55 protein-coding genes and 1 tRNA gene (2 of these 56 only partly in view) are annotated in these 57127 nt (G+C 54.9%); 36 read left to right on the forward strand and 20 right to left on the reverse strand.

Annotated elements, in window-relative coordinates:
- The 5 genes from Q1L34_RS03555 to argE form a co-directional block, all read left to right on the forward strand.
- Positions 1-656: the 3' portion of a LysR family transcriptional regulator gene (locus Q1L34_RS03555; RefSeq protein WP_032718254.1), read on the forward strand. The gene continues 274 nt to the left of window position 1, outside the view; the window shows 656 of its 930 coding nt (coding positions 275-930); its start codon lies off the left edge, out of view; the stop codon is at positions 654-656.
- 344 nt (positions 657-1000) lie between these two features.
- Positions 1001-2266: a flavin-containing monooxygenase gene (locus Q1L34_RS03560; RefSeq protein ID WP_004867662.1), complete on the forward strand. Its 1266-nt coding sequence runs from the start codon at positions 1001-1003 to the stop codon at positions 2264-2266.
- Between the two features lie 29 nt (positions 2267-2295).
- Positions 2296-2718, forward strand: a complete 423-nt coding sequence (locus Q1L34_RS03565; protein ID WP_004867660.1) for a RidA family protein — start codon at positions 2296-2298, stop codon at positions 2716-2718.
- A gap of 9 nt (positions 2719-2727) precedes the next feature.
- On the forward strand, positions 2728-3402 hold the full coding sequence (locus Q1L34_RS03570) for a DUF1028 domain-containing protein (RefSeq protein ID WP_004867657.1): 675 nt from the start codon (positions 2728-2730) through the stop codon (positions 3400-3402).
- The gene (argE, locus tag Q1L34_RS03575; protein WP_004867651.1) at positions 3395-4546 is read left to right on the forward strand and encodes an acetylornithine deacetylase; all 1152 of its coding nucleotides are present in this window, start codon (positions 3395-3397) and stop codon (positions 4544-4546) included. The genes Q1L34_RS03570 and argE overlap by 8 nt, the downstream gene beginning before the upstream one ends.
- 181 nt (positions 4547-4727) lie before the next feature.
- Here argE and Q1L34_RS03580 read toward each other — a convergent pair whose 3' ends face one another.
- A complete protein-coding gene (locus tag Q1L34_RS03580) occupies positions 4728-6131 on the reverse strand; it encodes a purine-cytosine permease family protein (RefSeq protein ID WP_004867649.1) in 1404 nt (467 codons plus the stop codon).
- 677 nt (positions 6132-6808) lie between these two features.
- Positions 6809-7411, reverse strand: coding sequence for a short chain dehydrogenase (locus Q1L34_RS03585; RefSeq protein ID WP_044349558.1), 603 nt, complete (start codon positions 7409-7411; stop codon positions 6809-6811).
- Between the two features lie 99 nt (positions 7412-7510).
- On the opposite strand from Q1L34_RS03585, the gene Q1L34_RS03590 reads away from it, so the two are divergent.
- Positions 7511-8401: a LysR family transcriptional regulator gene (locus tag Q1L34_RS03590; protein WP_048023358.1), complete on the forward strand. Its 891-nt coding sequence runs from the start codon at positions 7511-7513 to the stop codon at positions 8399-8401.
- Positions 8402-8617: 216 nt separating this feature from the next.
- On the opposite strand, the gene Q1L34_RS03595 is transcribed toward Q1L34_RS03590, so the two are convergent.
- Both Q1L34_RS03595 and Q1L34_RS03600 read right to left on the reverse strand, forming a co-directional pair.
- The gene (locus Q1L34_RS03595; RefSeq protein ID WP_015585718.1) at positions 8618-9763 is read right to left on the reverse strand and encodes a trans-sulfuration enzyme family protein; all 1146 of its coding nucleotides are present in this window, start codon (positions 9761-9763) and stop codon (positions 8618-8620) included.
- Between the two features lie 9 nt (positions 9764-9772).
- Positions 9773-11149, reverse strand: a complete 1377-nt coding sequence (locus tag Q1L34_RS03600) for a pyridoxal-phosphate dependent enzyme (RefSeq protein WP_160873388.1) — start codon at positions 11147-11149, stop codon at positions 9773-9775.
- A gap of 539 nt (positions 11150-11688) precedes the next feature.
- On the opposite strand from Q1L34_RS03600, the gene Q1L34_RS03605 reads away from it, so the two are divergent.
- From Q1L34_RS03605 to Q1L34_RS03615, 3 genes are read left to right on the forward strand one after another with little or no spacing between them, the layout of a single operon-like run.
- Positions 11689-12345: an amino acid ABC transporter permease gene (locus Q1L34_RS03605; RefSeq protein WP_004867630.1), complete on the forward strand. Its 657-nt coding sequence runs from the start codon at positions 11689-11691 to the stop codon at positions 12343-12345.
- Positions 12323-13090, forward strand: coding sequence for an amino acid ABC transporter ATP-binding protein (locus tag Q1L34_RS03610; protein WP_064356657.1), 768 nt, complete (start codon positions 12323-12325; stop codon positions 13088-13090). Before Q1L34_RS03605 ends, Q1L34_RS03610 begins: the two co-directional genes overlap by 23 nt.
- A 36-nt stretch (positions 13091-13126) precedes the next feature.
- Entirely contained in the window at positions 13127-13900 is a 774-nt protein-coding gene (locus Q1L34_RS03615; RefSeq protein WP_004867623.1) for an amino acid ABC transporter substrate-binding protein, read from the forward strand.
- Positions 13901-13909: 9 nt separating this feature from the next.
- On the opposite strand, the gene Q1L34_RS03620 is transcribed toward Q1L34_RS03615, so the two are convergent.
- Positions 13910-14770 carry an AraC family transcriptional regulator gene (locus tag Q1L34_RS03620; RefSeq protein ID WP_004867619.1) on the reverse strand — a complete coding sequence of 287 codons (861 nt, stop codon included), beginning with the start codon at positions 14768-14770 and terminating at the stop codon, positions 13910-13912.
- A gap of 229 nt (positions 14771-14999) precedes the next feature.
- On the opposite strand from Q1L34_RS03620, the gene Q1L34_RS03625 reads away from it, so the two are divergent.
- The 4 genes from Q1L34_RS03625 to Q1L34_RS03640 are packed head-to-tail and all read left to right on the forward strand — an operon-like array spanning position 15000 to position 19899.
- Entirely contained in the window at positions 15000-16838 is a 1839-nt protein-coding gene (locus Q1L34_RS03625) for a DUF2264 domain-containing protein (protein ID WP_015585720.1), read from the forward strand.
- Entirely contained in the window at positions 16835-18115 is a 1281-nt protein-coding gene (locus tag Q1L34_RS03630) for an oligosaccharide MFS transporter (RefSeq protein ID WP_044349570.1), read from the forward strand. Before Q1L34_RS03625 ends, Q1L34_RS03630 begins: the two co-directional genes overlap by 4 nt.
- A 13-nt stretch (positions 18116-18128) precedes the next feature.
- On the forward strand, positions 18129-19319 hold the full coding sequence (locus tag Q1L34_RS03635; RefSeq protein WP_044349572.1) for a glycoside hydrolase family 88 protein: 1191 nt from the start codon (positions 18129-18131) through the stop codon (positions 19317-19319).
- A gap of 22 nt (positions 19320-19341) precedes the next feature.
- Positions 19342-19899, forward strand: coding sequence for a DJ-1/PfpI family protein (locus Q1L34_RS03640; protein ID WP_015585722.1), 558 nt, complete (start codon positions 19342-19344; stop codon positions 19897-19899).
- 124 nt (positions 19900-20023) lie between these two features.
- Here Q1L34_RS03640 and Q1L34_RS03645 read toward each other — a convergent pair whose 3' ends face one another.
- Genes Q1L34_RS03645 through Q1L34_RS03670 form a run of 6 tightly spaced genes read right to left on the reverse strand, consistent with a single transcriptional unit; the run spans position 20024 to position 26061 of the window.
- Positions 20024-21034 (reverse strand): fimbrial protein, encoded by a 1011-nt coding sequence (locus tag Q1L34_RS03645; RefSeq protein WP_015585723.1) that lies wholly within the window; start codon positions 21032-21034, stop codon positions 20024-20026.
- Complete coding sequence (locus Q1L34_RS03650; RefSeq protein ID WP_004867604.1) at positions 21034-21552, reverse strand: fimbrial protein; 519 nt, start codon at positions 21550-21552, stop codon at positions 21034-21036. The genes Q1L34_RS03645 and Q1L34_RS03650 overlap by 1 nt, the downstream gene beginning before the upstream one ends.
- Positions 21543-24077 (reverse strand): fimbria/pilus outer membrane usher protein, encoded by a 2535-nt coding sequence (locus Q1L34_RS03655; RefSeq protein WP_099144023.1) that lies wholly within the window; start codon positions 24075-24077, stop codon positions 21543-21545. The genes Q1L34_RS03650 and Q1L34_RS03655 overlap by 10 nt, the downstream gene beginning before the upstream one ends.
- 12 nt (positions 24078-24089) lie before the next feature.
- On the reverse strand, positions 24090-24770 hold the full coding sequence (locus Q1L34_RS03660) for a fimbrial biogenesis chaperone (protein WP_015585725.1): 681 nt from the start codon (positions 24768-24770) through the stop codon (positions 24090-24092).
- A 52-nt stretch (positions 24771-24822) separates the two neighbouring features.
- Positions 24823-25407, reverse strand: coding sequence for a fimbrial protein (locus Q1L34_RS03665; RefSeq protein WP_004867599.1), 585 nt, complete (start codon positions 25405-25407; stop codon positions 24823-24825).
- 51 nt (positions 25408-25458) lie between these two features.
- Positions 25459-26061, reverse strand: coding sequence for a helix-turn-helix domain-containing protein (locus Q1L34_RS03670; RefSeq protein ID WP_004867594.1), 603 nt, complete (start codon positions 26059-26061; stop codon positions 25459-25461).
- Between the two features lie 1468 nt (positions 26062-27529).
- Here Q1L34_RS03670 and Q1L34_RS03675 point away from each other — a divergent pair.
- The 11 genes from Q1L34_RS03675 to Q1L34_RS03725 all read left to right on the forward strand — a co-directional run bounded on the left by Q1L34_RS03675 (position 27530) and on the right by Q1L34_RS03725 (position 37236).
- On the forward strand, positions 27530-28045 hold the full coding sequence (locus tag Q1L34_RS03675; protein ID WP_015585726.1) for a fimbrial protein: 516 nt from the start codon (positions 27530-27532) through the stop codon (positions 28043-28045).
- Between the two features lie 89 nt (positions 28046-28134).
- Positions 28135-28686 (forward strand): fimbrial protein, encoded by a 552-nt coding sequence (locus Q1L34_RS03680; RefSeq protein WP_015585727.1) that lies wholly within the window; start codon positions 28135-28137, stop codon positions 28684-28686.
- Between the two features lies 1 nt (position 28687).
- Positions 28688-31195 carry an outer membrane usher protein gene (locus Q1L34_RS03685; protein WP_327204359.1) on the forward strand — a complete coding sequence of 836 codons (2508 nt, stop codon included), beginning with the start codon at positions 28688-28690 and terminating at the stop codon, positions 31193-31195.
- A gap of 5 nt (positions 31196-31200) precedes the next feature.
- Entirely contained in the window at positions 31201-31953 is a 753-nt protein-coding gene (locus tag Q1L34_RS03690; RefSeq protein ID WP_015585729.1) for a fimbria/pilus periplasmic chaperone, read from the forward strand.
- 16 nt (positions 31954-31969) lie between these two features.
- Complete coding sequence (locus Q1L34_RS03695) at positions 31970-32551, forward strand: fimbrial protein (protein WP_015585730.1); 582 nt, start codon at positions 31970-31972, stop codon at positions 32549-32551.
- Positions 32544-33026, forward strand: a complete 483-nt coding sequence (locus Q1L34_RS03700) for a fimbrial protein (RefSeq protein ID WP_015585731.1) — start codon at positions 32544-32546, stop codon at positions 33024-33026. The genes Q1L34_RS03695 and Q1L34_RS03700 overlap by 8 nt, the downstream gene beginning before the upstream one ends.
- 12 nt (positions 33027-33038) lie before the next feature.
- On the forward strand, positions 33039-33905 hold the full coding sequence (locus Q1L34_RS03705) for an MrpH family fimbial adhesin (RefSeq protein ID WP_015585732.1): 867 nt from the start codon (positions 33039-33041) through the stop codon (positions 33903-33905).
- A gap of 268 nt (positions 33906-34173) precedes the next feature.
- On the forward strand, positions 34174-35040 hold the full coding sequence (locus tag Q1L34_RS03710) for an MrpH family fimbial adhesin (protein WP_327204360.1): 867 nt from the start codon (positions 34174-34176) through the stop codon (positions 35038-35040).
- A gap of 74 nt (positions 35041-35114) precedes the next feature.
- Positions 35115-35915: an EAL domain-containing protein gene (locus tag Q1L34_RS03715; protein WP_015585734.1), complete on the forward strand. Its 801-nt coding sequence runs from the start codon at positions 35115-35117 to the stop codon at positions 35913-35915.
- A gap of 114 nt (positions 35916-36029) precedes the next feature.
- Positions 36030-36785 carry a winged helix-turn-helix domain-containing protein gene (locus Q1L34_RS03720; RefSeq protein ID WP_325958526.1) on the forward strand — a complete coding sequence of 252 codons (756 nt, stop codon included), beginning with the start codon at positions 36030-36032 and terminating at the stop codon, positions 36783-36785.
- A 52-nt stretch (positions 36786-36837) separates the two neighbouring features.
- Positions 36838-37236 (forward strand): FidL-like protein, encoded by a 399-nt coding sequence (locus Q1L34_RS03725; RefSeq protein ID WP_227499891.1) that lies wholly within the window; start codon positions 36838-36840, stop codon positions 37234-37236.
- A 214-nt stretch (positions 37237-37450) separates the two neighbouring features.
- Here the strand turns inward: Q1L34_RS03725 and Q1L34_RS03730 are convergent.
- Both Q1L34_RS03730 and Q1L34_RS03735 read right to left on the reverse strand, forming a co-directional pair.
- Positions 37451-37526 (reverse strand) — tRNA-Phe (locus tag Q1L34_RS03730).
- 105 nt (positions 37527-37631) lie between these two features.
- Complete coding sequence (locus tag Q1L34_RS03735) at positions 37632-38345, reverse strand: DUF554 domain-containing protein (RefSeq protein ID WP_103072914.1); 714 nt, start codon at positions 38343-38345, stop codon at positions 37632-37634.
- Between the two features lie 437 nt (positions 38346-38782).
- Between Q1L34_RS03735 and Q1L34_RS03740 the strand changes: the two genes are divergently transcribed.
- Positions 38783-40939 (forward strand): ornithine decarboxylase, encoded by a 2157-nt coding sequence (locus tag Q1L34_RS03740; protein ID WP_044346282.1) that lies wholly within the window; start codon positions 38783-38785, stop codon positions 40937-40939.
- A gap of 46 nt (positions 40940-40985) precedes the next feature.
- Here the strand turns inward: Q1L34_RS03740 and Q1L34_RS03745 are convergent, their stop codons facing one another.
- Together Q1L34_RS03745 and Q1L34_RS03750 are read right to left on the reverse strand one after the other, a co-directional pair.
- Positions 40986-41678 (reverse strand): response regulator, encoded by a 693-nt coding sequence (locus tag Q1L34_RS03745; RefSeq protein WP_015585738.1) that lies wholly within the window; start codon positions 41676-41678, stop codon positions 40986-40988.
- The gene (locus tag Q1L34_RS03750) at positions 41668-43311 is read right to left on the reverse strand and encodes an ATP-binding protein (RefSeq protein ID WP_064359205.1); all 1644 of its coding nucleotides are present in this window, start codon (positions 43309-43311) and stop codon (positions 41668-41670) included. The genes Q1L34_RS03745 and Q1L34_RS03750 overlap by 11 nt, the downstream gene beginning before the upstream one ends.
- Before the next feature lie 347 nt (positions 43312-43658).
- Here Q1L34_RS03750 and Q1L34_RS03755 point away from each other — a divergent pair, with 347 nt between their 5' ends.
- From Q1L34_RS03755 to citG, 8 genes are read left to right on the forward strand one after another with little or no spacing between them, the layout of a single operon-like run.
- The gene (locus Q1L34_RS03755) at positions 43659-45020 is read left to right on the forward strand and encodes a 2-hydroxycarboxylate transporter family protein (RefSeq protein ID WP_064359204.1); all 1362 of its coding nucleotides are present in this window, start codon (positions 43659-43661) and stop codon (positions 45018-45020) included.
- A 17-nt stretch (positions 45021-45037) separates the two neighbouring features.
- Positions 45038-45901 carry a fumarylacetoacetate hydrolase family protein gene (locus tag Q1L34_RS03760; RefSeq protein WP_305841154.1) on the forward strand — a complete coding sequence of 288 codons (864 nt, stop codon included), beginning with the start codon at positions 45038-45040 and terminating at the stop codon, positions 45899-45901.
- Between the two features lie 13 nt (positions 45902-45914).
- A complete protein-coding gene (citC, locus tag Q1L34_RS03765; protein ID WP_032718242.1) occupies positions 45915-46934 on the forward strand; it encodes a [citrate (pro-3S)-lyase] ligase in 1020 nt (339 codons plus the stop codon).
- 16 nt (positions 46935-46950) lie between these two features.
- Entirely contained in the window at positions 46951-47241 is a 291-nt protein-coding gene (citD, locus tag Q1L34_RS03770; RefSeq protein ID WP_004867561.1) for a citrate lyase acyl carrier protein, read from the forward strand.
- The gene (gene citE, locus Q1L34_RS03775; RefSeq protein WP_004867558.1) at positions 47241-48116 is read left to right on the forward strand and encodes a citrate (pro-3S)-lyase subunit beta; all 876 of its coding nucleotides are present in this window, start codon (positions 47241-47243) and stop codon (positions 48114-48116) included. The genes citD and citE overlap by 1 nt, the downstream gene beginning before the upstream one ends.
- A 10-nt stretch (positions 48117-48126) precedes the next feature.
- Complete coding sequence (gene citF, locus Q1L34_RS03780; RefSeq protein WP_032718241.1) at positions 48127-49644, forward strand: citrate lyase subunit alpha; 1518 nt, start codon at positions 48127-48129, stop codon at positions 49642-49644.
- A gap of 4 nt (positions 49645-49648) precedes the next feature.
- Positions 49649-50188, forward strand: a complete 540-nt coding sequence (citX, locus tag Q1L34_RS03785) for a citrate lyase holo-[acyl-carrier protein] synthase (RefSeq protein ID WP_004867550.1) — start codon at positions 49649-49651, stop codon at positions 50186-50188.
- Positions 50166-50969 (forward strand): triphosphoribosyl-dephospho-CoA synthase CitG, encoded by an 804-nt coding sequence (gene citG, locus Q1L34_RS03790; RefSeq protein ID WP_015585741.1) that lies wholly within the window; start codon positions 50166-50168, stop codon positions 50967-50969. Before citX ends, citG begins: the two co-directional genes overlap by 23 nt.
- Before the next feature lie 39 nt (positions 50970-51008).
- On the opposite strand, the gene Q1L34_RS03795 is transcribed toward citG, so the two are convergent.
- The 4 genes from Q1L34_RS03795 to mutY all read right to left on the reverse strand — a co-directional run bounded on the left by Q1L34_RS03795 (position 51009) and on the right by mutY (position 55002).
- The gene (locus Q1L34_RS03795; RefSeq protein ID WP_004867542.1) at positions 51009-52268 is read right to left on the reverse strand and encodes a nucleoside permease; all 1260 of its coding nucleotides are present in this window, start codon (positions 52266-52268) and stop codon (positions 51009-51011) included.
- A gap of 239 nt (positions 52269-52507) precedes the next feature.
- Complete coding sequence (mltC, locus tag Q1L34_RS03800; protein ID WP_327204569.1) at positions 52508-53590, reverse strand: membrane-bound lytic murein transglycosylase MltC; 1083 nt, start codon at positions 53588-53590, stop codon at positions 52508-52510.
- 50 nt (positions 53591-53640) lie between these two features.
- Positions 53641-53916, reverse strand: coding sequence for an oxidative damage protection protein (locus Q1L34_RS03805; RefSeq protein WP_099144026.1), 276 nt, complete (start codon positions 53914-53916; stop codon positions 53641-53643).
- 27 nt (positions 53917-53943) lie between these two features.
- On the reverse strand, positions 53944-55002 hold the full coding sequence (gene mutY / locus Q1L34_RS03810; RefSeq protein ID WP_088883669.1) for an A/G-specific adenine glycosylase: 1059 nt from the start codon (positions 55000-55002) through the stop codon (positions 53944-53946).
- A gap of 136 nt (positions 55003-55138) precedes the next feature.
- Between mutY and trmB the strand changes: the two genes are divergently transcribed.
- Genes trmB through Q1L34_RS03825 form a run of 3 tightly spaced genes read left to right on the forward strand, consistent with a single transcriptional unit; the run spans position 55139 to position 56954 of the window.
- A complete protein-coding gene (gene trmB / locus Q1L34_RS03815) occupies positions 55139-55858 on the forward strand; it encodes a tRNA (guanosine(46)-N7)-methyltransferase TrmB (protein ID WP_004867525.1) in 720 nt (239 codons plus the stop codon).
- Positions 55858-56184 carry a YggL family protein gene (locus Q1L34_RS03820; protein ID WP_004867521.1) on the forward strand — a complete coding sequence of 109 codons (327 nt, stop codon included), beginning with the start codon at positions 55858-55860 and terminating at the stop codon, positions 56182-56184. The genes trmB and Q1L34_RS03820 overlap by 1 nt, the downstream gene beginning before the upstream one ends.
- Before the next feature lie 50 nt (positions 56185-56234).
- Positions 56235-56954, forward strand: coding sequence for a YggN family protein (locus Q1L34_RS03825; RefSeq protein ID WP_015585744.1), 720 nt, complete (start codon positions 56235-56237; stop codon positions 56952-56954).
- A gap of 53 nt (positions 56955-57007) precedes the next feature.
- On the opposite strand, the gene Q1L34_RS03830 is transcribed toward Q1L34_RS03825, so the two are convergent.
- A protein-coding gene (locus tag Q1L34_RS03830; RefSeq protein ID WP_004867516.1) for a sugar ABC transporter permease crosses the window boundary here: on the reverse strand, positions 57008-57127 show its 3' end. It continues 1128 nt past the right edge of the window; the window shows 120 of its 1248 coding nt (coding positions 1129-1248); its start codon lies beyond the right edge, outside the window; the stop codon is at positions 57008-57010.

The following is a 57127-nucleotide window of genomic DNA, read 5'->3' on the forward strand; positions in this document are numbered from 1 at the left end:
TGGTCTCCGGCATTATTTCACTAGGCTGTTTTGAAACGGCGGCGCCGCTCTATTTACCTTCGCTGATTGCCGGATTTAAAAAGATCTATCCCGATATCACCCTCAAAATTTGCGATGGTGAGCAGCATGAAATTACGCACGGTCTGCACCGCGGGCGTTTCGATCTGGCGTTTCTCTACGATCTTGAGCTGGATACCGCGATTCACACCGAAAGCCTCAATGCACCGCAGAAGCCTTATGCTCTGCTGCCGGCACATCATCCGCTGGCGCAGCGAGCGACAGTGAAACTCTCCGAGCTCAATAACCTGCCGATGGTCCTGTTGGACGTGGTGCCAAGTCGAAACTATTTCATCAGTATTTTCAAAGATAAAGGGTATAACCCTCAGGTTGCCTACAGCTCGCCGTCTATTGAGATGGTGCGCTGCATGGTCGGCCAGGGGCTGGGTTTTTCCGTGCTGGTAACCCGCCCGGTTTCCGACATGACCTACGATGGCCAGCAGGTGCGCTGCGTGGAAATTCAGGACGAGATGGCGAACTCCACGCTGGTGATGGCGCACCTGCGCAGTAGCGAGCCGACCAAACCGACTAAACTGTTTATGGAATATTGTCGCCATGCGGTACTCAGCCCGGCGGACATTGATGCGCGGGTGGCGTAAATTCAGCGAAGAATAAGAGACGGCTCGTACTATTGCGGGCCGGGTCACTCTCTGACGGTGATATTAAATATAAAAAAACGAGTCTCTGAATATATTTTTTATAGGCTTGATGGCTTGCGATTTCTTTTTTATGAATAATTGGCTGCTCGCCGGATTATCTTTTACCGTTAATCTCCCGCAAATAATACTTTTATTCATTAGATTCAAGATGCTGCGCTCTGCATCACTATTTTATTCTCAGGTTCTAAATTTATAATAATTTACCTGCTTGTTACGGTTTATTAACCTCGGTCCTGCGCAGTGGTTTATTCCTGGCGATTGAACACCATTCGAAGGACACATTTATGACCGTAGAAAAAACGAACATTGATACGTTGATTGTTGGCGGGGGTCAGGCCGGTATTGCCATGAGTGAGCATCTGACGAAGCTGGGGATCTCACATCTGGTTATCGAGAAAAACCGCATCGCTGAAGCCTGGCGAAGCGGGCGTTGGGACTCGCTGGTGGCGAATGGTCCGGCGTGGCACGACCGTTTCCCGGGGATGGAATTTAAAGGGGGGAATCCCGATAGCTTCATTCCCAAAGACGATGTGGCGGAATACTTTGAAGATTACGTCAGGGCATTCAATCTGCCGGTGCGTACCGGCGTTGAAGTTAAAAGCGCGGTTCGCAACAGCGGACGACCGGGGTTTACCATTGAGACCACGGAGGGCGTTATTGAAGCCCAGCGTATTGTTGCCGCGACCGGGCCGTTTCAAAAACCGGTTATTCCACCGATTGCGCCAAAAGAGAGCAGCCTTCATCAAATCCACTCCGCCCGATACTACAACCCGCAGCAGCTTCCTGAGGGCGCCGTGCTGGTCGTTGGCGCGGGCTCTTCCGGTGTGCAAATTGCCGACGAGCTTCAGCGTGCCGGCCGCCGGGTCTATTTATCCGTCGGCGCGCATGACCGCCCGCCGCGCGCATATCGCAACCGGGACTTCTGCTGGTGGCTGGGGGTGCTGGGTATGTGGGATGCCCCCGCCAGCGCGCCGGGCAAAGAGCATGTCACTATCGCAGTCAGCGGCGCCCATGGCGGGCACACCGTGGACTTCCGCGAGTTGGCGCATCGCGGCATCACCCTGGTCGGGCTGACGAAAGCCTTTGAATCCGGGATGGCGACCTTCCAGCCGGATCTGTGCGACAACATTCGTCGCGGGGATGAGAACTACCTGGCGCTGCTGGATGCCGCAGATGCCTACATCGCGGCCAATGGCCTGGATCTACCGGAAGAACCTGCCGCCCGCGAGTTTTTACCTGATCCGCCGTGCATGACTTCGCCGATCCTCTCCCTGAATCTCGCGGAGGCGGGGATCGCCACCATTATCTGGGCGACCGGCTACGCGGTGGATTACAGCTGGCTCAACGTGAATGCTTTTAATGAGCAACGCCGTCCGCAGCATCAACGCGGTGTCTCCAGCGAACCCGGGGTCTATTTTCTCGGATTGCCGTGGCTGTCGCGCCGGGGGTCAACCTTCATCTGGGGCGTCTGGCATGACGCAAAACACATTGCTGACCATATTGCCACTCAGCGTAAGTACAGCCAGTACCAGGCCGCCGATCGGCGCTGAACGTTCGCCCACTAAACAGGATAAACAAGATGCCAACGCATACCCGTATTCGCATGTTTAATACCAAAGAGACTTACCCTAATCAGAGCCTGGATAACGATTTATGCCAGGCGGTTCGCGCCGGGAATACCGTCTACGTGCGCGGTCAGGTGGGAACCGATTTTGCCGGTAACCTGGTCGGATTGGGCGACCCGCAGGCTCAGGCCGAGCAGGCGATGAAAAACGTCAAACAGCTGCTGGAAGAGGCCGGAAGCGACCTGTCGCACATCGTGAAAACCACGACCTATATCATTGACCCACGTTATCGTGAGCCGGTGTATCAGGAGGTGGGTAAATGGCTGAAGGGGGTGTTCCCGATCTCCACGGGGCTGGTGATTTCAGCGCTGGCGCAGCCGCAATGGCTGATGGAGATCGATGTGATTGCCGTCATTCCCGATGATTTCGTGAAGTAAGGAGCGACGATGACCTTTTCTATCGCAGCATATTGCCCGGAAAGCGGGCAGTTTGGTATTGCGCTCAGCTCCTCCAGCATTGCCGTCGGCGCCCGCTGTCCCTGGCTACAGGCCGGGGTGGGGGCGGTATCCAGTCAGAACATCACGTTACCGGCGCTGGGTCAGCTGGCGTTAGCGCAACTGGAACAGGGATTCGCGCCGGACATCGCGTTGCGCAGGGCGCTGGCGGAGGACGATTTTAGCCGCTACCGGCAGATCATCGCCATCGACGCCAACGGACAAACCGCCGCCTTCAGCGGCGATAAAACCCTTGGTATTTATCATGTTGCCGAAGGAGAAAACTGCATTGCCGCTGGAAATATGCTGGCCAGCACGGCGGTTATTGAGGCAATGGTGACGGGTTTTCAGCAGAGCGAAGGCGAAATGGCGCTGCGCCTGCTGGCCGCGCTACAGGCCGGTCTGGCCTGCGGCGGTGAGGCCGGCCCGGTTCACTCTGCGGCGGTGAAGGTTGTGGATGACTATTCGTGGCCGCTGGTGGATTTGCGTATTGACTGGAGCGAGGAGGATCCCATTGGCGAGCTGGCCGCGCTCTGGCAGGCCTATGAGCCGCAGATGCAGGCCTATATCACGCGCGCGCTCGACCCGCGGGAGGCCCCCAGTTACGGAGTACCGGGCGATGAATAATGAGGTGAAGTCGATACTGGCAACGCTGCTGGCTTTTGATACCACCAGTCGCGAATCCAATCTCGAGATGATCGATTACATAAACCGCTTTCTGAGCGGTTTTGGCATTGAATGCCGGCTGTTCTACGATGACGACGGCAAAAAAGCCAATCTTTACGCCCGCCTGGGGCCGCCGGGGCCGGGGGGCGTAATGCTCTCCGGCCATACCGATGTGGTTCCGGTTGACGGCCAGCGCTGGACGGTCCCTCCTTTTGCACTCACCCTCCGCGATGGCCTGTGCTACGGGCGCGGCAGCACCGACATGAAGGGCTTTATCGCCTGCGTGCTGGCCTCTGTTCCCGCCTTCCTCGCACAGCCGTTAAGCATGCCTCTGCACCTGGCCTTTTCCTATGATGAGGAGGTGGGATGTCTCGGCGTCCGCAGTCTGGTGAACCATCTTAAAGCCTCAAAGGATAAGCCCGCCCTGTGCATTATCGGTGAGCCGACGGAGATGCGCCCGGTCTACGGCCATAAAGGCAAACTAGCCATGCGCTGCCATATTCACGGTAAGGCCTGCCATTCGGCCTATGCCCCCGATGGCGTGAATGCCATTGAGTATGCGGCGAAGCTGATTACCCGCTTAGGCGTACTGGGTGAAAAGCTGGCGCTCAGGCAGGATGCGCGTTTCGACCCGCCGTACAGTACCGTTCAGGTGGGGCTGATTACGGGCGGCGCGGCGCTCAATATTGTGCCTGAGCGCTGCCAGTTCGATTTTGAAATCCGCCATTTGCCGGATGTGTCGCTCGACGAGACGCTCACCGGGCTGCAGGCGTATGCCAACGATGAACTGGTGCAGGCGATGCGCGCGGTGGCGGCGGAGGCAACGATCCGCTTTCAGCCGCTCAGCCAGTATCCCGGTCTGCTGAGCGATCCGCAGTCGGCCTTTGCCGGTTGGCTGGCGCAATGGGCGGGAAATGATACCTTCTCCACCGTCGCCTTTGGCACGGAAGGTGGGCTGTTTGACGAAGCGGGCGTGGCAACGCTGATTTGTGGGCCGGGAAGTATGGAGCAGGGACACAAGCCGGATGAATTTATTGCTCTGAGCCAGCTGGATCAATGTCTGGCGATGCTGGATAACCTGCGCCACTGGATGGCGGCCTCCTGAATCTTTTGCGCCCGGACCCGGGCGCATTTCCGCAATCCTCTTTTCCCGCATTTTTTCCGTTATCTCTTTTCGCTGCGGCCGTTCTTTATTTCGCCGCGGTCTTTTCCTGTTGCCCGCGGCGGAATAAAAAAAGCTCCGGAACCTGTCCGGAGCTAAATGATGACTGAGGGAATATATTGCTTTAAATTTTCTCTTTCGCAAAGGCCATCTTTTTGACCGTCTTCGCTCTGGAGAGGTAATAATAGACAGGAGAAACGACCAGCAAACCAATAATCCATGATAAATCTGCCCCGCCAAATGACAGTGCAACAGGTCCGGTATAGATCGCCGTCGACATAAACGGCACTTCCACGGCGATTCCCAGTAAATAGCAGAAAATAGCCGTGGCATTAAAATAACCGTAGATTCCGCCATCGCGTTTAAAGAAGGACTCAACCTCATATTCGCCATGGGCGACCAGGTAGTAATCCACCAGATTAATCGCCGTCCACGGCACCAGCACATATAACAGCACGGTAATAAAGTTGGTGTAGATTAATAAAAAGTTTTCCTGACCATAGATCGCCAGCGATATTTCGAGAATCATCGTGAGGATGGCGGTGATTATTCTGGCGCGGGCCATCGGCGACCAGCCATCAATAAAAGTCTGGCCCAGGGTCAAGGTGCAGAGAACCCCGCAGTACAACATCATGGAGTTTGTGGCGGCGATCCCCAGCGCCAGTACCACAATGACTACGGCGCCCATTCCGCCGGTTAGATCGATAATGCCCTGAATAATATCATCATTACTAATACAGACAGCCACCAGCACGCCGAGGACCATCGGCAGGTAGGAGCCTAAAATGCAGCCAAAATAGCTGGCATAAAAAACGCTTTTATCGTTGGTGCTGTAGGGCATATAGCGTGAATAGTCAGAGACATAGGGGGCATAGGCCAGCTGCCACAGCGCCGCAATGGATACCGCGCCGAGGAAGCCAACCTTGTTGAAGCCGCCGCGATCGAGGAAATCGACCGGCAGGCCGTGCACAAACACGATCCACAGAAATGTGGCAGCCAGCACAATACCGGAAATCCACGACATAATTCTGGCGTAGGAGTGGATGATTTTATAGCCAAAGATGGTGGCGAATAAACTGAGTGCCCCGACGACAATAATCCCGACGTCGGAGTTCATCGGCTTATAGATAGCGTGCATTGACTGCCCGCCTAATACCAGGCTGGAGGCAGTAAATCCGATATACATTAATACCACGATCGATACTACCAGTACCGAGCCGTAGGAGCCAAACTGCCCCTTAGTTTGCACCATTTGCGGCACGCCGAGCCTCGGGCCCTGCGCCGAATGCAATGCCATAAAAAGACCGCCAACCAGGCTGCCGATAAGCAGGGCAATAACGGACCAGAAAAAAGAAAGGTGGAAAATGGTCACCGACATGGCACCGGTGATCACGGTTAATAACATGATATTCGAGCCGAACCAAATGGTAAAAAGATCGCCGGGTTTACCGTGCCGCATATTAAGAGGAATAGGTCTTATAGTATTACTTTCGAGGTTTTCAACGTGAACGGATTGAGGTTTAGTCATGGTGCTCTCTCATCACTGTAGGGCTAAATCAGCGTTAGATGGATATTCCAATGAGGAGTACAGCTAATCTACTCATCATAACATTTCGTTTACTATTGTCACAATCTCGTATCATTTTGGAAATTATTAAAAATGTCGAACGTCGATATAAAAAAAATGCTTTACCTGCATCCGCCATCCTGAATCAACGCGCTGAATAAACCGTCAAATCTATTTTTTAGCGATTTATGCTGCTTTAATTGGGATTTAATAATTAACCCGCTGGAAGGCTATTTTCAGGCAGATAAAACTCCGTGGCGGTGGCCATTGCCTGGAATGATTGGTTGTACCGTCGAATGAGAAAGGCCTGATAAATATGTGGAAAAGCGGTCGTGCCAATATTAAGCAATGATATTTATACGGGAATACCACTTACACCCTGTAAATCAGTCTGTTACACCACGGTGTGCGATGATTGAGGTGTTGAAAGGATGGCGAAACGGAATATATTGTGCGCAGCACTGCACCATGAAGTGCATTTATCGGGAGTGTGCAGTAGATCAATATTTACAACACGGAGTGTTCTCTTTTCTCTTTATCTTGTCGTGAATGTCGCTGCTGAAAACGGCCGTCATCCCCGGTGTAATAGCCGGGGATGACGGCCTCTGCCCGGGCAGAGGCTGACGGTGCTCTCGCGGTCAGTAGCCGACGGTGTACACCCGGCCGCTCTGTATCCCTTCCACGCTGCGGCGATAGGCCTGGGCAACGGCGGCGGCAGGGACGCTGGTGAAGCCGGGGAAGAAACCGTCATACGCGGCGAGCGACTCCGTTAATACGGTGGGGCTTATCAGGTTGATACGGATCCCGCGCGGTAGTTCGCAGGCGGCGGCGCGGACAAAGCCCTCCAGCCCGGCATTCACCGTTGTGGCGTTGACGCCCTGGGCAATCGGTTCATGGGCCACAATGCCGCTGATAAGCGTAATCGAACCGCCTTCATTGAGGTAATGCTGCCCGGTTAGCGCCAGGCGGATTTGCCCCAGCAGTTTGTCCTGCAGGCCCTGGTTGAAATCCCGGTCCGTCATGGACGCCAGCGGGCCAAAGAACAGATTGCCGGTGGCCGAGACAATCGCATCGACCCGGCCGACAGTTTCAAACAGGGCTTCGACGCTCGGCTGAGAGGTGATATCCACCTGAAGATCGCCCTGAGTGCGACCTACGCGAATGACTTGATGTTGACGGCTCAGTTCTTCGGCGACGGCGCGCCCGACGGTACCGCTGGCACCAATAACGACGATTTTCATGGCTGACTCCTGATCGGTTGTGAGCCTCTATTCTTTAATGAAACAGTTATCGGATAAACTGGCTAAAAGTTAGATGATTACTAACCAGAGGTTTGTAATATGGATAAGCTACGCGGAATGGAGACATTTATTGCCGTGGTGGAGTGCGGCAGTTTTACCGACGCGGCATCGCGGCTGGAGATGTCGGCGGTGATGGTCGGCAAATATATCGCCCTGACGGAGCGAGAGCTGGGCACCCGACTGCTTGAGCGCAACACCCGGCGCCAGAGTCTGACCGATGCCGGGCGCGTCTATTATGAAGAGGCCAAACGGGTACTTGAACAGGTTGCGATTGCCGAAAGCTCGGTCGAACGATTGCGACTGGCGCCGGCCGGGACGCTGCGCATCAGCGCGCCGACCTCTTTTGGCGCCTGCGTGATTGCGCCGCTGACCGCCTCTTTTTTACAGGCGTGGCCGGATGTTCGCATCGAACTGGATCTGACTAACCGGATGGTCGATCTCGTCGATGAGGGCTTCGATCTGGCGATCCGTATTGGTGATATTCACCACACCGATCTGGTGGCGAAATATCTCTGTCCATATCGGATGGTGATTTGCGCCGCGCCCGCTTACCTGGCTCGTCACGGCACGCCAGTCGTACCGGCGGATTTGGTCGATCACCTTTGCCTGTCCCATACGGTGTGGACGGCGCGTAATGAGTGGACATTGCCGGGGGCGCAAGACGCGGTGCGCTGGAAGCGCGATGCGATTCTGCGCTGCAATGATGGTTACGGCCTGCGCATGGCGGCGATAGCCGGCGCCGGGCTGCTGCTCCAGCCTGAGGTCTTACTGAGCGCGGCGCTGGCCAGCGGCAAACTGGTGCGCGTGCTGGAGGCCTATACCCCGCATCCGCGCCCGGTACATTTACTCTGGCGGCAGGATCTTCGCCCGCTGCCGAAGCTGACCCGCTTCGTAGAGCATGTGCTGAAAGAGGGAAAAGGCTATTTATGAACGACGGTTAGCGGGCCGGCTATTTTAAGGTCGTTCGGGCGAACGCTGGCGCACCCGCGTGCGGCCTGCCAGGATTCCGTAGACCCGCGCCACAAAACGTTCCTTCTCCCAAACCACCGTTGACAGACATCGGCATACATCAGGCAAATCCACACTACGCCATGAAAATCTGCTGGCCTGCCGTGACCAGCATGATTCCGGCGGCGGATTTCTTGTTCAGTCACGCAATGCGTGCTGCCAGTCGGCGATCAGATCCTGCGGATCTTCAATCCCGACGGAGAGACGGATCAACTGAGGCGTGATGCCATTGGCCAGCCGTTGTTCCAGCGGAATTGAAGCATGGGTCATGCTGAACGGTTGGCTGACCAGGCTCTCCACGCCCCCCAGACTCTCTGCCAGAGTAAACAGCTTCAACCTGCTGATGACCTGCTGCGCATAGATATCATCGCCTTTCACCACCACTGAAATCATCCCGCCCGGCAGCGCCATCTGCCGGCGCGCCAGCTGATGATGGGGATGCGATGCCAGCCACGGGAACCAGACTTTTTCCACCTGCGGCTGCTGTTCAAGCCATTCGGCGAGGGCCAGCGCATTGCTGCTGTGACGTTCCATACGCAGCGCGAGAGTCCGGATACCGCGAAGCGTCAGGAAGCTGCTGAACGGGTCAAGTACGCCGCCCAGCGCATTTTGCAGATAGCCCAGCTTCTCCGCCAGTTCGCGATTGTCACCGACGACCGCCAGCCCGGCGACAACGTCGGAGTGGCCGTTCAGGTATTTGGTCGCCGAATGGACCACGATATCGAAGCCCAGCTCAAGGGGGCGGTGGATGACCGGCGAAGCAAAGGTGTTATCGGTGACGCTGATAATATTGTGCCGACGGGCAATCGCCGCGATAGCGCTGAGATCCGCCAGCTTCAGCAGCGGGTTGGTCGGGGTTTCAACCCAGATCATGCGTGTATCCGGCTGGATAGCGGCTTCAAGAGCGACCAGATCGTCGGGTTTGACCCAGCTTACCCGCAGCCCCGCGCTGTGACGGCGGACGTTCTCAAGCAGGCGCCAGGTCCCGCCGTAGACATCATCGACGGCCACCAGATGGCTGTCTTTATCCAGCAGCTCAAGGACGGTGGAAATCGCCGCCAGCCCTGAAGCAAACGCGTAGCCGCGGCTGCCGCTCTCCAGCTCGGCAATCGCCGTCTCCAGCGCGTGGCGGGTCGGGTTGCCGCTGCGTGAATACTCATAGCCGGTATGCTGCCCCGGCGCGGGTTGGGCAAAGGTGGAGGTGGCGTAAATCGGCGGCATAACGGCGCCGTGCCCATCGTTAAAGACGCCGCTGTGTACGCTCAATGTATGTAAATTTTTCATCTTTCATCCTTAGTGTTCAAGTCGGTTGCGCCAGGTCGTCAGCACATCGCTGCGGGTGATGAGACCCAAAAAGCGTTCGTTGTCAGCGATAACGGCCACCAGGCCGCGATCGAAAATGGCTTTCAGTGCGCTTTCCGGCGCGTGTCTATCCAGCGTTTCTACGTTGCGGGTCATCGCCTCGCCAACGGGCAGTGAAAAGCGTCGGCTGTCGCCCTTGACGTGGCTGATCAGATCCCACTCATCGACGATGCCGACGACGCGGCCGTTTTCCAGCACCGGCAGCTGCGAAATGTCATACAGACGCATGCGCGCGAGAATGGCGGCGAGGGTGTCGTCCGGAGCGGCGGTAACGGTAGCCCCTTCATCGTGGCGTAGGGCGATAAAATCGGTTAAATCGCCGCGGGTCGGCCGGCTCAGTAGGCCCTGCTGACGCATCCAGTCGTCGTTAAACATTTTGGAGAGGTATTTGTTGCCGCTGTCGCAGGCGAAGGTGACCACGCGTTTAGCACTGGTCTGCGCCCGGCAATAGCGCAGCGCGGCGCTCAGTAAGGTGCCCGTTGACGAACCGGCAAGCACCCCCTCGGTTTGTAAAAGCTGTCTGGCGGTGGCGAACGCTTCGCCATCGCTGATGCGATAGGCCGTTCGGACGCCATCCAGATGGGCCAACGGCGGGATAAAATCTTCGCCAATCCCTTCGACCAGCCAGGAGCCTGTTTCACCGTAGCGCCCGGTTTCAACCTGGTCGGCAAGGATCGAGCCCGCCGGGTCAGCAAGAATAAATTGGGTTTTTGGTGAATGTCTGGCAAACCAGGCCTGCAGGCCGCCGAGGGTTCCCCCGGAGCCGACGCCGACGACGATGGCGTCGATATCGCCGTCCAGCTGATCGTATATTTCGGGCGCGGTAGTGGTGGCGTGCGCCAGCGGGTTGGCTTCGTTATTGAACTGGTCAATATAGAACGCGCCCGGGGTTTCCTCCGCCAGGCGGCGCGCATAATCCTGATAATAGGCGGGGTGGCCCTTATTCACATCCGAGCGGGTGAGGAGCACTTTGGCTCCCAGGGCGCGGAGATGGAAAATTTTCTCCCGGCTCATTTTGTCGGGAACCACCAGCGTCAGGGCGTAATTTTTTTGTGCGGCGATAAGCGCCAGTCCCAGACCGGTGTTACCCGCCGTCGCTTCAATAATGGTACCGCCGGGTTTTAATTTACCCAGCCGTTCCGCCTCGTTGATCATCGACAGCGCGACGCGGTCTTTGATCGACCCGCCGGGGTTCTGGTTTTCCAGCTTTAAAAACAGGCTGCAGGGGCCGGTATCCAGCTTATGCAGTTGAAGCAGGGGAGTGTGCCCAATAAGGTCACTAATGGAGTGAAAGACTGACATAACTATTTGCCCATTCGTATCGAGATATTTGAATGGTAGGTCTGCAAAATTGGTATTTTAAAGAATATTTGTCCGGCATTAAGAGCGAAATGGAATATAAGATGCTTTTTAGCCGTCCGGAGGGAAAGCCTGTTAGCCGCCTGGGTGTGTTGATTTCCAGATAAGGCCTTTTTTGCCGTATTTTTCACCGAATTATCGCTTTTCCGGCGGCGCTTATCTTTATTTCGGCAAAGGGTTGTCGAAAATATTCCATAGGCTGACAGGCATTGTTATGGCTGGTTAATATTATTTTCGCCAGCTGCGCTAATTCACCGGCAGCATCAGCGACGTGCCGCAGCTGCGGCAGCAAGAAGTCGCGGTCGGGCCGCGCAAAGCACAAAGTCGGCTATTTAATGCCGGTATTGATACATGCTGAGGCGATGTTCTGCATGATAAGCTCTTTTAATAAGCTGCTCCCCGGAAAGGGCAGTAATAAAAAGTGCTGGTTTGCAAAAAGGTGATATGTGCCGGAATTTATTTCATTAGCAATAAGCTCGTTTTGGCCGATGCTCTATGCCGGGCTGGTTTTTACTATCCCCATTACGTTAATTTCATTTTCCCTCGGTCTGCTGCTGGGGTTTATCGTCGCGTTGATTCGTTTATATGGCCCGGCGCCGTTGAAAAGCGTGGTGCGTTTTTATGTCTGGATTATCCGCGGCACGCCTTTGCTGGTGCAGCTGTTTCTGATTTTTTACGCCCTGCCCAGCGTCGGGATCACCCTTGATGCCTTTCCGGCCGCGGTTATCGGCTTTACCCTGAACGTCGGCGCCTTTACCTCGGAGGTGATCAGGGCGACGCTGCTGTCGGTCGCCAAAGGGCAGTGGGAGGCCGCGCATTCTATTGGCATGAGCTGGGGGCAATCGCTGCGTTATATTATTCTGCCGCAGGCGGCGAGAGTGGCGGTGCCGCCGCTGTCGAACACCTTTATTTCCTTAGTTAAGGATACCTCGCTGGCCTCGGTAATTACCGTGCCGGAGCTGTTTTTAGCCGCCCAGCGTATTGCCGCTGTCACCTATCAGCCGCTGATTCTGTATAGCGAAGCGGCTCTGCTCTATTTATTAATTAGTTCGGTCTTATCATATTTACAGTCCCGGCTGGAATTACGTTTAGAAAGAAATACGCTGGTAAAGGAAGAGCATCATGATAACGCTGTCCGGACTTGAAAAGAGTTTCTCCCGCCAGAAGGTGCTGCATGATATTTCACTAACGATTCCTGAGGGCAGCGTGACGGCGCTGATTGGCCCATCGGGCAGCGGCAAAAGTACATTATTACGCTGCATTAATTTACTGGAAATCGCGCAGGCCGGGAAATTAACGATTGGTCATGAGGAGATTATTTTTTCTCCCGCCGCGGCGCCAAAAAGAAAAGACGTTCGGCGTATTTGCCAGCAAACCGGCATGGTCTTTCAGAACTTCCAGTTATTTCCGCATCTGTCGGTGCTGGAAAATATTATGCAGGGGCTGGTGGTGGTGCAGAAATGGCCCCGTGAGCGGGCGAGGGCGCGGGCGGAAGCGCTGCTGGCCAAAGTCGGGCTGGCGCACAAACGTCATGCCTGGCCGGCGATGCTCTCCGGCGGCCAGCAGCAGCGGGTCGCCATTGCCCGGGCGATGGCCCCCTCGCCGAAAGTGCTGCTTTGCGATGAACCGACCTCGGCGCTGGATCCTGAGCTATCCCAGGAAGTGATTGCCGTTTTGCGCCAGCTGGCGCAGGAGGGAACGACGATGCTGATGGCGACCCACGATCTTCGGCTGGCGGCAAATATTGCCAGCCAGGTGGTGTTCCTCGAATCCGGCCAGATTGTGGAGAGCGGGACTTCGCGGGACATTTTTACCCGGGCAAAGAAAACGCGTACGCAGCTTTTTATTTCCACGCTGACCGAGACGTTTCCCGATTCCTGGGAAATTTAAAAAAATAATCCGGCAATTCAGATAAAGGAGTGAATGATGAAAGTATTGATGAGCGCATTGCTGGCTACCGCCATTCAGCTGAGCGTGACGCACGCGGCCTGTGCCGGGGAAAACCTGGCGCAGATAAAATCAGCGGGGGTATTTAAAGTGGGTACCGAAGGGACCTTCCCGCCTTTTACCTATCATGATACCTCCGGCAAGCTGGTGGGGTTTGATGTCGACATCGCGCGTGAAATTGCCCGCCGGATTGGCGTGAAAGCGGAGTTTGTCGAGGGCAAGTGGGACGGTCTGGTGGCCGGGCTGGACGCTCACCGCTACGACGCAGTGATTAATCAGGTCTCGATCACCCCGGAGCGTCAGGCGAAATATGATTTTTCGGTCCCCTATATCACCCCGAAAGCGGTACTCATCGTGAATAACAATAATCAGGATATTCACACCTTTGCAGATTTGAAGGGCAAAAAGTCCGCCCATACGTTAACCAGCAACTACGCGCAAATTGCCCGTGAAAATGGCGCGGAGGTCGTGGGAACGGATGGCTTTGATCAGTCAATCGCCCTGGTGTCACAGGGGCGCGCGGATGCGACCATCAACAGCAACCTCTCGTTCCTCGATTTCAAGAAACACAAGCCCGACGCGCCGGTGAAAATCGTGGCGGAAAGAACCGATGCCGAACAGGAGGCGGTGCTAATCCGCAAAGGGGAACCGGAGTTGCGCCAGGCGATCGATGCCGCCATCGCCGATATTCGCGCCGACGGCAGCTACCAGCGAATTTCCAGCCAGTATTTCGGCGCGGACGTCTCGAAGTAGCCCCGCGGGCTACGTGAGCACGCTGTTTCTGGCCAGACTCGCCTTGCGGTACTGCAGCGGCGTCTGGCCCATCATCTTCCTGAAGCAGGTAATAAAGTAGGTGACTTCGCTAAACCCGACTTCGGCCGCAATCTCATCAATACTGACGGTGGTGTTACGCAGGAGATCGCAACTGCGCTTTATTCGGCGCGTCAGCAGATACTCGTGGATGCTGCCGCCCGTTTGCTGGCGGAATATGCGCGAGGTGTAGCTGCGCGACAGGCCCAGCGCCTGGGCGAGTTCATCGAGCGAAAATTTGTGGGCGTAGTGAGCCTCCACCCAGCTCATAATCCGCGACGCGACCGTCTGCTGCCGGGGAATACATGGCTCGGGCAGCGCGGGGAGAAAACCCATTATCTGCATCACCAGAAAGGCAACCTCGCTGGTGGCGATCTGCCCGCCGTGATACAGCCCGTCAAATTGCGTCAGAATTCTCTCCATGAAAGGGCCGTGTTCGCTGAGGTCGTAAATTTGTGCCGGCGCATTGCTGGCGGCAAGCGCGGCAAACTGGGCCTGATGGCGCGCAAACCCCCGCATAATGCTTTCAACCACCGACTGTTCAATATGCATCGTGGTGCGGTGGTAGGGATTTTTCTCGCTGTGGTCGACCTGGACTTTGTGCAGGCGAAACGGTGGAAAAATAAACATGCGTCCCGGGCGAGCGGTGTAGTGCTGGTTATCTACCACCACAATGCCATAGCCGCTGGAGATATAGAGGAATTCCACGCACTGGTGCCAGTGATAGTAAGACGCGCTGGTTGAGCGCAAGCGGTTAAAAGAGATCGCCCGGCTATCGAGTGTGATGCGTTCCAGTCGCTGCGGTTCACTCATTTTTCCTCCAGGACAATAGATTTAAATTTTTACGCCATCATTTGCAATTTATCCCCCCGTCTGCGTGAAATATCCAGCCAAAATGAAATGGCGGTTTAATTTTGTGATTGTGCTCACTTAGCCGCACAAATAAAAGCGACTATTCTTCCTCCTGTTGACGTATAAACAATTTTATAAAATCGAAATAACAATAACTTATCTAATTCTCGTGTCATGACGGGAGGACCTTTTGCAACCTGAAAATATTCATCTGACCAACCCTTTAAGAACCCGCAACGACCTCCGGCAGCTGGTTAATGAGCTGCTGAATGCCGTGTCGCCCAATTTTAAAAATGATGCCAGCCGTGTCGATCTGGCGAATTTCACCGCCCATTACGGGCAACAGGTGGCGAGTATGGAAACCTTCTCGCGTCTGCTGTGGGGCGTCACGCCGCTGCTGGCCGGCGGCAGCGAGCCGTCACAGTTTTCTTTCTACCTGCAGGCCATTAAAAACGGCACCAACCCGCAGCATGCCGATTACTGGGGAGAAGTGAACCCCTACGATCAGCGCATCGTGGAGATGGCCGCCTATGGTCTGCTGTTAGCGCTGGCGGGCGATCGCGTGCTGGCGCATTTCAACGAGCAGGAGAAAACCCATCTCTGGCGCTGGTTAAAACAGAGTGAAACGCAGGCGATTCCGGACAATAACTGGCACTTCTTTCCCATTCTGGTACAGGTCGGTTTTCATCACGCCGGGATGCCGACTAATCCTCAGGTGCGGGAAGCGCATTTTAGCGCCATGGAGGGCTACTACCTGGGCGACGGCTGGTATTCCGATGGCCCGGACAGGCCGCGGGACTATTACATTTCGATGGGCTTTCACTTCTACGGGCTGATTTACGCGAAGCTGATGGCCGATATCGACCCGCTGCGCTGCGCTGAACTGCGTCATCGGGCGCTGCTGTTTTCCGCAGACTTTATCCATTTTTTTGCCGACGACGGGGCGGCCGTGCCGTTTGGTCGCAGCCTGACCTATCGCTTTGCTCAGGCGGCTTTCTGGAGCGCGGCGGCTTTTGCCGGGCTGGAGGCGTTCTCCCCGGGAGTGATCAAGGGCATCGTCCTGCGCCATCTTCGCTGGTGGCTGAAGCAACCTCTGTTCGATCGTGATGGCGTGCTGAGCGTGGGCTATAGCTACCCGAATCTGATCATGGCGGAGGATTACAATGCGCCGGGTTCTCCCTACTGGGCCCTGAAAACCATGCTGGTTCTGGCGATGGGTGAGGATGATCCCTTCTGGCAGGAGCCGGAGCTTCCGCTGCCAACGATCGCCGCGCAGCACAGCATTAAGCATGCCGACCAGGTGCTGGTGCATCAGACCGATCACCTGTGGATGCTGACCTCCGGCCAGCTTGAGCTGAATAACTTCGTCAATACCGAAGCGAAATACTGCAAGTTTGCCTACTCCACGCGCTACGGATTCACCATTGAGCGCGGGCGCTATGGGTTAAGTCACGCTGCGCCTGACTCCATGCTGCTGCTGTGTGAGAAAGATGATTACTGGCGCGGGCGGCGCGACTGTGACGCGGTGACGACTGCCGATGGCATGATTTATAGCCGCTGGCGGCCGTGGCGCGATGTGGTGATTGCAACCTGGCTTATCGCGATGGGCGACTGGCAGCTGCGCGTACATCGAATCCACACTGCCCGCGCGCTTGATACGGCCGAAGGGGGATTCAGCGTGCCGAACCGCCCCCTGCCTCAGGTGCTGGACGGGGAGGGCGGGTGCCGGATCATCACCCCTGCCGACACGTCGGCCATTCTCTGCCTGAGCCCGCAAAGGCGCTGCGGCGAGGCGATACTGACGCCGCCCAACAGCAATCTGCTGTTTGCCGAACGCGCGGCGGTTCCGGTGTTACGCGGTGATTTAGCACCAGGAACTCATCTGTTGTTAAGCGCGGTCTGGGCGGGGAATCCCGACACCTTTGCACCGCAGGGTTGTCCGCAGGCCTTCATTGGCGATGATGCTGTACGCTTCGTGACGGCACAGGAAGAAAAACATCTCACGCTGTCCCCGGAGAACGTCCTATGACCCCTTCATCCTCTGTGCGTGGCGCACAGTACAAAATGAGCGCCTTTATCTTTCTCTACTTTTTTACCTGGTCCTCCAGCTTTGGCCTCTACGCGCTGTGGCTGAGCCAGAAAGTCGGCCTCGATAGCATCACCATCGGCAGCGTATTCGCCATCAACGGCGTGTTCGCGGTGATCCTGAAGCCGGTCTACGGCTACATCATGGATAAGATCGGTATGAGCAAATGGCTGCTCTATTTTGTCTGTGCCGTGTCGGCCCTGATGGCGCCGTTCTTTGTCTTCGTCTATCAACCCCTGCTGCAAAGCCACACGACGATCGGCATCACCCTTGGCGCGCTCTATTTAAGTCTTGGCTGGTATGCGGGCGTCGCGGCATCGGAATCCTATGCCGATCGTTTTAGCCGGCTGTACGGCCTGGAGTTCGGCCGTATTCGTATGTGGGGATCGCTTGGCTGGGCGATGGCCGCCTCCGTTTCCGGGCTGCTGTTCAACTTCTCGCCGCTGGCTAACTTTCTGCTGAGCAGCAGTACATCGCTCCTGATGCTGCTGGTGTTAATCAGCCTGAAAATTGGCGATGAGCAGCTGCGTAATAACAGCGTGATTTCAGCGAACAAAATCGTTTTTAGCGACGTGATGCAGTTACTGAAAAGCCGCAAATTCTGGATGTTCAGCCTGTATGTCGCCGGTGTCGCATGGATGATGTTTATTGCTGAGCAGCAGTTTCCACGCTACTTCGTCTCCTTTTTTGCCACCAAAGAGCAGGGGAATGCCTGGTATGGCTACCTGAGTACCGTGCAGTCCGGGATGGAGTTCGTGATGATGATGTTCATTCCGCTGTTGGTGAATCACTACGGCGCAAAACGGGGGCTGCTGTTCTGCGGCTGCGTTGTCGGGGCCAGGCTGATCGCTTCGGGCCTGACCAGCGATCCGCTGATCATCTCGATTATTAAACCGTTTTATGGCGTCGAAATCGCGCTGTTGCTGATTTCGGTCTTTAAATACATTGCCGAGCACTTTGATCGCCGAGTCAACGCCACGATGTACCTGCTGGGTTATCAGGCGATGATCTACGTGGGTTCAATTGTGGTGGCGCCGCCGGCGGGCTACCTCTACGACAAAATCGGTTTTGAGCATACCTATCTGCTGATGGGCAGCTGCGCCCTGCTGTTTACCCTTATCTCCGCTTTTACGCTTTCGCGCTGCCGCTCTACATGGGACGCATCGCGACCTTTTTCCCCGGCGCTGGACACCAACCCGGTTGAACCGGCCAAACATTAATTCAGGAGTTGTTATGACCAAAAAGGTGATTACCGAAGCCCTCCGTCCCGTCGAACTGTATCAGGTCGACCGGCTGGCGCTGCGCCAGAAGCTCGACGATGCGCTGGCCAGAGTGACCCGCAAGCTCGATAGAAATATTGTCGCATTTGGCGATAAATTCCCGGGCGAGGCCTGTGAGAACGGGATCTGGCCACGCTCTGAAAACGTCGAGTGGACGACCAGCTTCTGGCCGGGCCAGCTGTGGCTGGCGTGGGAAATGAGCGGTAATCCCGCCTATCGCGAGGCTGCCGAGCGCTACTTGCCCTCTTTTGCCCGGCGCATCGAGGAGCGTATCGATACGGCGACGCACGATCTGGGGTTTCTCTATACCCTCTCCTGCGTCAGCGCATGGCGACTCACCGGCAACGAAGCCGCCCGCCAGAGCGCGCTGCTGGCCGCGGAAACGCTGATGGAGCGCTATAACCCGACGGCCAGAATCATTCAGGCCTGGGGGGATCTGAACGACCCCGAACAGCAGGGGCGGATGATCATCGACTGCAATATGAATTTACCGCTGCTCTACTGGGCCAGCGAGCAGACCGGGGACCCGCGCTATGCGCAGGCGGCCACGGCTCATGCGCAACAGGCGGCGCGCTATATCGTGCGTGAAGACGCCTCGACTTACCACACCTACTACATTGACGTGAACACCGGCGAGCCGCGTTTTGGCAACACCCATCAGGGCTATAGCGACACCTCCTGCTGGTCCCGCGGCCAGGCATGGGGCATCTACGGCTTCCTGCTCAGCTATCGCTATACCGGTGATAAAAATATGGTGGAGCTGTCGCGCAGTCTGGCCCACTACTTCCTGAACCGCCTGCCGGAAGATGATGTGTGCCACTGGGATCTGGCCTTGCTCGGTACCGACGCGGTACGCGACAGCTCGGCGGCGGCAATTACCGCCTGTGGCCTGCTGGAGCTGGTCAACGCGCTGCCGGCGCTCGATGAGCATCGCGCGCATTACGAGGAGATGGCGTTGCGTATCGTCCAGTCGCTGACCGATAACTATCTGGCGACCGACGATGACCCGACCGAAGGGCTGCTCAAGCACTCGGTTTATCATATGGGCAGTGGAAAAGGGGTGGATCAGTGCTGCAGCTGGGGTGACTACTTCTATCTTGAAGCACTGGTACGCCTGCGCCAGACCTGGTACTCGTGGTGGTAAGGGCGGAATGGAGAGAGAGAACATGAAAACGGTAGCCGTTTTGTTGGCCCCGGGCTTCGAAGAAGGGGAAGCGATTGTCGCAATCGATGTTTTACGGCGCTTGAATATCCACGTACAGACGATCGCCTGCGCGCAGACGCGAGAGGTCGTCAGCTACCACGCTATTCCGATGATAGCGGACAGTACGCTGGCGGAAAGCACAGACCAGACTTTTGACGCGGTGATCCTGCCGGGCGGGCCAGAAGGGAGTGTCTCTCTGGCCCAAAACGAGCAGGTTATCGCCTTTGTGCGCCGCCACGATGAACTGGGCAAATATCTCTGCCCGATTTGTTCCGCCGCGGCGCGCGTGCTGGGGGGCAACGGCCTGCTGAAAGGCCGCCGCTATGTCTGTTCCGGCGAGCTCTGGCGGCAGGTGACCGACGGCGTCTATGTTGACGCGGATGTGGTGGAGGACGGCAATCTGATTAGCGGCCGGGGGCTCGGGAAGGTGTTTGATTTTTCCCTGACGGTGGCGGCGCGTCTGCAGGGCGATGAGGCGGCGGCCCGTGAGCATGCGGAGCATATCTATTACCGCTGGTAGCGTAGGGCAGGGAGCGTGCCGGTTGTCAGGTGCGCTGAGGTGAGCAAAAACGGGCCCGGGCGATGTCCCGGACCTTTGCGTTCACGCTTATCGTTTTACTCACCACGCAGAGTGGGCGGACCGCTCACTGGTAGGAAAAGGTAATACTCGCCAGGGCATTGGCGGAGCCTGGTACCAGAGGACCGGTACGAACGTAGCGCGCCTGAAAGGGCAAAGAGAGCGCCTGCACTGCCGTGGTGGTCTCGATAAAGAACTGATTGGTGGTGCCCGACGCTGAGCTGTCTGGCCCCATCATCAGCGGACCGCTGCCGTTGTAAAAGAACTGAACCCCCACCCCGGAGGCGGTGGAGTCGCCGGTCAGGGTCACGGTGGAGGAGGTGTTTGATGGCGTCGTCTGATCCGTCATTACCGCATAGAGCGCCACCTGTTCGTCGCAGGTGAGGCTGACGTTAAATGCGCCTGACGGCGAGGTATCGCCCACGTCGGGTAGCGTACGTACATCAAGGGTACCCAGTTCGACACTGGCGCTGTCTGTGCCGACCGTACAGCCGCTGGCCGTCACCGTCACGGTGGTCGGGTCAATGATCACCTGAGCGGTTTTGGTTTCGTTGTTATACGCCGTCAGGATGGCGGCATTAATGGTCGGGATGGCGTAGACGCCCGTTTTCAGCGCACTATCGGTTTTGATGTAGGTCAGCTTCGCCGACCAGCCTAAATCAAACGCCATGCCGCTGGTGCCCTCGGCGGGATAACTTTGGGTCACCCCGTTCTGTAACGGTATGTAGGTCGAGCCGTTGAAATCTTTCAGGCCAAGAATATAGCCGATTCCGGGAACCCCGGTTGCAAAAACGGTGTAGTTTGCGCCATCAACATTGACCGAGAGTCCGGCGAGAACCGCGCTGCTGCTCGGTTCGAGCGTGCCTTTGCTACAGGTAAAAATATATCCGCACCAGAACACCTGTTGCACGCTGACCGTGGCGATCCACGTCGAGCCGATGATGTTGCCAGGGACGACGGAATCGGCAGGGCCGGTATAGGTCATCGGCTGCGGAGAGAGCGTAATATCGGATTTCCAGTTCAGGGCAAAAACGTGTGTACTGGCGCACAGCCAGCCGATAAGCAGTAAAAAACGCATCATTGATACTCCGTAGTCCAGGTGGCGAAGGCTGACACTTCTCCGGTATTGACGGCGGCCCCCGTGGCCACCAGTCGCGCATAAAAGGTCATCTGTACGCTTTCATCTCCCGAGACACCGTAGGCCGTGGTTTGGCTTTCCAGCGGCACCTGAATGCCGTCTTTATCGAGGATTTGTACCGCGACTCCGGTTGCGCCGCCGTCTGCGACCTTAATCAGCTGCGGGTTGAGTTCGTCCGGCGTGCCGCTAAAGCGGATCTTCGCTCCGGTAAAGGTGGGGCCGCACTCTTCTAGTTTTAATGTGAAGGCGCTTTTGATATTGCTCACCGCACCCGCTTCGCGAAACTGCTTAATACCGATGGTGCCCAGCGGAACGCTCTGTTCTTTGGAATCCGCGGAGACGATGCAGGTATTGCCGATTAAATGACCGCTCACCGAGACCAGAACGTCATAGCCGTAAGCGGGGACAGTCAGGACAACAAACAGCGCGATAGCGGGCAGGCGGGTTGTTACTGGCATATCACCTCCTGTGAATAGAGGCCGGTGCGGGGGTTATAGTCCTGCTGACGCAGACGATATTTAACGCTGCAGCTTTTGCCGCTTTCCTGTCCCCAGACGGCGTGCAGCGTGCCTTCAAGAGGCAAGCCCGGCAGATACAGGCTGCCGGCATCGCCAACGATACTGCTGGTTTGCTCATCGGCAAGCGATACCACGGCGCCAAACGGTAGCACCTCATGGTGGCGACGAATGACGAACAGGGCTTTAGCCCCCTGGCGCGTGACCATAGTGGCCCGCACCAACGCGCCATCGGTCGGCGTTTTGCTGACGATGGCGTTCTCCAGCTCAACGTCATTTCCGGCGGTAGTGACATCCAGCGCCACCTGATTGACGCGATACGGCGTGGCATAGGGGATCACCGCATAGCCTCGGCTATCGGTTTTGATGCCTTTATGGTTGAGCACCGACACGTTGCCGGCCCCCGGCGCTTTGATCAGAATATTGGTGTTTCCCAGCGGCTGGCTCAGCGTCAGACCATCTTCATGAAGAACCGCGCCGCCGCTCATGCCGTAGCTCAGGTTGCGCGAGTCGCGGGAGTAGCTATAGCCTATGTTGTAGTCTCCCCATGGACCTGCGTACTGTAAGGCGGTATCGGCGCCGTACTGTTGCTGCGCGCTGTAACGCTGATTGACGCTATAGAACACATTCTCCATACCGGGCAGGTAGCCGCTGAGGCCAGCGCTATTGCTCGCTCCCGTTGAGCCGGCATGCGTGGTGGTGAAGCGTGCGCGGGTCGCCAGCTGTGGCGTGCCAAAAGGGACGGAGAGCGACAGGGCGAAGATATTTTCATTCTGGTTAGCGAACAGGTTGCCGCTGCGTTGAAAACTGACGCCAACGGCGACATGACGGAACATTGCATTCCACGCCAACTGTATGCTTTGCGTCTTGTCAGGGGTATGCCAGTAGGTTTGCTGATCCCATGACAGCGAGAGCGAGCCGAATCCGCCCATCGGCTGCGACAGCAGCAGCTGGTTTTTCGCTTTGCGCAACAGATGCAGGTTATAAAGATTCTCATAACGGGTAGTGACGCTACCGTCAGCCTCGACCACCTGTTTTGCTACGCCGCCCTTCATCCCTTTGTAGGCCGTATCGCTGAGGGTATAGAACCCCTGAGTAGAATAGCGCAGCGAATAGAAATTAAAGCGCGTGCCAAAGTCGTTGAGCCGTTTGCCGTATCGCAGGCGCAGGGAATCTCCGCTGTAGCGACGCTCGTTCGCCAGCCTGCTGTTCGCGTGAGTGACATCCAGCGAGTAGGCGCCAAAGCGCCCGAGATTTTGCCCTACGCCGAGCGCCAGCCCGCGATAGTTTGCAGACAGCTGCGCGCCGCCGTAAAAAGTGAGGCCGTGCTGCCAGCCGTAAAAGAGTTCGCTTTGGGCGAACGACGGGGAGTCCTGATTGCCGACGGGACGAAACTTCCCGGCATTGAAGGCATACTTCAGCTGTCCGGAACGTACCAGGTTCGGTACGCTGGCAAACGGAACGGTGTACTGGGTTTTGCTGCCGTCGCTCTCCTGAATGGTCACGGATAAATCGCCGCCCGATGAAGTGGGGTAGAGATCTTTCAGGATGAAGGCCCCGGCGGGGACGTTTGTCTGATAAATAATGTTACCGTTCTGCCGTACGGTTACGGTGGCATTACTCCGTGCGATACCGCGAACTTCCGGCGCGTACCCACTCAGGCTGGCGGGCAGCATATTGTCATCTGTTTTCAGCGTTACGCCGCGCAGACCTACGGCATCAAAAAGTTGTGCGGAAGTGTAGGTCTCTCCGACGTAGGCCTGAGCGCTCAGAGCGGGGATATCCCGTTGGAGCCAGGTTTGCACGTGGGTAAGCTTATTGCTCTGTTTAGTCCACGTGGTGTAATCGCGCAGCCGCCACGCCCCGAGGTTCACGCCGCTGTTCAGGCTGGCGAAGAGCTGGCGATCGCGGATCCGCGTGTCGCCGCGAAACTCACTCCTGGAACCGTTGACGATATAGTTCATCCACGCGGCGTGGATACCGTACTCCCAGCTTTCCTGGCTGACATAGCCCCTTGGCAGATTACGCATAACGCTCTGCGGCAGGCTGAAACTGAGGGCGAGCGTTTTCTGGTCGAAATCAAAGCGGGCGCCCGGGAAGAGCGCGTCTAAAAAATAGCATGGCCGGGCCAGCGGCAGCGCTTCGTCTTTGGCCTGACGGCTATCGATACCCAGCGCAGCTATTTGCGCTGGCGTGATGCAGGGCAGGGCTTCGTCTTGCCCCTTGCTCCGGTCGATGCTGAACTTCACGTTGCCGGTGAAAGCGTAATTGTTATTAATATAAACATTAATATTGTACTCGCCGGGCGGTAACGCATTTCGCGCATTAACCCATGAGAGATCGGCGATGTTCTCGTTCTCACCGCTGAGGAAAGCAGGATTAAACTGCAAATCGCTCTCTGCGGCGGCGACATGCTGTATGACCACGGCATGGACCATGGCCATGGCGCAAACGGTTTTTGCTTTCACACGGTCATACCTTTATTTTTGAGTTAGCGACACGCTGTTGATGGGCGTCCAGGCTCCATAATCATTGATGGTCTGGTAGCTTGCTGTACTTGCCCGAGCGAACGACTCCGCCAGGGTTACGCTTGCCTTTGGCGGCACCATTACCGGTTGAACAGGCTTGCCGTCGATTTTTAAATTGATGGTGGTGAGGTAATACGGCGTTGTGTTATTGAGCGTGACTTTTCCGGCGCGATAGTGGGCGGTTATTTTTTTCCACGCCTCGTTAACATCGCCGATGAGGCCTGCCGGGCGGTAAAAGACTTTTATACGGTTTGCCGAAGCAAATTGCAGAGAGTTGCCGGACGTATTGTGACTCTGCTGCGGAATCGCTTTGACCGTCATCCAGTACAGCGTTTCCCGGTCCTGCGGCAGCGATTTGCCGTTGAACATCATTTTCACCGCGCTTTCGGACGCGGGCTTTAAAACATACAGCGGAGGCGTGATGATAAAATCATTCGAGCGGCTCCCTTGTTCATTCTCGATCCACGACTGGATAAGGAAGGACGAATCGGGGTGGGTATTCCTGATTTGCAGCATCGACTGTGTGGTGGCGCCTGAGTAAACCATTCGCGTTGCGCCCAACCCCACTCCGCCTGCATGCGCTGCCGATGAACACAGCGCGGCGGCCAGACAAATCCATGTTAATGAGCGCATAGTGCCTCTCCTGATAGTGAGTCTGGCCTGGCCTTCTGACCAGGCCAGAAGATTACGAATAGGTCACGGTATAGGTCGCAACGGCGCTGGCATCGCCCGCAGTGGCATTACCCTGCGGCGAATAGTATTTCGCGCTGAAGTTCAGGGTGTTTGAGCCACTACGCAAGACGACAGGCGCTGCGGCTTCACCCAGTCTCACGACGTTCCCCTGTTCGTCATACAGACGAATGGCGACATTTTGCGCGGATGCGCTGCTGCCGTTAGAACCGACGGCCAGGCTATCGGCATCGGCGTTGTCCGGCGTGCCGGTAAAGGTCACTGCAACGGTGGTGGCCGGGATAGGGTTCTCTTCCGTTGAGGCGGAGGTATCGGCGATTTCGCAATCCTCAAGAACGATGGAGAAGGCTTTTGCCGTGCTGGCTTCGCTACCGGCAGCGGCGAGCGTAGCGGTACGGACTTCCCCCAGATTGACGTCAATATTGGCACTGTTGGCGCTGATGGCGCAGGCAGAAGTGACGACGCTGCCGTTGAAGTTGACGGTGCCCCCGCTGGTGCCTGCTGCCAGCGCTGAGCCGAATGGCAGCAAAGCTGCAACGCCTAATGTCAGCAACATTTTATTATTTACACGAGTCTTCATTATCTTGATTCCATAGTTTGCTATTAAGGGACGGTATCTGAAATGACGGGGTTAGCTGGTTAAAAAGACCAGCAGGTCCGTCTTATTTCTGAGACCTAGTTTTCTTATCGCTGAGTTTTTTAAGGCGCTGACACGGCGATATGAAAGCTTCTCGAGTTCGGCGATGTAACGTATATCCAGGCCATTGCGAATTTTTTTTAATACTCGCCATTCGCCTGGTGTCAGTGATAACGCCACGGGTTTGGTTTTCGGTCGATAGCGGCTATCCACCATTTTTAATAAGTTGGCTCGCCAGTGATAAATCGGATCCTGTAGCGAGATATAGGCGTCAATTTCACCATGTACCCACAGCAAAGAGTTCGCCGGGGTAGAATACATACAGACAAATACCTCCGGATAATTCGCCTTGATTTTTTTGATGTAGCTCAGGCAATCAAATCCGGCATGATATTTTTCAGCGCCGGAGACAAAGAGAATATCTATCGAGGTCGTTGTTAAGAGGTTATCAAGTAGCGAATAATCACTATCGGACGTTTCTATCCGAATATCAGGAGTAATACCTTGTAATAATGTGACGATGCCACAACGGGCAAAGCGGTCACCTCCTATTAAGGCAATGTTATAATTGCTTTTTAATTCAAGTTTATTCGCCATGTTGTTCCTTAACTGATCATCATGAGGTGCCGTTGTATCGGTATGGCTGATATCACCTTCGTCGTGGCTTTATGATTTCGTTTAACTGTCACTATACCCGCAGGGAAAGTAAGGTAATCTGAATTAATCTTAATTTATTTTAATTATGAATGAGTCTTGATCTATCAATGTGTTCTATGGAACGCGTCCGTCTCACTTTTTAGCTGTCACGACAATGATACTGTGCTGCGGAACGTGTGACGTTGAACGGTGTTGGGTTGGAGCAAAGTTAGTCTGCGGCAGTCCGAAAGTCTGGTTTCTGATACCGGACGCCCGCTGACATCGACCCTTATGACGGTTTTCACCGGGCGGCATTGAAAAGAGTATGAAATCAATTTATTGATTTAATTTGTTTTATATTGTCCTGACGGGCATTTGCGATGTGCGGACCTGAAGGCTTGGACTGACTGACCAGTGTGGCTGTTTTTTGTACGATCTGAATCTACTTAAGAAGCGACTTAAGAAAAAATAAGAACAAAAAGGCCTGCGTCAGTCTGGCGCAGGGCATCTTTATGCGCCAATTTTAAAATAACCAGACGTCGGTGTTAGACTGCTCCGGGTATTTAAACCGATTGCGAAATTCACCGTCACTGCATATCACCCGCTATGTTATGTCAGCACGAATTATCAGGTATTTGTTGTTTGTCAACCCTCTCTGCCCTTTCATTGTCTTCTCCGCATATTTCAGGTATCGCCGTGTCGATATTGTTTTCTCTGACCTGATCCCGACTTGATGTTCTGTCAGACGATAACAACCGGGCAGCATCATTGATAAACGGAGAGAAACCTGTCGTTAACCCATTTATTCCTGTGCTCGCCACTGTTTCTGAATATGGCTGGCCTGTCCCTGTTTGTTTTACCGATGAGCCCATCATCTGATGCTGAAAAAAGAAGCGAACTGATACCGTAATAGAGCGTGTTTAGTGTCTGAACAGGAGGTTTTTTATGTTGAGGCGGTGCTAATAATATTGATTGTTAGTATAAAAACCTTAAAAATATAAATTTTAAAGTATATAAATCTAACCAAGTGTAATTGATGGTTTTTAGTTCTAATAAAGTTGATATTTTTAGAGATGGTATTTCATTTTAAATGTGCTGTTTTTTTAGGCTTCCAATTTCAGATGATTGAACGATAATTTCAATCGTCAGCGAAGTGAGAGCCTGGGTTTGTATTTTAACCCTGGGTCAGATTCTCGACTGGTGATGTGATTTTAGATGTAGTGTCTTATTAGTAAATCGGGGTCAGTGGTTTTTGGTTTGTTCGAATCTTTCGGGTATTTATTTGCATGTATATTTTGCGGGCAGGGAGCCGTATGTCTGAAATACTGACAGGGAGTGTTTTCTGACAATTGAATGTGAATAAAGTGAGAGGTTTCTGGCGATTTATTAATAGCAATTAAGTCTTTCGTTCAATTAAAAGGATTGTTTTATGAAACTGAATAACGTTTTTTCTGCTCTGGTACTGGCGTCGGGTCTGGCTACTTTTGGTGCGCAGGCCGACCAGGGGAGTGGTGTAGTGACATTCACCGGTTCGGTGATTGATGCGCCTTGCTCAATCGCGGCAGGTGACGAAGACCAGACCATCAGCCTGGGTCAGGTTTCCAGCTCAGCTGTTGCTAACGGCGGGACGTCTACTCCGGTTCCGTTCTATATCCACCTGGAAAACTGCTCTGTTGATACGGCTAACACCGTAACCACAACCTTCAGCGGCGCAGATTCCAGCGTTGACGGCGCGGTACTGGGTGTGACCGGTTCTGCAACTGATGTCGGTATCGTGATGACCGATGGCTCAAGCAACACCATTACTTTAGGTGAAGCGACCGCTGGCCAGACCATCACTAACGGCGATAACACGCTCGCTTACTCTGCTTACATCATCGGTGGCGCTGCGCCAACCGAAGGTGATTTCACCGGCGTAACCAACTGGACCCTGGCGTACGAATAAACCCTGACATTATTTCGTTAATCCGTTCAGACGGCCGTAACAGGCCGTCTGATATTCGATGCCGACTGAATAAGTGAAAAGGGTTTGCTATGCGTTTTATCTTTTCAATAACAATAAAAATAGTGAAAACATTCCCTTTTCTCCTGTCCGGTTATTGCCTGCCATTAATTGCCGCACCTCAGGGGGAGGGCGCCGTCTTTATCAGAGGCGAAGTGCTTTATACCCCTTGCGCCATTGATCTGGATAGCCGCGATCAAACGATTGAAATGGGTGATACCCCCGTCTCGGATATTGCAACCAAAGGCTATGGCCCGACCCGCACATTCACCATTCGCTTAATTAATTGTCTGATGCTGCCGGCACCAGGGAACAGCAAATATGACTCCGAGTACTACCAGATAACGTTTGAGCCTATGACTGGCACAGCGCGATTCGCCATTCGCGGTGAGGCTCAGGGTATTGAACTGGCTATCCGTGATACGGACGGCAACATGGCCCAACCCGGGGTGGCCTTTCCTGCCAGGGAGGTGACGGCAGGAAGCATGAATTTGAATTATTCACTGCAGCTCGTCAGCAATGGTCAGCCGCTTAAAGCCGGGGATTACCAGTCTCTGATTCGCTTCAGAATGGATTACTACTGAGATGAAAAAGACAACACGGCTGTTCCGACGTTCACCGCTCAGCGTGCTGATTCTGGGGCTGATGCTATCAGCTACCAGAACATGGGCTGACGATGAGATTCAGTTTAATACCGACGTACTGGATACCCAGGATAAGAGCAACATCGATCTCAGCCATTTCTCGCGTCGGGGCTACGTCATGCCCGGTGAATACACCTTTAGCATTATGGTGAACAAGGACATCCTCCGTGAAGAGCAGATCGTAGTCTACCCCGACGGTGAAAACGGGCAGGACAGCCTGATTTGTCTGACGCCGGAGCAGATTTCTCGCTTTAACCTGAAGACCAGCGTCATCGACGATCTGCGCTGGTTACGTGCCGGGGAGTGTCTGGATAAAACCAGCCTCGAAGGGCTGGAGATGCGCGTCGATCTGGCGAAAGACACGCTCTATCTGTCTATCCCTCAGGCATGGCTGGAGTTCACCGCGCCGAACTGGGATCCGCCTTCACGCTGGGATGACGGTATTGCGGGGATGGTCGCGGATTACAACCTCAATATGCAGACTCAGCATTCCCAGAACGGAGTGGACAGCCAGAGTTTCAGCGGGACGGGCGTTTTGGGGGCTAACCTGGGAGCGTGGCGCGCTCGTGCGGACTGGCAGGCCAACTGGAACAAACGGGGGAGTTACACGGACAAGGATTTTTCCTTTAGCCGTTACTACCTCTATCGCGCGATTCCTTCCCTGAAGGCCAGGCTGACGGTGGGCGAGGATTATCTCAGTTCCGATATTTTCGACACCTTCCGGTTTAGCGGCGTGAGCCTCAACGCCGATCTCAGCATGTTGCCGCCGAGCTTGCGTGGCTACGCGCCGGAAGTGACGGGGATCTCCCGTTCCGGCGGCAAGGTGACAATCAGCCAGCAGGGACGTGTGCTGTATGAAACTCAGGTAGCGGCGGGGCCGTTCCGCATTCAGGAGCTCAATGATGCCGTATCCGGTACCCTGGACGTACGGGTAGAAGAGCTGGACGGTAGCGTACAGGTCTTCCAGGTCACTACCGCCTCTGTACCTTATCTGACGCGTCCCGGCGCGCTGCGCTACAAACTGGCGGCCGGAAAACCCTCCGAGTGGGAGCACCGCATGACCGGGCCGATTTTCAGCTCCGGTGAGCTCTCCTGGGGGGTGGCTAACGGCTGGACGCTGTATGGCGGGATGGTTTTCGGCGGTGACTATAACGCGCTGTCGATAGGAAGCGGACGAGACCTCTATCTGCTTGGCGCGCTGGCGTTTGACATCACCCAGTCGCGCGCCGCGTTGCCTGCAGAAGGCACCTTATCCGGTACGTCATACCGGGTGAGCTACTCGAAAACTTTCGATGAGTACGACAGTCAGGTGACCTTCGCCGGCTATCGCTTCTCCGAACGCGACTTTATGAGCATGTCGGAATATCTCGACGCGCGCTACGGTAACGGCACCTCGCATAGTCCGAAAGAGAAATACACGGTGTCGTTCAATAAACGGTTTCGCGATCTCGGGCTGAGTACCTATATCAACTATAGCCACCAGACCTACTGGAACAGCGCCGATAACGACCGATTGAGCCTGTCCCTGTCCCGCTATCTCGACATCGGGCCGTTTAAGAACATGAGCATGTCGCTCTCCGTTTACCGCAGCGAGTACTACTCCTTTAAGGACGACGGCGCCTATGTGTCGTTGTCGCTGCCAATCGGTAACGGCACCTCGCTTAGCTATGGCGCGACCGTCAACCGCAGTGATAACACTCACCGGGTGAGTTATTACGGGCGCGTGGACGAACACAATAGCTTCCAGGTCAGCAGCGGCATCTCGCGCAGCGGTCCGACTGCATACGGCTATTACACATGGCTGGGTGATAGCGCACAGGTACAGGCTAATGCCAGCTATCACTCCGGTAGCTATAGCGCGCTGGGTATGAACGTCACCGGAGGCCTGACGATGACTCCGAAAGGCGGAGCGGCTCACCGTTCCAACGCCCGCGGCGGTAGTCGCGTGCTGGTGGATACCGCCGGCGTCAGCGGCGTACCGGTGAAGGGGTTTGGTGCCTCGGAGAAAACCAACGCCTTCGGGAAGGCGGTGATTGCCGATGTCAACAGCTACTACCGTAACCCCATTCGTATCGATGTGGACAAGCTGGATGACAACGCTGACATCACGCGTTCCGTCTCCCAGGCCACGCTTACTGAGGGCGCCATCGGCTACCGTCAGTTCGACGTTATTTCCGGGGGGAAAGCGATGGCCTTTATCCGCAAAGCTGACGGCAGCTTCCCTCCGTTTGGTGCCTCCGTCATGAACGAGAAAAATCAGGAAACCGGCGTAGTCAATGACGAAGGAAGCGTCTGGCTGAGCGGGATTCAGCCAAACGGCAAAATGACCGTGAAATGGGATGGTAAAGCGCGCTGCGTGGTGCATCTGCCCGCTGCGTTACCTGAAGTGTTGGAAAACCTGCTTTTAACCTGTGCGCCGGAATCAGCCGGCCTGACTAACAAGAGTTAACCGAGATGATGATACGTTTTTCCGCCCTGGTGGGCATACCACTGATGATCTCCTGTATGGTGCAGCAAGCGAGCGCTGCCGTATCGCTGGACAGAACCAGGGTCATTTTTGACGGCGCGGCAAAGTCGGTCAGCTTGCGTCTCACTAACGAGAACAAGACGCTGCCGTATCTGGCCCAAGGATGGGTGGAAGATCCGCAGGGGAAAAAGATAACGGACCCATTGGTGCTGCTGCCGCCAGTACAACGAATCGAGCCGGGGGAACAAAGCCAGATCAAAGTGCAATCTACCGCCTCGATTCAGCGTTTGCCGCAGGATCGGGAGTCGCTGTTCTATTTCAACCTGCGCGAGATCCCGCCCAAAAGCAGCAAACCCAATACCCTGCAGCTGGCGTTACAGACCCGCATCAAGCTCTTCTATCGTCCGCCGGCTATCGAGGTGAAACGCGCGGATTACGCTACGCCATTTCAGGAACAGCTGACTCTGACACGTGAGGGCGACAAGTATCGGGTTAATAACCCGACACCGTATTATATCTCGCTGGTCAACGCCTCCTCAACGCTCGCCGGCAAAGCGGCTGCCGGGTTCAAGCCCATTATGGTGGAGCCGAAAGGGCAACTGACGCTCGTGCCGACCGCTTCGGCGTTGGGTAGCGTGCCGGTACTGACCTATGTCAACGACTTTGGCGGGCGCGCGAAGCTGGTCTTCAGCTGCGGCGGCAGTCAGTGCAAGGCCGTCCCGCAGGAAAAGAAAAAGTAAACGTCGGGAGAGCAATATGAAGATGGTTTGCTTAAAAAAAGGAGGCTGGCTCGCCCTGATGCTGGCAGCCGGACCGCTTAATGCCGCGGACGACCCGGTGGATGGCAGCGATGGTCTACTGCACGTTCACGGAACGTTAACGGAAAGCGCCTGTCGTCTGGCCATGGAGTCGGCCTGGCAGGAGGTCGACATGGGAAACACGGCGACAGGGATGCTCAAGCGGCCCGGCGACCGGGGCACGCCGGTGCGAGTGGCGATTCGGCTGGAAGATTGTCTGCCAGCACCGTCCTCAGTCCGCGATGCCTGGAGCGGAGATTTGCTCTGGAGCCGTGATATGCCCTCGATCACCGTGAGCTTTGTGGCGCAGGGGGAACGGCTTGCTCCCGAGCTGGTTAGCGTATCCGGGACCCATGGATTAGCGCTCCGGCTGAGCGACCGCCAGCATCGCAACGTGCGTCTGAACAGTGAGGGTCACCCGCTGCTGCTCGACCCGGGCGGCAATACGCTTTTTTACTATATTGCACCGGAACGCACCGCCGCCCCGCTGGTGGCAGGCGCGTGGCAGGCGCTGATCCATTTCAGGCTAAATTATGACTAATCCACGGTATCGACTGCTGACAGTCCTGATAGCGCTGACCCTGGCTCCTGCATCATGGTCTTCTTTAACGGTGAACGTAACCGGCGTGGTGGTGGAAGGGGTTTGTGAAATCAATAACGGCGAAACCATCCACGTGGATTTTGGTAATAACCTGCAGCCACGTCTGATTGACGGCGAGAACTTTATGAAAGCGATTGAATACTCGCTGACGTGTGAGGATCTGACCTCGAACGATCTGGAGATGGAGTTTGAGGGGATAGCAACTTCTTTTAGCGAGGATTACCTGGCCACCGATCGTGAAGGGCTGGGGATCAAGCTGTATATGAATGGTGAATCGATGCCACTCAATACCTGGATGCCTTTTACCTGGCCGGAAGTGCCGGTGTTGCAGGCAGCACCGGTTAAAAGCGAGGCGACTGAAGTGGAAACCGGCGTGTTTAGCGCATCCGCTACCCTGAAAATTCAGTATCAGTAAGGGAAAGCTCTTATGATTCGATTGTTATATGCCCTGATTTTACTGGCGGGAATGGCCTTCAGTCCGACCGTTTCCGCATCCATCTGGAGTTGGATTGATACTCTGAGCGCCTGCTCAGCGACGCAGACCTATTGCTACGACTACAACTTCACCATTGCCGACTGGGATGAAGATGATTCAACGCCCAACCCGTGCTATTCGCTTTCGGCCTGCACTATCTTCATTGGCCACAGACACAACGCGGCGGGTACCTCAGGTAGCGGGATCGTCCGCTCATGGGGAGCGGGGGCCTATCCTTTTATCATTGAGTCTGAAACGGTCGGTGATTTAGCAAAACAGTTCAAAGCGATTTTCTCGCTCCCCTTTTCCAGCACCACCAACCATAAAGCGAACACCGTCGCCACAGAAGAGTGCGTTGGCCTGTTCTACGCCGCCGGGAAAAACCTCGGAAGTAATAATTCAGCGGTGAACCAAACGGCTTTTGAAGGACATCCCATTATGCCCGGTAGCATCTGCGGATCTGCGCCGGCGCCAAGCGGTTCATGCGATTTTGATCAGGATGTGCTCACGCTGGATCACGGCACCTTAACTCGCCAGGAGCTGGAAGGGCATGAAGTCAGTGAAAACGTCAGCATCAGCTGTACGACTTCGCAAACGCTCAAACTGTACATTTACTCTTCTGACCATGTGCCATTACGTGATGATGGAAGCCTGTACTCAGAACTCTATATGAACGACAACATTTTGGGCTCGGCGGGTTTCACGCTGGATGTGGCTGAGCAGGAGAATGTGACGGTGAAATCAATTCTACATACCAACGGCAACATTGACGCCGGGGAGTTTTCTGGCTCAACGGTGATGCTGATCACTGTGGAGTAATCAACGATAAAACGTCGCCATGAAACCGCGTAAAACACGATTGTGTATAAATGACGGGGGACACATTTAGCATAATTTTCTGGCGATGATGAAAGTGGCATCAGTCGTACAATTCATCGTGTATGACTGCGTGCCACGTAATAACTTCTGGGTTAATAATCTCTGTTTTCAGGCTGCTTTGGTAAAAATAATTAAGCTTAAATGACGTTGGGAGAGTTTAATTCTCTCGTAATAATAAAATGATAGTATCGATGATGGGAATGAACTTATGTTATCAAAGGTTTTAATAGCCAGTACGCTGATGCTCTTTTCTGCAAATATTATGGCGGCAATCTGGAGCTGGATTGATTCGGTGGTCGATACTTCCGGTCCAATATATAATAACTATGCGTATGCATACCGAATTGACGCCTGGGATGATGATGATGATACGCCAAATCCCTGCTATGGCCTGAACGCGTGCACGTTATTTATTTCGCATCGTCATAATGAAGATGGCACGTCGAGTTACTCGGTTAAGAATTATTATGGTACGGGCGGAACTGGATATTATGCCTTTTTATTAACGGCGAAAACCATTGGGGAGTTAGGCACATTAATGAAACCTACGCTCAACCTGCCAATAACCGGAACTATAAACCACTCATCAGATAAAACTATTCCCGATGAGTGCGTCGGGATTTTTTATGCTGCAGGGAGTAATTTTGGGACCGGAACTTCTTCGTCTGACAACCAGTTTAATGGTCATCCGCTGTTGCCCAGTTCAGTATGTGGCGTGGCACCTACGCCCAGTTCAACCTGCAACTTCGATAATGATGTGATTAATCTGGACCACGGAGTGCTGCCATCCGCTGAAGTGAATGGTCATGCTGTTTCTGAGGCAATCAATATCACCTGCTCAAAAGTCGCTGAGATGAAGCTGTATATGTATCCCGATTCGAAGATACAACTCTCTGATAATGGTGGTTTTTATAGTGATTTGTATGTGGATGATGCGCTGATTCCATCGACGGGCGTCAGTTATGACGTTGACTATACCCGCACGCTCAACATCAAGTCTGTTCTTCGAAGTAGCGGAATCCTTCAGCCAGGTACTTTTTCTGGCTCCGCGATTATCGTCATGGAACTGAACTAAAGGGTCCTTTGGTTTTGTCACGATAATCATCACCGAAATGATCATGCTCATTGACCTTGAATGAGCATGATCTCATGTTTGAGACGCGTTTGATGTCCGATTTAGAGTTTTATAGACGTAAATTTTGCAGGGCGATGAGTCATGATGAAATATTTCCTTATTATCAACCTGTTATTAATGTAGATTCGGGCACCGTTTATGGTCTGGAAGTACTGGCGCGCTGGCAGGGAAAGAACGGAGTGGTCTATTCGCCAGCCATTTTTTTCTCTCATCTGGAAAAGTATGGGCTGGAACAAAAACTTTCTGAGTTCCTTATGCAGTGCGTGGCGAAAGATATAACAAAGTTGTGTGCGTTGCTACCTCATGGAATACATCTGACGATGAATTTTAGCGTGGCTACTTTACAAACTCCTGGGTTTATTAATACATATTTATCGTTTATATCCAGATTTCCAACGGGAAGATATGTATTTGTTGTGGAATTAACTGAAACTCAGGCCTTAAATAAGGCAGCGATATCAACTCTACAAAGACTGAAGCTTGCTAACGTCAAAATTTTCCTTGATGATTTTGGAATTCGGCATTCTAATCTTAATTATCTACTGCTGCTTGATATCGACGGGCTAAAGTTAGATAAATGCTTTGCTGAAAACTATCTTTCAGTGAAAGGCAACAAGGTGATCGAGGGCATACTTACGCTTGCGCGTTCATTGAACGTCGAGGTGGTAGTTGAAGGTGTAGAGGTAAAAAGCCAAAGTGAATACTTCTATGCCCGGGGTGTTTTTCATCAGCAAGGTTTTTTACACGCTAAACCAATGAGTTGTGAGAATCTTAAAGTATATATGGAGTCTTCTTTTATTAAAAAGACACAGTGAAATTGTGTCTTTATTTGGCCGTCAGGTACAGGTACTATAAATTAATATAGTAGATAGCCAAAGGTTTTCGGGTAATAGTCTTAAAGTCAATTGGAATGCTTGGTGATGAGGTAGATGAAATATATAATTAATGGCACGGTACAGTTTCTTGTTGCTGAACGAAAATTAACCGGTAATGGTGGTGTGGAAGTCATTCTTTCTAATCCAGCATGTCGGTTATTAATCGTATTTCTTGAACATAATCATCAACAGGTCAGTCGAGAAATTTTGCTGGAAAAAGTTTGGGAAGATTTTGGGTTGGTTTCATCAGAAAGCAGCCTAAATAATAGCATCAGTAGCCTGCGGCGCGGACTCCGTGATGTCGGGATAGATAATACGATTGAAACAGTGCCGAAAAAAGGGTTTGAGTTTCATGTCGATGATCTGTTGTTAGAGAATATCACCGCTGATTTTCTCATCAATAATATGGAGAGCGAAGCGGTTGTCGGCAGTGGTGTAAAGACTAAACCAAAGAGCTTACTGAAAAATCACGGGCAGATCATTTTTTCAGCGCTCTTTGTTTTATTTATACTTTTCTCTGTTTTATTATTTTATAAAGAAAAAAACCAGGAGTACAAACTTTTCGGTCATGTTGGAAAATGTAATATTTATTTCTTTAATGGCATTAAAAGTAATGTGAAGAAGTATTTCTCCAGCACCAGAGGGAAAGAATTATTGTCCCAGTGTAACCAGCCTGCCGTTGTGTATTATGATGAAACCAGCAGGGGCAAGAAGGGTGGAATACCTGAAACTATTGCTTCTATATGCAGCATTGGAGTAGATGGAAAAATAAATGCGTGTAAAAACTATGTCGATATTATTCATAATTAGTAGCATTGTGATACTGACGATCGTTTTCGTCATTATACGTAATGAATCGGCGGTGGAAGAGTTAAATTGTTCCGGAAATGTTGATATTTTAATGAGCTCATCAGGCGTTCAGACTTTAGATGGTGATATCCAAATTACTGCCCATCTTGTTCCCTCCGTTGGACGCAGGAGCTACGTTGCTGAATATGGTAAGGTTGTCTATGGCGGCAAGAGCTACGTTATTGACCGTAATGTCAGACTCTTATTTAAGGAAACTAAGAGCAATGGTTTCTCCGAAGTGCACAGGGAGGGCGTGGATAAAAATCAATCTGATACGCTTCCTGATCACATTGCGCAGGCGCTATTATCTTCACAATCGATTTTCTTTTATCGGTTGGACAAAATACAAAATGGTATCTGGCGACTGAGTGATTTGAGACGAACCATTTTTATTTGCAAAGTCATATCATGATCTTATCCGGGAACGGATGACGGATTGAACATGGACTGGGTCGGGTACGAACGTGCCCGGACCCGGACTCACGCCGCAGGCGTTGAACAGCGCGCTTGTCGCGCTGGCCCCGAAGGGGTGAGCGGCGTGCCGCGAATAATCGAACGAAGTTCGATGGAGAGTCTGTATTGCAGAAAGCAAAAAACCAGCCCTCAGGCTGGTTTCTTTAAATAAGTGGTGCCCGGACTCGGAATCGAACCAAGGACACGGGGATTTTCAATCCCCTGCTCTACCGACTGAGCTATCCGGGCAACGGGGCGCATTAAAACCGATTCGCCTCGCTTCGTCAACGAAATTTATTTAAATCGATGCAGACTGCACAATCTATCACCAGTTTGAATTAAAAGCACCCGTTTTCAGGTGAAAAAAAGCGTCCAGGCCGCTGAAATCGGCATCGCCAGAAGCAGGGCTGGTAGCATGTTAACCACCGCAAACATCTTAATTCCGCAGATGCGCAGCCCGGTCGCCAGCAGCAGCATGCCGCCGACGGCGCTGAAGTCGGCCATCATCATCGGCGTGGTGAGCGGCATGATCAGCGATGCGCAGGCCGCCAGCGTGAGCTGGATCAGCAGCATCGGTACGCAGATAGCTGAAACGGCAAATCCCAGCGTGCAGGCGAAAATCGTGGCGGTGAAAAAGTCGAGAAAGGCTTTGGCGATCAGTATGCTGGCATCGCCGGTCATCCCTTCACGCATGGCGCCGAAAATCCCGGTGCCGCTGGCGCAGAACAGAACAATAATGGCGACATAGCTCTGAATAAACGACGTATTCAACTGCGCCTTTTTTTTGCCCGCTGGCGTGAGCCACTGCTGAAGCTTACTGACCAGAGTATTGGTGCCTTTTTCCATATTGCAGGCTTCGCCAAGCAGCGTGCCGACCAGCGTGGAGAGTACCATCACCGGCAGGTTGACGCATTTCACGACCAGCAGGATACCAATCCCCAATGAGGCCAGACCAAAAATAGAGGTCATCGATGTCCGAATCCGCTCCGGCAATCGTTGGCTTAACAGCGCGCCCAGTACGCCGCCTAAAAGGACCGCGCCGGCATTAATAAAAGGTCCTGTCACCATTAGCAGTGCTCCTGTTCATTATCCCTGACAACGGCATCATTATGACCCGAAAGCAGGGTAAAGGCCTGCAAATCCGTCGCCTGTTTGCATACCGATTTCATCTTGCGCAGCTATGTCAAAGGTGACATTATTGCGCGAATTTTCTTCTCTTCAACGATGAGGCCGCCGATGATCACCCCATCCGTACATCAGCATTGCCGCTGCGCGCAGATGCGTAAGCCGCCTCATCTTGCTACTCTGCATTCTGATTCCCTGCCCCCCATGCGGTGAAGGCAGCGCATGCTCACTGCAGGACAACAGTAAGATCGGACCCGGTCTGCTTTTACTGATGTCTGGCGGTCGGAGCTGGAATCCAGTCGGACCCTGACATTTCGTTGGGCAAGGCATCAGCGCCTTGCCTGAAGCCTTTTACTCTCCGGAAACGGGTATTCGCGCTAATGAAATCAATGCACATTGCCGCCAGCCACGCGCTGGTCTCTCATCTCTCTACCCACCGTCGCGTGGTGGCGCTGGACAGTACTGATTTTACCGATGTGGCGGCAGTCGTCATTACCGCAGCGGACAGCCGCAGCGGCATCCTCTCTCTGCTTAAACGCAGCGGCTTTAACCTGCCGGTCTATCTGCTGACCGATAGCGACATGGCAAAGCCAGACGGCGTGACGGCGATCATCGGCGGGAAGGAGCAGGAGTGGCTCGAACTGGAAGCCGCTGCCTGCAGCTATGAAGAGAACCTGCTCCCGCCGTTCTTCAATACCCTGACGCAGTACGTCGAGATGGACAACAGCACCTTTGCCTGTCCGGGGCATCAGCACGGTGCTTTCTTTAAAAAACACCCGGCGGGCCGCCAGTTTTTTGACTTCTTTGGCGAGAACGTTTTCCGCGCCGATATGTGCAATGCCGATGTGAAGCTTGGGGACCTGCTGATCCACGAAGGCTCGGCGAAACATGCGCAGAAGTTCGCGGCGAAGGTTTTCAATGCCGACAAAACCTATTTTGTCCTCAACGGCACCTCGGCGGCGAATAAAGTGGTCAGCAACGCGCTGCTGACGCGCGGCGACCTGGTGTTGTTCGACCGCAACAACCATAAATCCAACCACCACGGCGCGCTGATTCAGGCGGGGGCCACGCCGGTCTATCTCGAAGCATCGCGAAATCCGTTTGGCTTTATCGGCGGTATCGATGACCACTGCTTTGATGAACACTACCTGCGTAATCTGATTCGGGAAGTGGCGCCGGAAAAAGCCGATGCGCCACGGCCGTTCCGCCTGGCGGTCATTCAGCTGGGCACCTACGACGGGACGGTCTACAACGCCCGTCAGGTGGTGGATAAAATTGGCGGCCTGTGCGACTACATTCTGTTTGATTCCGCGTGGGTCGGCTATGAACAGTTTATTCCGATGATGGCCGACTGCTCGCCGCTGCTGCTGGATCTGAATGAAAACGATCCGGGCATTTTTGTTACCCAGTCGGTGCATAAGCAGCAGGCGGGGTTCTCGCAAACGTCGCAGATCCACAAAAAAGATAACCACCTGCGCGGGCAGGCGCGATTCTGCCCGCATAAGCGGCTGAATAATGCCTTTATGCTACACGCTTCCACCAGCCCGTTTTACCCGCTGTTTGCGGCGCTGGACGTGAACGCCAAAATCCACGAAGGAGAGAGCGGCCGCCGGCTGTGGGCGGAGTGCGTGGTGCAGGGGATTGAAGCGCGCAAGGCGATTATCGCCAGTTGCAAAATGATTCAGCCGTTTATTCCGCCGGTTGTGGCGGGTCGCCGGTGGCAGGATTATCCTACCGAGACGATTGCCCGCGAGCGGCGTTTCTTCAGCTTTGAACCGGGCGCCCGCTGGCACGGTTTTGACGGTTATGCCAGCGAGCAGTACTTTGTCGATCCGTGTAAATTGCTGCTGACTACCCCGGGCATTGATGCCGAAAGCGGCGAATATACAGGGTTTGGTATCCCGGCGACCATTCTGGCGCACTACCTGCGTGAGAACGGCATTGTGCCGGAGAAATGCGACCTGAATTCGATCCTGTTCCTGCTCACCCCGGCCGAGAGTGCGGAAAAAATGGCCCGCCTGGTGGCGATGCTGGCGCAGTTTGAACAGCATATCGAAGCCGACACGCCGCTGGCCGACGTACTGCCGACTATCTATAACAAATATCCGGTTCGCTATCGCGATTACACCCTCCGCGAGCTGTGCCAGGAGATGCATGACCTGTATGTCAGCTTTGACGTGAAGGATCTGCAAAAAGAGATGTTTCGTAAGCACAGCTTCCCGCGCGTGGTGATGAACCCCCAGGATGCCAACCGCGAGTTTATTCGCGGCAACGTTGAGCTGGTGCGGTTAAGCGAGGCCGAAGGCCGGGTCGCCGCTGAAGGGGCGCTGCCGTATCCGCCGGGCGTGCTGTGCGTGGTCCCGGGAGAAGTCTGGGGCGGGGCGGTGCTGCGCTATTTCCTGGCGCTGGAAGAGGGCGTCAACATGCTGCCCGGTTTTTCACCCGAGCTGCAGGGAGTATATAGCGAGACGGATTCTGACGGCATCAAGCGGCTGTACGGCTATGTCCTGAACCAGGCGGCTATGCGCCTTTCTTAATACCGGACCCTCTCCCGCAGTGTGTCGGGAGAGGGAATGCGGTGGCTCAGCCCGCGCTATGTCTGTACATTCTGCGCGGATGGCCAATTTTACCGTATTGCATCTCCACGCTGAGAAAACCGCTCTCCACGCAGTGTTCCAGATAGCGGCGGGCGGTGGTTTTACTCAGTCCCGTCGCGCTCGCGACTTCGTCCACCGAAAAGCAGTGCAGCGTATGGTGGCTAAAGAGATTTTGTACCCGCGCCAGCGTATTCCCCTCTATGCCTTTGCTGCCGTTATCCTGACGGTAGTTTTTCGCCTGCAGTTGATACAGGGAGTCCACGTTTTGCTGATCGACAATCTTCCACACCCGCTGTTGTTCAGCGAACTGCATAAAGCGCTCAAGTGACTGGTTAAGACGCTTCCACGATACCGGCTTGAGAATGTAGTCGAACGCGCCGTTGCGGATCGCCAGGCTACAGGTATCCATATCGCTGGCGGCGGTGATAAAGATGACCGAACAGTGGGTACCTGCCAGCATCGCATTGCCGATAAGCGTAATCCCTTTCCCGTCCGGCAGGTAATTATCCAGCAGCACCAGCTGCGGTCGCTTACTCTCAATTTGCGTCTGCGCGTCAGCCAGAGATGACGCAATGCCCACCAGCCGCAGGCCCGGATGTTTGCCAATCAGCTCCGCATGCAGCAGCGCCAACGCGTGCTCGTCTTCCACGATCAGTACATCGATAAGTTCATGTTGCATAGTCGGTCTCTTCCAGTTCCAGTTCCTGTTCCGGGCGCCAGGCGCTTCCCGTGGCGGGAATAAACAGTGAAAAAATCGCGCCGCGGGGTATATTGTCGGCGACCTCGATCGTCCCGCCAGCCTGGCTGACATAGCTGTCGATCAGGTACAGTCCGATGCCGTGGTCGCCGCAGGTTTTGGTGGTGATGCCGCGCTCAAATATCCGCTCGCGCAAGGCCGGCGTAATGCCGACCCCCCGATCGGCCACTTCGACGATCAGCTCTTGCGCATTCAGCTTGATCAGCACCTCTACCGGCTCGTGCGGCAGCGGCGCGCGCTGCGTCGCTTCAATGGCGTTATCCAGCAGGTTGCCGATAATCGAAATCAGCTCTGCTTCGGCAAGCGGTGCGAAGGGGCTCGCCATCCGGCAGGCCGGATCGAAGCTCAGTTGCACCCCTTTTTCGCGGGCGCGGGAGGCCTTGCCTAACAGCAGACCGCACAGCGTTGGCGAATGAAAGCGCGACGAGATAAAGTCCAGCAGCTCCTGGGCGTGTTCTGACTGGGCCTGAATATAGTGAATGGCTTCCTCATAGCGCCCCATATGCAGCAGGCCGGAGAGCGTGGTCATGCGGTTGAGCTGCTCATGGCGCATGATGCGCAGATTGTCGACGTAGCGTTTCACCTGGCTGAGCTGAGCGCTGAGGGTGTCTATCTCATTGCGATCGCGGAAAGTTATCACCCAGCCCTGCAGCGAGTCCTCCAGCATGATCCGTACGCGGCTGGCGATCACCGTCAGATCGTTGAACCGACAGATCTCATCATGCGTGTCCCGTTGCAGCATCGTTTGCGGTGAGAAGAAGGGGACGGGGGCGATCACCTGGCCGATCGGCTGTCCGCGCAGCTGTCGGGCGGGCTGATTCAGGCCCAGCAGCTTCCGCGCCGCCTGGTTGATCACCTCGATCCGCAGATGGTTATCGATAGCGATCACCCCTTCGTAGATCGACTCCATCATCGCCTTTTGCTGGCGCACCAGCAGACCGATTTCACGCGGCTCCAGCGAGAAAATCTGCTTCTTAATGCTGCGGGTAAAAAACCATGAAAACACGAACAGGGCCACGAGCAGCAAAACGGCAGCGAGCAGAATATTGACGGCTTTACTGACGGTAATGGTGTCGAGATAGCTGGTGAGATAGCCCACGGAGACAATACCCACCACCTGGCCGTCCTCGCTGAATATCGGGGCTTTGCTGCGCAGCGAAATTCCCAGACCTCCCTGGCGAATGGTGGTGGTGGTTTTGCCCTTCAGCACCTCCTCGTTATCACCACCCACGAGCAGAGTGCCGACCCGGTCGGCGAACGCCGAATGAAACAAATGACGACCTTGATTATCGCCGACGACAATAAAACTGGCGTCACTGCGTGCCGCTATTTTATGCATGAAATGAGTGATTGCGCTAATATCCTTTCTGGCGACATTTTCCCGTAATACAGGGATGATGGCGATCTCTTCTGCTTGTATTTTTGCCCGCGTACTCATTTCCATATACAGCTGTTTTTCGACATCAATATAATAATAGCCTCCCAACAGCACGAAGAGTACTGAGAAAAAGGCCGTCAGTGAAATGAACAGCTTTATTTGAAATGACACTTTCATCGCTATCACGCTGGGTATCAATGGAAGTGGCTAATATATCATCTTTTTTCCGGCTGGCATCTGCTTTGCCGGAAACTTGTGATCCTTTGCACAAGCGCTCTGCATAAGGAAAATATTGCTGCCGCAGCAGATCTTAAATTTACGTTAATAAATGTTATTTGTTTGTTCGTTTTAGAAAATAAACCATAAAAACCACGCCAATAAATAAACTATGAATCACATTAAATAAAAGAAACCATTAAAACCATAGCATCCATTAAAGTTTCGGTTTTAATATGCTGATCCTCACATTAAGTCTGCTTTTGGCACATTAAGCTGCCTGCACAAAATAACCAAGGGGCTTAATAATGAGCACAACTGACGATTCTTTCTCTGTTACCCAGGACCCAATTGATATTCACAAACCTTCGCTCAAAGAGCGCTGGTGGCATATTATGGATAGCTGGAAAGTAGGGATTATTCCTTTACCGCTGTTTGTTCTTGCCGGACTGCTGATTGCCGTCGATTGTCTGGGGGGGAAGTTACCGAGTGATATCGTGGTGATGGTTGCCACGCTGGCGTTTTTTGGTTTTGCCTGCGGCGAATTCGGCAAACGTCTGCCGATCGTCGGCAAACTCGGTGCGGCGGCGATTTGCGCGACGTTCATCCCTTCGGCGCTAGTCTACTACGGCCTGCTGCCGGATGTGGTGGTGGAGTCCACCACCAAATTCTACAAATCCACCAATATTCTCTATCTCTACATCTGCTGCATTATTGTCGGCAGTATCATGAGCATGAACCGCACCGTGCTGATTCAGGGCTTCCTGCGCATCTTCTTCCCGATGCTGTGCGGTGAAATTGTCGGCATGATCGTCGGTATGAGCGTGGGCCTGGCGCTCGGTCTTGAACCGTTCCAGATCTTCTTCTTTATCATACTGCCGATCATGGCGGGCGGCGTGGGCGAAGGCGCGATCCCGCTGTCGATCGGCTATGCGACGTTGCTGCATATGGATCAGGGCGTGGCGCTGGGACGCGTCCTGCCGATGGTGATGCTGGGCGGCCTCACCGCCATTATCATCTCCGGCTGTCTGAACCAACTCGGCAAACGCTATCCGCACCTGACCGGTGAAGGCCAGCTGATGCCAAACCGCGCGAATACCGATGAAACGGCCCCCCAGCCGGCCTTCTCTGGAAAAGTCGACGTTACTACCATCGCTTCCGGCGCGCTGCTGGCGGTACTGCTGTATATGCTGGGGATGCTGGGCCACAAGCTGATTGGTCTGCCTGCACCGGTCGGCATGCTGTTCATGGCGGTGCTGGTGAAACTGTTTAACGGCGTCTCCCCGCGCATCCTTGAAGGTTCTCAGGTGGTCTACAAATTCTTCCAGACTTCTGTGACCTATCCCATCCTGTTTGCCGTTGGCGTCGCGATCACCCCGTGGCACGAACTGGTCGCTGCTTTCACCGTCAGCAACCTGCTGGTGATTATCAGCACCGTCTCTGCGCTGGTGGCGACCGGTTTCTTCGTCGGCAAAAAGATTGGCATGCATCCGATTGATGTCGCCATCGTCTCCTGCTGCCAGAGCGGACAGGGCGGCACCGGTGATGTGGCGATTCTGACCGCCGGCAATCGTATGAGCCTGATGCCATTCGCCCAGATTGCCACTCGTATCGGCGGCGCAATTAATGTCTCGGTCTCGCTGCTGATTCTCGGCAACTTCCTTGTTTAAGTTTTCAGGAAACAACAATGAAACTCGCAAGCTTTATCTATCAGGACATTCGCAGCTTCGGCATCGTCAAAGCCGAAGGGATGATTGATTTAGGTCGTCGTCTTGGCGATCGCTACGGCGACCTCAAGGCGCTGCTGCAGGGTAACGGCCTGGCTGAAGCCAGCCGCTATCTCAACGATGTGGTCGATGTGCCGATGAGCGCCGTCACCTTCCTGCCGGTGATTGAGCAGCCGGAAAAGATCCTCTGCGTGGGCATGAACTATGCCGAAAAGCGCAAAGAGTTCGATCAGCACAATCCGGCGCCGACGCTGTTTGTCCGCTTTGCCGATTCTCAGACGGCGCACAACGCGCCGGTGTTGAAACCGCGCCATTCCCGCGAATTTGACTACGAAGGCGAACTGGCGGTGATTATCGGCAAAGGCGGCGAAAACATCCGTCGCGAGGAGGCGCTGCGCCACGTTGCTGGCTACAGCTGCTACATGGATGGATCCGCACGCGACTGGCAGCACAGCTGGTTTACCGCGGGGAAAAACTGGCGGCAGACCGGCGCATTCGGCCCGTGGATGGCGACCGCGGATGAGATCCCGGATCCGCATCAGCTGACGATCCGCACCTGGCTGAACGGCCGGATGGTTCAGGATGACAACACCAGCAGCATGATCCACAAGGTGGCGGAGCTGATCGAGTACATCAGCACCTTCACCCGCTTAAGCCCGGGCGATGTGATCATCACCGGATCGCCGGGTGGGGTGGGGAAAAAGCGGAACCCGCCGCTGTTTATGCAGGAGGGCGATCGCATTGAGGTTGAGATTGAGCATATTGGCCATCTCAGCAATGTGATCATGGAAGCGCCAGCCAGCACGCTGACGACGGCACATTGAGTAAGGCGTGATGATGGACTCGCAACCTGCTATCGACTTTCGCTTCACGGAAGTGGCCCAACACCCGGAACGTCTGAGCCGGATTCGTTACCTGCTGACGGACAGCGGTCTGGGGATGGACAACGATATCACGCTGTTCGTTGAGGCCTGGTCCGGAGAGCAGCTGGTGGGCTGCGCGGGGCTGGCCGCCAACGTTATCAAATGCGTGGCGGTCGATGAGCAGCTGCGCGGTGTGAATCTCAGCGCGCGGCTGCTGGCGGAAGTGGAAAACGTCGCCCTCGCGCGCGGCCATTTTCATCTCTTCCTCTGCACCCGGCCCTGTAACGAGGAGCGCTTTTCCCGCAGCGGCTTCTGGCCTGTCGCCCGCAGTGGCAATAACGCGGTATTGATGGAGAACACGCCGCAGGGCATTACGCGCTACTGCCGTTCGCTGCGCGGTGAGCGCCGGCCCGGCAAGGATATCGGGGCGATTGTCATGAATGCGAATCCGTTCACGCTTGGCCACCGCCATCTGGTGGAACACGCGGCGGCACGCTGCGACTGGCTGCATCTGTTTGTGGTACGTGAAGACGCCTCATTCTTTCCGTTCGCCGCGCGTCTGGAGATGGTACGGGCCGGAGTGGCGCATCTGGCGAATGTCTCCGTGCACGAGGGCTCGCAGTACATCATCTCGCGCGCCACTTTTCCGGCCTACTTCCTGAAAGAGAGCGGAAAAGTGCAGCAGGCGTGGAGTGAAATCGACGTGCTGATCTTTCGCGACTACATCGCGCCGTCTCTCGGCATTACCCATCGTTTTATCGGCTCCGAGCCGTTTTGCGATATCACCCGTCAGTACAACCAGACGCTGCACGAACTGCTGGCGGGTCGTATCAACGTTGAGGAGATGACCCGTATTAAGGTTGGGGGAAGCGCCATTTCGGCCTCGGAAGTCCGTCGTTTACTTAAGACAGAACAGTATTCTCGTATTCGGGACATTGTCCCGGAATCCACTTTCGCGCATCTCGAAGCGCACTACAGCGCGGAAGTCGCTTAATTATCAGGAAACGATCATGAAAATTGTAAGGGAGGCGCTGGCCGGTACGCAGGAGTCCAGCGACCTGATGGTGAAAATCGCCCCCGCCGACGGCGAGCTGGAGATTGTCATCCACAGTGAAGTGATAAAGCAGTTTGGCGAGCAGATTCGTCAGGTGGTTGAGGAAACGCTGCACGCGATGGCGGTGCGGCAGGGGTTGATTATCATCGAAGACAAAGGCGCGCTGGATTGCGTCATTCGCGCGCGCCTGCAAAGCGCGGTGCTGCGCGCTGCCGATGAACCGCATATCGACTGGAGGACGCTGTGATGAACAGGCTCCGTCGTAGCATGTTATTCCTGCCGGGCGCTAACGCAGCGATGCTCTCTACCGCCTTTATCTACCGTCCCGATTCGATCATGTTCGATCTTGAGGACGCGGTGGCGCTGCGCGAGAAAGACAGCGCGCGCCTGCTGGTCTGGCATGCGCTCCAGCACCCGATGTATCAGGATATCGAAACCGTGGTGCGCATTAACCCGCTGAGCACGCCGTTTGGCTTGCTGGATCTGGAGGCCGCCGTGCGAGCTGGCGTGGACGTGATCCGATTGCCGAAAACCGATACTCCGGAAGATATCGACGAACTGGAAAGCCACCTGGTGCGCATCGAGCGCGACTGCGGGCGTGAAGTGGGGTCCACCCGCATCATGGCGGCGATTGAGTCGGCCGTTGGCGTCATTAACGCCGTGGCTATTGCTCGCCGTTCCCCGCGGCTGATTGGTATTGCGCTGGCGGCCTTTGATTATGTGATGGATATGCAGACCGAGCGCAGCGATGGTACCGAACTGTTCTACGCCCGCTGTGCGGTACTGCATGCCGCGCGGGCAGCCGGCATCGATGCCTTCGACGTGGTGTGGTCAGACGTGAACGACGAAGCCGGATTCCTGCGCGAAGTCGAGTTGATTCGCAAAATGGGCTTTAACGGCAAATCGTTGATTAACCCGCGTCAGATTGACCTGCTGCACAATGCGTATGCGCCAACCCGACAGGAGGTTGAACACGCGCAGTTAGTGATTGAGGCCGCGCAGGAGGGGGAACGCAATGGCCTGGGCGTGGTCTCGCTCAACGGCAAAATGGTCGACGCCCCGATTATTAACCACGCACAGAGAGTGCTGGAACGCGCGGCCGCCTCCGGCGTCCGCCGTTAAGGATAAAACAATGAACCAGACAGAACTTCTCCATGCGACCTTCCCCCATCTGCGGGATTTAAAACCGTTTGATTCTGCCCTCAGCGCGACGCCCTGGCTGGCCGACGTAGAGGAAAAGCATCGCCGTAAGCTGTGTGAATCCCTCGAGGAGGCGGTGGTGCGCAGCGGCCTGCAGGACGGAATGACTATCTCCTTTCACCATGCCTTCCGTGAAGGCGATCGGGTGATTAACAGCGTGGTGGCGAAGCTGGCGCAAATGGGTTTTAAAGGCCTGACGTTGGCTTCCAGCTCCTTGATGACCTGCAACGATGCTCTTATCGAACATATCCAGAGCGGGGTGATTCGTCGCATTTATACCTCAGGGATGCGCGGGAAACTGGCGGAGGCTATCTCCCACGGAGTGATGGATGAGCCGGTGCAGATCCATTCCCACGGCGGGCGAGTGAAATTATTACAGGATGGCGAGCTGAACATTGACGTCGCGTTTCTCGGTGTGCCGTGCAGCGATGAGTTCGGCAATGCCAACGGCACCCACGGGCGCTCCTGCTGCGGTTCGCTCGGCTATGCGATGGTCGATGCGCACTTTGCCCGACGGGTGGTGCTGCTGACTGAAGAACTGGTGCCTTTCCCCAATATGCCCGCGAGCCTGATGCAGGATCAGGTGGATTACATCGTGCAGGTGGATAGCGTGGGCGACCCGGCGAAGATCAGCGTCGGCGCGGCGCGCGTCACCAGTAACCCGCGTGAACTGATGATCGCCCGCTATGCGGCAGATGTGATTGAGCACTCCGGGTACTTCAGGGACGGTTTTTCGATGCAGACCGGCTCCGGTGCGGCGGCCACCGCCTGCACCCGCTTTATGGAAGAGAAGATGGAGCGTAGCGGCGTGAAAGCCCGTTTTGCGCTGGGGGGGATTACCGGCAGTCTGGTGGATCTGCATGAGAAAGGACTGATTGAAAAGCTGCTCGATACGCAGTGCTTCGACGGTCAGGCGGCCGCTTCGCTGGCGCGCAACCCTCATCATGTGGAGATCTCCACCAACGTCTATGCCAACCCGGGCAGCAAGGCGGCGAGCTGTGACCAGCTCGACGTGGCTATTCTCAGCGCGCTGGAAATCGACGTCGATTTCAACGTTAACGTGATTACCGGTTCCGACGGCGTCATGCGCGGGGCGTCCGGCGGTCACTGTGATGTGGCGGCAGCGGCAAACCTGACTATTGTCGTCGCCCCGCTGCTGCGTAGCCGTATTCCCACGGTAGTGAAGCGGGTGACGACGCGACTAACGCCGGGAGAAAGCATTGATGTCCTGGTCACTGACCACGGCATTGCGGTGAATCCGGCACGACCGGAGATCCGCGCGCGCCTGATTGCCGCCGGGATGAACATCGTCGATATCGACGCGCTGTACGCGCGGGCTATCTCGCTCTGCGGGGTCCCCAGACCCATTGAATTCACGGACAAAATCGTCGGCGTCATTCGCTACCGCGACGGGCGGGTGATTGATACCGTGCGCCAGGTTAAGGAGTAACAACATGACCACTGCGACACCCGTGGAGGCGGGTGTCAGCCTGGAGGCGTGGCTGGCGGCGAAAGAGTGCCGCGCGGCGCGCCAGGCTGACTGGCTAAGACGTTATCAACAGCCGATTATTTCGCTGACCCTGGTGACGCCGGGAACGGTAAAAAATAGTCTCCGCTACCGCAATACGATGGGCGTGGCGCTCCAGATGTGCGACCAGCTGCTGTGGGAGAACCGCTGGCCGGTGCGGGATCGCCAGGTGCTGTGGCTCCCGACGGGGCCTGAGGCGATGTGGTCCGTGGCGCATAATGCGCCGGAGATCAAGGCCCACTGCGTGGCGCTGGAGCAGAGTCATCCGCTCGGTAGGCTGTGGGATCTGGATGTGATCTGCCCGCAGGATGGCCACGTTGGCCGTCTGTCGCTGGGGCTGCACATGCGCCGCTGCCTGGTGTGCGATGAGCCGGCGCATGTCTGCTCTCGCTCGCGCAAGCATCCGGTCGGACAGGTGGTGGGAGGCGTGGAGAAGATTATCAATGACTGGTTTGCCCGCGACTAAATTTTGCGCCATTGAGGTCCCTCGTCTGGCGGAAGAGGCCCTGTGGCAGGAGCTGGAGCTGACCCCCAAGCCGGGGCTGGTGGACCGACTCAACAACGGGGCTCATCATGATATGGACCACGCTCTGTTTGTCCGCAGTATTACTGCGATTACGCCGTGGCTCTCCCGCTTTACCGAGCTGGGGAGTGACTACGCAGACCAACCGGCAGGCGAGCAGCTGCGTCTGCTACGCCCGATGGGCATTGCCTGCGAGCAGGCAATGTATGCCGCAACCGGCGGCGTGAATACTCATAAAGGGGGGATATTTTCTCTCGGGCTGCTCTGTTTTGCCGCCGGAAGAGTGCGGGAGGTGACCGCGTCAAGCCTCTGTAGCGAAGTGAGGATTCTGTGCCGGGGGCTGGTGGCGCGTGAGCTGGCTGGCCGCAGTGCGGCAGTAACCGCAGGCGAACGTCAGTTTCAGCAGCTGGGTTTAACCGGCGCACGCGGTGAGGCGGAAAGTGGTTTTGCGACGGTACGTCGCGTCTTGCCCCTGTGGAACGGCCGCCAGCTGCATGATTTGCTCCTGCGCCTGATGGCGGTGAATCCGGACAGTAATCTGGTGTCGCGCGGCGGTATTCACGGGCTGCGATATGTACAGAGCTATGCGCAAACGCTGCTGGCGAACGGCTGGGATCGTCGGCGCTTACTGGAGATGGACAGAGCGCTGATAAGGCGTCATTTAAGCCCGGGTGGGAGTGCGGATTTACTGTCGGTGGCGTGGGTTTTAGCGAAGTGCGGCTGATGTCCCTCCCCCCGAAGAGCAGGGGGAGGAGGCAATCGGTTAATGCGCGGCGGTAGTCTGCGCGCCGGCCGGTACACGCACGTGTTTGTATTTAAACAGCGCGATGAAGGCGATGGCCAGAACCAGCGAGTAGGCGGCAAAGATCAGCCAGACAGGCTGCCAGTCGGTGATGCCGTTGGTGGTATACATCTCCACCACTTTCCCGCTCACCACGCCGCCGAGGATACAGCCGAAGCCGTTGGTCATCATCAGGAACATCCCCTGGGCGCTGGCGCGGATTTCAGGTCTCACCTCTTTCTCAACAAACACCGAGCCGGAGATGTTGAAGAAGTCGAAGGCGCAGCCGTAAACAATCATCGACAGAACCAGCAGCACGGTGCCGAACGGGGTCGGATCGCCATAGGCGAAGAGACCGAAGCGCAGCATCCAGGCGAAGATACTGATAATCATCACGTTCTTGATGCCATAGCGGCTCAGGAAGAACGGAATGGTCAGAATGAACAGGGTTTCGGAGATCTGGGAAATCGACATCATCACCGACGCGTGCTCAACGATAAAGCTCCCGGAGAACAGCGGGTTATTATCGAAGCTGTGCAGGAAGGTATTCCCGAACATGTTGGTGATTTGCAGCTCTGCGCCTAACAGCATGGAGAAAATAAAGAAAATCGCCATCCGCTTGTTTTTAAACAGGGCAAAGGCGTCGAGGCCAAGCATGCTGCTCCAGCTCTGGTTTTTCTGCTGATTGGAGACCGGAACGTGCGGCAGCGTCAGGGTGAACAGCGCGAGGACAACGGAAAGCACCGCACCGATGTAGAGCTGCATGTGGCTCAGTTCGAAGCCCGCGAAGCTGACGCCCCACATTGCCATGATAAAGCCGATGGTGCCCCAGATACGAATCGGTGGGAAATCCGTCACAATATCCAGACCGGCGGATTTCAGTCGGTAGTAGGAAATCGTGTTGATTAAGCCCAACGTTGGCATATAGGCCAGCGAGTTAAGCAGAATCACAAAGAACATCTCCCCAGGCGTGGTGACCTGGGCCGCCATAAACAGCGTACCCGCCCCCACCAGATGGCACAGCGCGTAAACCCACTTCGCGCTGATCCACTTATCCGCCACGATACCCAGCAGCGTTGGCATCAGAACCGCCGCAATGCCGAGCGAGCTGTAAACGGCGCCGATAGACGCACCGTCGAACTTGAGCGTCACAAACATATAGGAGCCAAGTGTAGTCAGCCAACTACCCCACAGGCAGAACTGCAGAAACGACAATATTTTAAGCTGCAGCTTAAGGTTCATGTTATTTTCCTCACGAGTAAGCGGGGGATGTGTTGTGATAATTACATTCAGGGTTTCAATTTGATGAAATTCTATCAGTTAACGCCGCGATGTTTTGTTACCTTCCGCAAAAAAATGCAATCCCCATTAATTTGCAGATTAGATTGTGATGCAAATAACATTTTCCTATGGGAAAGGCGAGGTGAAGCGGGAAAAACCGCCCCTCTCACGTCAGGAAAGGGGCGGGTGAGGAGATAACCTTATTTCCGGCGGTAGGACTTCTGCGCCGTATTCACCTTATAAAGATAGCGGCGCGATTCCGCCGACGGGTGACGGTTGGTGAGGGTGGAATAGACATCCCCCGGCGTCATGCTGTTGATAATATTGGCCGCCTGGACCTTATCGCTGGAGAAGACGCGCAATACGCTGCCGGCACCGCCGTTATATGCGGTGATCACGGCATAGCGGCGCGAGGTCGGGTTATCGATACCTGACAGGTACACATTATTCAGCATCGCCAGATAGGCGGTGCCGGTATCAATGTTATTCGCCGGATCGAACAGATAGCTGCGGCTTGGCAGTCCCGATTTCCCCTGCGCCCGGAAGACATCTTTCCCGGCGCTGTGCTGCACAACCTGCATCAGACCCAGCGCATCAGCATGGCTCACGGCGTACGGGTTGAAAGAGGATTCGGTCTGCATAATCGCCAGAATCAGCGACTCATCGACGCCATACTTCCGCGCCGACTGGCGAACGTACCCGATGTACTTATGCGCACGTTTGTCGAGGTGGTTCGGCACCAGATTAATGGTGATGCTGTAGATCATCCGCATGCCGTTGCTGCGGCTTTTCAGCCGCGTTTGCAGCAGATAATCGGCATAGCGCGAGGCTCGCCACTCCCAGCGAATCGGATCGCCGTGGTTATCCACCACCTGGCCGTACAGGAACGGCTCTTTCGAGATCTGGATATCATCGGCATCGGAATAGAGGTCGATTGACCCCGGATCGTCGCCCATCAGTAGCGTCTTAATGATGGTCTGACGTAAACGGCCGGTCGGATCGGTACCGGCGATGGTCTCGACGGTGATGGTGCCCTCATCAAAGTTGATGTGGCTACGGGTCTGATACTGATCGGTGTACTTAACGTAGTCTTTCGGCCCGGCGAGCAGAACTTCGTTATAACCCCAAATATTTTCGATGTTATGGGCGAACTGACCCATCAGAATATCGAAGCCGTTGGTGTCCTTAACCCAGGCTTCGTTATACCCATCGCCCTTTTTATTTGAGCTGGAACACGAAACGAGCAAAGGCGCAATGAGCGCTAGCGCTAAATATTTTTTCATCATTCCGGGAGTGTGCGTTGTGTTTGTTGTGCTTAAGAGTCAGAGGACTCTTACTTTTTTTCAGGCGGCGTGTAGCCTTCAATGTGCACATCTTTCCCTTCAAACAGGAACTTGATCATCTCCTGTTCCAGCAGCTTGCGATGCTCCACGTTCATCATGTTGAGCTTTTGCTCGTTGATTAACATGGTTTGCTTATGCTGCCACTGGGCCCACGCCTCTTTCGAAATCTCGTTATAGATGCGTTTGCCTAACTCACCCGGATACAGCTGGAAATCCTGGCCATCCGCTTCACGCTGCAGGAAAGTACAAAAAATCGTTCTGCTCATTAGTCATCCTCTTTATTCGCCAGAAAGCTATGCAAGAGCCCCGGCCTTCAACTGTTGCAACAAGCGCTCCACGGGAGCCGCCAGTCCAACCGACGGCGGCTGCGCTAAGTTATACCAGAGTGTGCTGCCTTCATCCATGCATGCGCCAGATGAATCTATGCTAAGCCACATCGGCACAATATCCAGATGGAAATGGCTGAAAGTGTGGCGGAACGCGGTCAGCTGCGTCAGATTATCATCCTTTATCCCACGCTCAGCCAGCCATTCGCGGAGCGCGGCCTCCTCTTCAAACTGCGGAAAACAGAATAATCCGCCCCATAAGCCGACCGGCGGACGCTGGGAAAGTAACACCTCGTTGCCATGCTGCATCAGCAGGAAATAGCCCGTCCGCTCCGGAATGGTCTGCTTCGGTTTTTTGCCAGGATATTGTGCCCATGAATGGTTTGCGTAAGCGATGCAGCCGTTACTTAACGGACAGATCTCGCATTTGGGTTTTGTACGGGTGCAGACTATCGCCCCGAGATCCATCATCGCCTGGTTAAAGCGCTCGACCCCTTTTGCCGGGGTGACCTCTTCGCTGATCTGCCATAATCGTTTCTCAACCTCTTTTTTCCCCGGCCAGCCGTTGACCGCATAGCAGCGGGCCAGCACGCGCTTCACGTTGCCATCGAGAATGGGGTAATGCTTGCCAAGGGAGAGGGATAAAATCGCGCCGGCCGTGGAGCGTCCGACGCCGGGTAGCGCCGCCACTTCGTCAAAGGTTTGCGGGAATTCGCCGCGGTGCAGGCTCGCCACCTGCTGCGCCGCCTTATGTAAATTACGCGCGCGGGCGTAATAGCCCAGGCCGGTCCACAGATGCAGCACTTCATCCAGCGGCGCCTCGGCCAGATCGATAACCGTCGGGAAGCGCGCCATAAAGCGTTCAAAATAGGGAATAACCGTGGCGACCTGCGTTTGTTGCAACATCACCTCGGAGAGCCATACTTTGTAAGGCGTTTTACCCATTTGCCATGGCAGGGTTTTACGCCCGTATTTGTCGTACCAGTCCAGCACCTGGGCTGAAAATTGCGCGGCGAGAAAAGTCAAAGCTACAGCTCCGGAATCGCGATATCAGGGTGGCAGATTGCAGCATAAGGGCGACAGGCTGTAAACCCTTGCATCCGTCGGGTAACTTTGGATAATGCCCGTTTTCCGCACACTCTCACAAGCAGACCTAACTTTTATGAAAAACGACGTCATATCTCCGGAATTCGATGAAAACGGCCGCCCGCTGCGCCGTATTCGTAGCTTCGTCCGCCGCCAGGGCCGCCTGACCAAAGGGCAGCAGCATGCGCTGGATAACATTTGGCCGGTGATGGGCGTTGAGTTCAACGATGCGCCGCTCGATTTTGCCGCGCTGTTTGGCCGCAACGCGCCGACGACGCTGGAGATCGGATTCGGCATGGGCGCTTCGCTGGTGGCGATGGCGAAAGCGAAGCCTGAGCAGAATTTCCTCGGTATCGAAGTTCACTCACCGGGCGTCGGTGCCTGCCTGGCCTCCGCCGAAGAAGAGGGTGTACACAACCTGCGCGTGATGTGTCACGATGCGGTCGAGGTGCTCCACACCATGATTCCGGATAATTCCCTCAATATGGTGCAGCTGTTTTTCCCTGACCCGTGGCATAAAGCGCGTCATAATAAACGCCGTATCGTACAGGCGCCTTTTGCTGAGCTGGTGAAAAGTAAGCTCAAACTGGGCGGCGTCTTCCACATGGCGACCGACTGGGAGCCGTATGCCGAGCATATGCTGGAAGTGATGTCATCGCTGGAAGGGTATCGTAACCTGTCAGAAAGCAACGATTATGTACCGCGCCCGGAATCGCGTCCGGTAACCAAATTTGAACAGCGTGGCCATCGTCTTGGCCACGGCGTATGGGACTTAATGTTCGAGAGGGTGAAATAATGGCAAAGAATCGTAGCCGTCGTCTGCGTAAAAAAATGCATATCGACGAGTTTCAGGAAATCGGTTTTTCCGTCGCATGGCGTTTTCCGGAAGGGAGCACCGAAGAGCATATCGATCGCACCGTGAATGACCTGATTGAAGAAGTGATCGAGCCGAACAAACTGGCGTTTGACGGCAGCGGTTACCTCTCCTGGGAAGGGCTGATCTGTCTGCAGGAAATCGGGAAATGTACCGAAGAGCATCAGGCTATCGTGCGTAAGTGGCTGGAAGAACGCGGGCTTGCCGATGTGCGCACCAGCGAACTTTTTGACGTCTGGTGGGACTAAGTTTGACAAGGGTCGGCAATTGCCGACCCGTTTTGTCTTAAGGGAGTTTTATGATGCGCAAAACGCTGCTGGCGGTGGCGCTGTCCGTTACCGCTCTGTCCGCGCACGCGGACTACCAATGTAGCGTCACGCCGCGTGACGACGTGATCCTCAGCCCGCATCAGGTGCAGGTAACAGGGGAGAACGGCGATCTGGTGATTAAACCGGACGGCAATCTGACCTATAACGGAAAACAGTATTCTCTGACTGCGGCCCAGCGTGAACAGGCCCAGGATTATCAGGCCGGCTTGCGCAGCAGCCTGCCATGGATTGATGACGGCGCGCGTACGCGAGTCGAAAAAGGGCGTCAGGCGCTGGATAAAATTATTACCGAGCAGGTTGGCGCCAGCAGCAGTATGCATGGTCGTCTGACCAAACTTGACGCGCAGCTGAAAACCCAGATGAACCGCATTATTGAACGTCGCAGCGACGGCCTGACTTTCCATTACAAAGCGATCGATCAGGTGCGCGCCGACGGCCAGCAGCTGGTTAATCAGGCGATGGGCGGCATTCTGCAGGACAGTATCAACGAGATGGGCGCGAAGGCGGTCCTGAAAGGCGGTGGCAATCCGCTGCAGGGGATCCTCGGCAGCCTCGGCGGCCTGCAAACCGCGATTCAGGAAGAGTGGAAAAACCAGGAAGCGGATTTCCAGAAATTTGGTAAAGACGTTTGTAGCCGGGTCGTCTCCCTTGAAGACAGCCGCAAAGCGCTGGTGAGTTCCCTGAAATAACGCTCTCTGCGGTGTGCCGCGGCCTTCACCGGGGCACACCACGTTCAACCTTCTCAGGCACGTCCGTGCGAAACGCGGGAACGGCGGGCCAGCGAGTCAATAATCACCGCAATCGCCAGCACGCAGCCGGTAATGATGTAGCGTAGCGATGACGGCAAATTCAACAGCGTCAA

The organism is Klebsiella ornithinolytica, from assembly GCF_030505655.1.
Classification (GTDB): domain Bacteria; phylum Pseudomonadota; class Gammaproteobacteria; order Enterobacterales; family Enterobacteriaceae; genus Klebsiella; species Klebsiella ornithinolytica.

Bases quoted from the DNA above. Each gene is read 5' to 3' on its own strand.
- Q1L34_RS03560 (WP_004867662.1), top strand. From the start codon at position 1,001: ATGACCGTAGAAAAAACGAACATTGATACGTTGATTGTTGGCGGGGGT.
- Q1L34_RS03565 (WP_004867660.1), top strand. From the start codon at position 2,296: ATGCCAACGCATACCCGTATTCGCATGTTTAATACCAAAGAGACTTAC.
- Q1L34_RS03570 (WP_004867657.1), top strand. From the start codon at position 2,728: ATGACCTTTTCTATCGCAGCATATTGCCCGGAAAGCGGGCAGTTTGGT.
- argE (WP_004867651.1), top strand. From the start codon at position 3,395: ATGAATAATGAGGTGAAGTCGATACTGGCAACGCTGCTGGCTTTTGAT.
- Q1L34_RS03580 (WP_004867649.1), bottom strand. From the start codon at position 6,131: ATGACTAAACCTCAATCCGTTCACGTTGAAAACCTCGAAAGTAATACT.
- Q1L34_RS03585 (WP_044349558.1), bottom strand. From the start codon at position 7,411: ATGAAAATCGTCGTTATTGGTGCCAGCGGTACCGTCGGGCGCGCCGTC.
- Q1L34_RS03590 (WP_048023358.1), top strand. From the start codon at position 7,511: ATGGATAAGCTACGCGGAATGGAGACATTTATTGCCGTGGTGGAGTGC.
- Q1L34_RS03595 (WP_015585718.1), bottom strand. From the start codon at position 9,763: ATGAAAAATTTACATACATTGAGCGTACACAGCGGCGTCTTTAACGAT.
- Q1L34_RS03605 (WP_004867630.1), top strand. From the start codon at position 11,689: ATGCTCTATGCCGGGCTGGTTTTTACTATCCCCATTACGTTAATTTCA.
- Q1L34_RS03610 (WP_064356657.1), top strand. From the start codon at position 12,323: ATGATAACGCTGTCCGGACTTGAAAAGAGTTTCTCCCGCCAGAAGGTG.
- Q1L34_RS03615 (WP_004867623.1), top strand. From the start codon at position 13,127: ATGAAAGTATTGATGAGCGCATTGCTGGCTACCGCCATTCAGCTGAGC.
- Q1L34_RS03620 (WP_004867619.1), bottom strand. From the start codon at position 14,770: ATGAGTGAACCGCAGCGACTGGAACGCATCACACTCGATAGCCGGGCG.
- Q1L34_RS03630 (WP_044349570.1), top strand. From the start codon at position 16,835: ATGACCCCTTCATCCTCTGTGCGTGGCGCACAGTACAAAATGAGCGCC.
- Q1L34_RS03635 (WP_044349572.1), top strand. From the start codon at position 18,129: ATGACCAAAAAGGTGATTACCGAAGCCCTCCGTCCCGTCGAACTGTAT.
- Q1L34_RS03640 (WP_015585722.1), top strand. From the start codon at position 19,342: ATGAAAACGGTAGCCGTTTTGTTGGCCCCGGGCTTCGAAGAAGGGGAA.
- Q1L34_RS03645 (WP_015585723.1), bottom strand. From the start codon at position 21,034: ATGCGTTTTTTACTGCTTATCGGCTGGCTGTGCGCCAGTACACACGTT.
- Q1L34_RS03650 (WP_004867604.1), bottom strand. From the start codon at position 21,552: ATGCCAGTAACAACCCGCCTGCCCGCTATCGCGCTGTTTGTTGTCCTG.
- Q1L34_RS03660 (WP_015585725.1), bottom strand. From the start codon at position 24,770: ATGCGCTCATTAACATGGATTTGTCTGGCCGCCGCGCTGTGTTCATCG.
- Q1L34_RS03665 (WP_004867599.1), bottom strand. From the start codon at position 25,407: ATGAAGACTCGTGTAAATAATAAAATGTTGCTGACATTAGGCGTTGCA.
- Q1L34_RS03670 (WP_004867594.1), bottom strand. From the start codon at position 26,061: ATGGCGAATAAACTTGAATTAAAAAGCAATTATAACATTGCCTTAATA.
- Q1L34_RS03675 (WP_015585726.1), top strand. From the start codon at position 27,530: ATGAAACTGAATAACGTTTTTTCTGCTCTGGTACTGGCGTCGGGTCTG.
- Q1L34_RS03680 (WP_015585727.1), top strand. From the start codon at position 28,135: ATGCGTTTTATCTTTTCAATAACAATAAAAATAGTGAAAACATTCCCT.
- Q1L34_RS03685 (WP_327204359.1), top strand. From the start codon at position 28,688: ATGAAAAAGACAACACGGCTGTTCCGACGTTCACCGCTCAGCGTGCTG.
- Q1L34_RS03690 (WP_015585729.1), top strand. From the start codon at position 31,201: ATGATGATACGTTTTTCCGCCCTGGTGGGCATACCACTGATGATCTCC.
- Q1L34_RS03695 (WP_015585730.1), top strand. From the start codon at position 31,970: ATGAAGATGGTTTGCTTAAAAAAAGGAGGCTGGCTCGCCCTGATGCTG.
- Q1L34_RS03700 (WP_015585731.1), top strand. From the start codon at position 32,544: ATGACTAATCCACGGTATCGACTGCTGACAGTCCTGATAGCGCTGACC.
- Q1L34_RS03705 (WP_015585732.1), top strand. From the start codon at position 33,039: ATGATTCGATTGTTATATGCCCTGATTTTACTGGCGGGAATGGCCTTC.
- Q1L34_RS03710 (WP_327204360.1), top strand. From the start codon at position 34,174: ATGTTATCAAAGGTTTTAATAGCCAGTACGCTGATGCTCTTTTCTGCA.
- Q1L34_RS03715 (WP_015585734.1), top strand. From the start codon at position 35,115: ATGTTTGAGACGCGTTTGATGTCCGATTTAGAGTTTTATAGACGTAAA.
- Q1L34_RS03720 (WP_325958526.1), top strand. From the start codon at position 36,030: ATGAAATATATAATTAATGGCACGGTACAGTTTCTTGTTGCTGAACGA.
- Q1L34_RS03735 (WP_103072914.1), bottom strand. From the start codon at position 38,345: ATGGTGACAGGACCTTTTATTAATGCCGGCGCGGTCCTTTTAGGCGGC.
- Q1L34_RS03740 (WP_044346282.1), top strand. From the start codon at position 38,783: ATGAAATCAATGCACATTGCCGCCAGCCACGCGCTGGTCTCTCATCTC.
- Q1L34_RS03745 (WP_015585738.1), bottom strand. From the start codon at position 41,678: ATGCAACATGAACTTATCGATGTACTGATCGTGGAAGACGAGCACGCG.
- Q1L34_RS03750 (WP_064359205.1), bottom strand. From the start codon at position 43,311: ATGAAAGTGTCATTTCAAATAAAGCTGTTCATTTCACTGACGGCCTTT.
- Q1L34_RS03755 (WP_064359204.1), top strand. From the start codon at position 43,659: ATGAGCACAACTGACGATTCTTTCTCTGTTACCCAGGACCCAATTGAT.
- Q1L34_RS03760 (WP_305841154.1), top strand. From the start codon at position 45,038: ATGAAACTCGCAAGCTTTATCTATCAGGACATTCGCAGCTTCGGCATC.
- citC (WP_032718242.1), top strand. From the start codon at position 45,915: ATGGACTCGCAACCTGCTATCGACTTTCGCTTCACGGAAGTGGCCCAA.
- citD (WP_004867561.1), top strand. From the start codon at position 46,951: ATGAAAATTGTAAGGGAGGCGCTGGCCGGTACGCAGGAGTCCAGCGAC.
- citE (WP_004867558.1), top strand. From the start codon at position 47,241: ATGAACAGGCTCCGTCGTAGCATGTTATTCCTGCCGGGCGCTAACGCA.
- citF (WP_032718241.1), top strand. From the start codon at position 48,127: ATGAACCAGACAGAACTTCTCCATGCGACCTTCCCCCATCTGCGGGAT.
- citX (WP_004867550.1), top strand. From the start codon at position 49,649: ATGACCACTGCGACACCCGTGGAGGCGGGTGTCAGCCTGGAGGCGTGG.
- citG (WP_015585741.1), top strand. From the start codon at position 50,166: ATGACTGGTTTGCCCGCGACTAAATTTTGCGCCATTGAGGTCCCTCGT.
- Q1L34_RS03795 (WP_004867542.1), bottom strand. From the start codon at position 52,268: ATGAACCTTAAGCTGCAGCTTAAAATATTGTCGTTTCTGCAGTTCTGC.
- mltC (WP_327204569.1), bottom strand. From the start codon at position 53,590: ATGAAAAAATATTTAGCGCTAGCGCTCATTGCGCCTTTGCTCGTTTCG.
- Q1L34_RS03805 (WP_099144026.1), bottom strand. From the start codon at position 53,916: ATGAGCAGAACGATTTTTTGTACTTTCCTGCAGCGTGAAGCGGATGGC.
- trmB (WP_004867525.1), top strand. From the start codon at position 55,139: ATGAAAAACGACGTCATATCTCCGGAATTCGATGAAAACGGCCGCCCG.
- Q1L34_RS03820 (WP_004867521.1), top strand. From the start codon at position 55,858: ATGGCAAAGAATCGTAGCCGTCGTCTGCGTAAAAAAATGCATATCGAC.
- Q1L34_RS03825 (WP_015585744.1), top strand. From the start codon at position 56,235: ATGATGCGCAAAACGCTGCTGGCGGTGGCGCTGTCCGTTACCGCTCTG.